Origin of the sequence: Oerskovia sp. Root918, assembly GCF_001428945.1 — a bacterium.
In the GTDB taxonomy this organism is placed as follows: domain Bacteria; phylum Actinomycetota; class Actinomycetes; order Actinomycetales; family Cellulomonadaceae; genus Oerskovia; species Oerskovia enterophila.
In genome coordinates this window covers 228,230-285,900 of the sequence record NZ_LMJG01000011.1, presented here as the reverse complement: position 1 = coordinate 285,900, position 57,671 = coordinate 228,230, and the positions used below count along the sequence as shown (strand labels likewise).

Sequence of the window (57,671 nt, the reverse complement as noted above, 5' to 3'; positions counted from 1 at the left end):
GACCTCTCCGACCTGCGCAGCGCGCCAGGCCCCAGCAGGGCCACCGGGGCCGAGGACCTTGCGCCCCTGCCCGACGGCGAACCCGACCTCTCGGGCCCGGCCACGGCTCGCCCGCCGCGTCCGTCGGTGTGGCCGCACGTCGAGGAGCGCGTCGTGGACCTCGTGGCCGAGCACCGCTCGACGCTCGTCTTCACCAACTCCCGGCGCGGGGCCGAGCGGCTCACGGCCCGCATGAACGAGGTCTGGGCCGAGCGGCAGGGCGAGGACGTGCCGGACGTCGGGACGCTCCAGCCCGCGCAGGTCCTGGCCCAGTCGGGCGCGAGCGCGGGCACCGAGCCCGTGATCGCCCGGGCCCACCACGGCTCCATGAGCCGGGCCGAGCGCACCCGCACCGAGACCGAGCTCAAGGACGGGCGCCTGCCCGCGGTCGTCGCGACGTCCTCGCTCGAGCTGGGCATCGACATGGGCGCGGTGGACCTCGTGGTCCAGGTCGGGGCGCCGCCCTCGGTCGCGAGCGGGCTCCAGCGCATCGGGCGCGCGGGCCACCAGGTGGGTGCGGTGTCCCACGGTGTGGTGTTCCCGACCTTCCGGGGCGACCTGGTGCCCTCGGCGGTGATCGCGGACCGCATGCGCACCGGGCAGATCGAGCACCTGCACGTGCTCTCGAACCCGCTCGACGTCCTCGCGCAGCAGGTCGTGGCCATGGTCGCGCTCGACGACTGGACCGTCGCGGACCTCGCGGCCCTCGTGCGGCGCAGCGCGCCGTACGGCGCCCTGGGCGACGCGACGCTGCACGCCGTGCTGGACATGCTCGCGGGCCGCTACCCCAGCGAGGACTTCGGCGAGCTGCGCGCGCGGATCGTGTGGGACCGGACGTCGGGCCTGCTCAGCGGGCGCCCCGGCGCGCTGCGGCTCGCCGTCACGAGCGGCGGGACCATCCCGGACCGGGGTCTGTACGGCGTGTTCCTCGCGACGGACCCCTCCACGACCGCGGGCCCCGAGGACACCGCCGGGGTGCTCGGCGACGCGCCCGGCGGCGCCGCGACGGGTGCGCGGGCGCGGGGTGGTCGGCGGGTGGGCGAGCTCGACGAGGAGATGGTCTACGAGTCGCGCGTGGGCGACACGTTCACGCTCGGGTCGAGCACGTGGCGCATCGAGGACATCACCCCGGACCGCGTGCTGGTGACTCCCGCGCCGGGCGCGCCCGGGCGCCTGCCGTTCTGGAAGGGCGACTCGCCCGGTCGGCCCGCCGAGCTCGGCCGGGCCGTGGGTTCCTGGGTGCGCGAGCTCGAGTCGCTGGCCGCGACCGGCGGGCCGCTCTCCGAACGCCTGCGCGACGCCGGGCTCGACGCCTGGGCGACCGACAACCTCGTCGCCTACCTCGCGGACCAGCGGGAGGCCACGGGCCGCGTGCCGGACGACCGGACCGTCGTCGTCGAACGCTTCCGCGACGAGCTGGGCGACTGGCGCGTCGTCATCCACTCGCCCTACGGGGCCAAGGTCCACGCGCCGTGGGCGCTCGTCCTGGGCGCTCGGCTGCGCGACCGCTACGGCCTGGACGCCGCGGCCATGCACTCGGACGACGGGATCGTGCTGCGGCTGCCGGACCTGGGCGACGGCGGCTGGGGCGACGAGCCCGGCGGCACGGCCGGACCGGGGGGCGCGGGCTCGCCCGTCGTGACGGCCGAGGACCTGCTCCTCGCCCCCGAGGAGGTCCTCGACGAGGTCCGTGCCGAGCTCGGCGGCTCCATCATGTTCGCCGCGCGATTCCGCGAGGCGGCGGCCCGCGCCCTGCTGCTCCCCCGGCGCCGCCCCGACAAGCGCCAGCCCCTGTGGCAGCAGCGGCAGCGCTCGGCCCAGCTGCTCTCGGTCGCGAGCGAGTACCCCGAGTTCCCGATCGTCCTGGAGGCCGCGCGCGAGTGCCTCCAGGACGACTTCGACGTCGCCGCGCTGACCGAGCTCATGCGGGACCTGGCCGCGGGCAGGGTCCGGCTGGTCGACGTCACGACCCCGACCCCGTCCCCCTTCGCCCAGTCGCTCCTGTTCGGGTACACGGCCCAGTTCCTGTACGACGGCGACGCTCCCCTCGCCGAGCGCCGCGCGGCCGCGCTCTCGCTCGACCCCACGCTCCTGGCCGAGCTGCTCGGCACCGAGGGCGGGGCCTCGCAGCTCGCGGACCTGCTGGACCCTGAGTCGGTCGAGCGGACCGAGGCCGAGCTCGGCGCCCTGGTGCCGAGCCGCCAGGCGCGGCACGCGGAGGACGTGTGGGACCTGCTGCGCAGGCTCGGCCCGCTCCCGGCCGCGGAGGTCGCGCGCCGCACGCGCGAGGAGGTGCGCGAGGAGGTGCCCGCCTGGCTCACGGGCCTCGAAGGGGCGCGCCGGGTGATCCAGGTGCGTCTGGCCGGCGTGCCCGACGCCGTCGCGCAGCAGTGGGCCGTGGTCGAGGATGCCGGGCGGCTGCGGGACGCGCTGGGGGTCGCCCTGCCCACCGGCATCCCCGAGGTCTTCACCGAGCCGGTCCCCGACCCGCTGGGCGACCTCGTGCGGCGCCACGCCCGCACGCACGGACCGTTCGGGGCGCACGAGGTCGCGTCGCGCTTCGGGATCGGCGTCGCGGTCGCCACGGGGGTCCTGCGGCGGCTCGAGGCCGCCCGGGTGCTCGTGTGCGGCCGCCTGCGCCCCGAGTCCCTCGGCGGGACGGGTGAGGAGTGGTGCGACGCCGAGGTCCTGCGCACCCTGCGCCGTCGGTCGCTCGCCGCGCTGCGGGCCGAGGTCGAGCCCGTCGCCCCCGAGGCCCTGGGCGTGTTCCTCCCGCGCTGGCACGGGATCGGCACGCTGCGGGGCACCGACGGGCTGCTGCGGGTCGTCGAGCAGCTCTCGGGGGCTGCGGTCCCCGCCTCGGCGCTCGAGACGCTCGTGCTGCCCGCACGCGTGATCGACTACTCGCCCGCTCTGCTCGACGAGCTGACCACCACGGGCGAGGTCCTGTGGTGCGGGCACTCGTCGCTGCCCGGTGGCAAGGACGGGCTCGTGAGCCTGCACCTCGCCGACGCCGCACCGCTCACCCTTCCCGAGGTGACGCCCCTCGAGGAGGACGGCCCGCTCGACAGCGACCTGCACCGGGCGGTCGTCGACCTGCTCACCGGCTCGGGGGGATTCTTCCTGCCCCGTATCGCCGAGCTCGCGGGCGCGTCCCAGGCGGCGACGCTGGAGGTGCTGTGGGACCTCGTGTGGGCGGGCTGGGTCACCAACGACGGGCTCGGGGCCCTGCGCAGCCGCCTCGGCCCGGGAGGCGGCGCGCACCGCGCACCGCGCGCCCCCGTCCGCGCCCGCCCCCTGTCGCGCGGCCGGTTCGCCTCGCTCGGGGCCGGCTCACCGGGCGCAGCGCGCGGTGAGTCCGACCTGCGCGGTGGCTCGGGCCGGTGGTCGGCGCTCCCCGCGCGCGAGCCCGACCCCACGCGGCGCACGCACGCCCTGACCCGGGTCCTGCTCGACCGTCACGGTGTGCTGACCCGCGGCGCGGCGCCCTCCGAGGGCGTGACGAACTACTTCCGAGGCGTCTACCGCGTCCTGTCGGAGCTCGAGACCACGGGCACCGTCCGGCGCGGCTACTTCGTCGAGCACCTGGGCGGCTCGCAGTTCGCGCTGCCGGGGGCCGTCGACCAGCTCCGCACCGACGCCCAGGACCGCGAGCACGCCGCGGAGTCGGCGGGCCGTCGCGAGCTCTCGGCGCTGCTGCTCGCCGCGACCGACCCGGCCAACCCCTACGGTGCTGCCCTGCCGTGGCCCGAGCCCCGGGTCCCTCACGAGCCGGGGGGTGGGGCGCCCGTCGGCCTCGGGGCGCGGGGCGGGGCCGCGGTAGGCGGCCGGTCGGAGGCGCGCACGTCGGCGACCGCGACCGTGGGGGCCGCGACCGCCCTCGCCGTCGTACCGGGCACCGAGCCCACCCGCGCCGTGGCGCGCGCGACCCACCGGCCGGGACGCAAGGTGGGCTCCGTCGTCGTGCTCGCGGGCGGCGACCTGGTCCTGTACGTCGAGCGCGGCGGTCGCTCCCTGATCTCGTTCGGCGACGACTCCGAGACCTCGGCGCGCCGCCTCGCGCTGGCGTGCGCCGAGCTCGCGCGCGCGTCGCGTGCCGGGCTGCTCGGCAAGATGGTCATCGGACGGATCGACGGGATCGACGCCCTCGCCGGAGCGGGCAGCACGGCGTCGCGCGCGTTCGGTGTGACTGCTGCCCTCATGGAGGCGGGCTTCCGTCCCACCCCGCGGGGCCTGCGCGCATGACCGGCCGAGGGGCTCCTGGTGCCTGAGGGCGACGTCGTCAAGGTCACGGCGCAACGCCTCGACGCGGCGCTGCGCGGACGGGCCGTGGAACGTGCCGAGCTGAGGTGGCCCAGCGCAGCGAGCATCGACCTCACGGGCCGGACCGTCGTCGAGGTCCGGCCGTACGCCAAGCACCTCCTGACCCGGTTCGACGACGGCACGACCCTGCACACGCACCTGCGGATGGAGGGACAGTGGCGCGTCGCCCGCACGGGCACGGTCGGAGCCGGCGCGCGCGGCACCGACGTCCGGGCGGTCCTCGCGAACGAGGTGTGGACCTGCGTCGCTGAACGGCTCGGCATGCTCGACGTGGTCCGCACCCGCGACGAGCACGTCCTGCTCGGGCACCTGGGCCCCGACGTCCTCGCGGACGACTTCCTCAGCTCCCCGGACTCCGGCGTCCTGCTCGCGCTCGCACGCCTGCGCGGCGCGGCAGCAGCAGGCGGCTTCCCGGCGCAGGCGACCGCGGGAGGCCCGACGGGCACCGGGTCCCGAGGGCTTCCCCTGGCCGACGCCCTGCTCGACCAGCGCGGGGTCGCCGGGCTCGGCACCATCTACACGGCCGAGAGCCTGTTCGCCCAGGGCCTGTGGCCGTGGACCCAGGTGTCCGACGTCTCCGACCGCGACCTGGAGGCGCTGCTGCGGACCGCGCGCGGCCAGATGCTCCGCAGCGTCGCGGAGGGGGTGGGCACGGTCCGGCGGCACGTCCACGGCAGAGCACGACGGGCGTGCCACCGATGTGGCACGCCCGTCGCTGTCGCCCGGGCGAACGAAGCGCCGTTCGAGCGACCGATCTTCTACTGTCCGAGCTGTCAGAAGCCCTGAGGCTCCGTCAGCCGACCGGCTGAAGGTCCTCGCGCATGCGCCGCGCGCTCTCTGCAGCCGCTCCCCGACCCATGAGCGTGACGGCGAAGTCTGCGGGGATCGTGTCCGGGATCATCAGACCCTCGGCCACGGCGACCCGGTCGCTGACCTCGCGCAGCACCAGCGACATGGGGATGTCGAGGGCCTCGCAGATGGAGCCCAGGAGCTCGGACGACGCTTCCTTCTGACCGCGCTCGACCTCGCTGAGGTACCCCAGGGAGACGCGTGCGGCCGAGGACACCTCTCGCAGGGTGCGGCCCTGTCGCTGGCGAGCGTCTCGCAGCACGTCCCCGATCTCTCGACGAAGAACAATCATCTGGCGGCCCCCTTCCGTGTCCCGTGCGACCGTCGGAGCCTGCCTGGCTCCGGTGGTGGTTCGCTGACCTGTCGTTCCCCGCGCCCCTCGCGTGGGGATCGTCCTACCGTACCCCGCACCCGGGGCAGTCTCATGTGCTGATCTGTTGAATGGCCTCTTGGCGATCACGTGCTGTTCAACGTCGCTCCCACCCAGGTTGTTCCCGCACCACGCCGAAGTCCACACGGTTGCCTGGTGTTCACGAACTCTCCACGTGTTCGCCCGCGCTCGGCCTTGCTCGTCCCACCGGACGGCAACTTCACCCGGTGATCGTCACCCGTGCCAGGGTGAGGACGTGCCGGCCCGCGGCGTCGCGGACCGTCGCGCGGTCGCCGTCGAGCCGGAGCTCGCGGACCTCGGTGCATTCGGGCGTCGCGACCGCCACGTAGACGAGTCCCGGGGCCTTGCCGTCCTGGGGATCAGGACCGGCCACCCCGGTCGTGGCGAGGCCGACGTCGGCCCCCAGCACCCGGGCGACCCCCTGGGCCATCTGGCGCGCGACGGCGGGGTCCACCGCACCCCGCTCGGCGAGCAGCGCGCCGTCGACCCCCAGCACGCTCTCCTTCAGGTCCGTCGCGTACGCGACGACCCCACCACGCAGCACCGCGGACGCCCCGGGGACGGCGACCAGGCGGGCGCTCACGAGACCGCCCGTCAGCGACTCCGCGACCGCCAGGGTCCAACCCCGTGCCGTCGCGGCCTCGAGCAGGTCCGCAGCCTCGCGGAGGTCGGACTCGCCCGGGGTGCCCACGACGAGCCGTTCAGTCCTGCCCGGACGTGCGGGCCGCGCGCAGCGCGTCCCGGCGCAGGCGCCAGCCCTGGAACGCGTACTCGACACCCGTGACGACCGTGACGACCAGAGCCGCCACCATGGCGATCCAGCCGATCACGGAGATCCACGACGGCAGGTGGTCGAGCGGGAGCAGGAAGATCGAGATCGCCACGGACTGCAGGACCGTCTTGAGCTTGCCGCCGCGCGACGCCGGCATGACGGTGTACTTGAGCACCGCGAACCGCATGAGCGTGATGCCCAGCTCGCGGGCCAGGATGACGATCGTGACCCACCACGGGAGGTCCCCGAGGGCCGACAGCAGGACGAGCGCGGCCCCGATCAGGAGCTTGTCCGCGATGGGGTCGAGCAGCTTGCCGAGATCCGTGACCAGGTTGTACTTCCTGGCCAGGTAGCCGTCCACCCGGTCCGTCGCGGCCGCGAGGACGAACAACCCCGTCGCGACCAGGCGCCAGGTGACCGTGTGCCCGCCGTCGGCGAGCAGAGCCCACGCGAAGAACGGCACCACGGCGATCCGGGCGATAGTGACCGCGTTCGCGGAGTTCCAGGGAGACGGGACGGCTGTGACCACGGGACAAGCCTAGGCGCTCCGGGAGCGGTCGACCGACCACATCCAGAAACCGACCCTTCGGACAAGACCGAACACAACGGGCCGCCAATATCACGCATTCGTCAGATGCGCACGCCGAACGGCTAGGGTCGCAGCGTGACACGCCACGTCCGCGCAGTCCGACGCCGCCGTCGGCTCGGCCAGCTCCTTGCCGCCGGGCTCGTCGCCGGCCTCGTAGCGGCCTCGGGGGCCCTCCTCCTCGACTCCGGTGCGGTGCCCCCGGCCCAGGCGTCGGCGACCCCCGCGCCGGCTCCCGCCGAACCCAGCCCCACGCCCGAGCCGGACACCGTCTTCACGATCGTCGCCGCAGGCGACGTGCTGCCACACCTCCCCGTGCACGCGTCCGCCCGTACGGGGCCCGGCAGGTACGACTTCAGCGCCCTCCTGGCAGGGACCGACGCCTGGGTCTCGGGGGCAGACCTGGCCCTGTGCCACCTCGAGGTGCCGCTCACTGCCCCGGGCCAGCGCCCTGCGGGCTATCCGACGTTCGCCGCGGACTCCCACCTGGCGACCGATCTTCGCGAGCAGGGCTGGGACGGGTGCTCGACCGCGTCGAACCACTCCGTCGACCAGGGGCTGCCCGGGGTCGTCGCCACGCTCGATGCGCTCGACGCCGCAGGCCTGGGGCACGTCGGGACGGCCCGGTCGGCCGCCGAGGCGGTCGGCCCCGCGCTCTACGTCCTCGAGCGTGCAGGACGAGAGATCGTCGTCGCCCACCTGTCCGCGACCTACGGGACCAACGGCATGCCCGTCCCCTCGTCGGCCCCCTGGTCGGTGACGCTGCTCGCCGCCGACGACCTGGTCGCCCGTGCGACGGCTGCTCGGGCGGCGGGCGCGGACCTCGTGGTCGTGAGCATGCACGCAGGCGTCGAGTACGCGACGGCACCGACCACGGAGCAGGTCGAGCTCGCGACGGCCCTCGCTGCGTCGGGTCAGGTCGACCTGGTGCTCGGCCACCACGCCCACGTCCCGCAGCCGGTCGAGCTGCTCCCGGGCGGACCGGGAGGTCAGGGGATGTGGGTCGCGTACGGCCTGGGCAACTACGTGTCCAACCAGGACTCCGCGTGCTGCGCCCCGGGAACCGAGTCGGGGCTCCTGGTCACCGCGACCGTGACCCAGCCTGCTGATGGCGCCGCCCGCGTCACGGGGTTCGAGTGGACCGCGACGACCGTCGACCGGTTGGGCAAGCACGCGGTGCACGTCCTGCCGGAGATCCTCGCCCGGGGCACCGCGACCCTGGCGCCGGGCGAGCTCGGTGCTCGCTACGACCGGGTCAGGGCGGCCGCAGGCGCTGCCGCGGCCGAGCGGCTCACGCCCCCGGTCGCGACGGGAGCGGCCCCGCGCCTGGGAACCGAGGCCCTTGCAGGAGCAACCGCCGAGGCCGTCCCCCCGGACGATCTGCCCACCTACCGAGGCTGACACCAGGGGGCCGCAGGCTCAGCGCTCGCGCCAGTCCGCCTCGTCGCCCGCGTCGTCGTGGTACTCCTGCGCGACGGGCGGCATGTGCCCGTCGGCGCCGTCCGAGTAGTCGCGGCCGTTGCCCGCCGGCGCGCCACCGCCGCCGCCCTGGCCGTCGTAGACCCCCGGGTCCGGCTCGCCGCGCAGCATCGCGAGCGTCGCGGGCAGGTCCTCGGCCGTGAGCATGACCTCGCGCGCCTTGGACCCCTCGGAGGGGCCGACGATCTCTCGCGACTCGAGCAGGTCCATGAGCCGCCCTGCCTTGGCGAACCCGACGCGCAGCTTGCGCTGGAGCATCGACGTCGAGCCGAACTGGGTCGTGATGACGAGCTCGGCGGCCTGCAGGAGCAGGTCGAGGTCGTCGCCGATGTCCTCGTCGACCTGCTTCTTGGTCGCCGCCGCGGCCGCGACGTCGGTGCGGTAGGAGGGCTTGAGCTGCGCCTTGACGTGCTCGACGACCGCGTGGACCTCGCTCTCGCCGACCCACGCGCCCTGGACGCGGATGGGCTTGGCGGCCCCCATGGGCAGGAAGAGCGCGTCGCCCTGCCCGATGAGCTTCTCGGCGCCCGGCTGGTCCAGGACGACGCGGGAGTCCGCGAGCGAGGACGTCGCGAACGCGAGGCGTGAGGGCACGTTGGCCTTGATGAGACCCGTGACGACGTCGACCGACGGGCGCTGCGTCGCCAGGACCAGGTGGATGCCGGCGGCCCGGGCGAGCTGGGTGATGCGCTGGATCGAGGCCTCGACGTCGCGCGGGGCGACCATCATGAGGTCGGCGAGCTCGTCGACGACCACGAGCAGGTACGGGTAGGTCGCGATCTTGCGCTCCGAGCCCGGCAGCGGCTTGACCTTGCCCGCGCGCACCGCGGTGTTGAAGTCGTCGACGTGCTTGTAGCCGAACGTCGCGAGGTCGTCGTACCTGGCGTCCATCTCGCGCACGACCCACTCGAGGGCCTCGGCGGCCTTCTTGGGGCTCGTGATGATGGGCGTGATGAGGTGGGGGATGCCCTCGTAGATCGTGAGCTCGACGCGCTTGGGGTCCACGAGGACCATGCGCACCTCCTCGGGCGTGGCCCGCATGAGGATCGAGACGATCATGGAGTTGATGAAGCTCGACTTGCCCGCGCCCGTGGCGCCCGCGACGAGGATGTGCGGCATCTTCGCGAGGTTCGCGACGACGTAGCCGCCCTCGACGTCCTTGCCGACGCCCATGACCATGGGGTGCTCGGTGCGGCGCGCGACCGAGGAGCGCAGCACGTCACCCAGCACGACCGTCTCGCGGTCCGTGTTGGGGATCTCGATGCCGATCGCGGACTTGCCCGGGATGGGCGAGAGGATGCGGACGTCGGCCGAGGCCACCGCGTAGGCGATGTTCTTGGAGAGGTTCGTGATGCGCTCGACCTTGACCGCAGGCCCGACCTCGACCTCGTACCGGGTCACGGTCGGGCCACGCGTGAACCCGGTGACCTTGGCGTCGATCTCGAACTGGTCGAACACGCGCGTGAGGGACTCGACCACGCGGTCGTTGGCGGCCGAGCGCACCTTGTGGGGCGCGCCCTTGACCAGGTCGTCCTCGGAGGGCAGCACGTAGACCGTGTCGCCGTCGAGCATGGGCTGGACCCCGCGCGGGACCGGGTTGTTGGGAGGAGGCGGTGGCGGGGCGGTGGGCGACGCGGCGGTCCGCCCGACGGCGGGGATCACCTGGGTGGGCAGGTCGCCGAAGTCCTCGTGAGCGTCGGGGGGCGCGGCGGCCGCGGCCGCGGCCCGGCGGGAGCGGGCCGTCTTGCGCGCGGCCTCCTCCTCGGCCTCGAGCATCGCCGCACGCTCGAACGCCTCGTCGCCGACGTAGCCGCCGTCGAGCCGCTCGCGCTCGGCGGTGTCCGCGTCCCGCTCGGCCTTGGTCTTGCGGGTGCGCCCGGTGCGCTTCTTGCGCGGCGCGGTCTCGTCGGTCCCGTCGTGGCGCGAGACGCCGTCGGCCAGCTGGAGGCCGTCCGGGTCGGTGCCGTCCTCGCCCTCGTGGTGGTTGCCCGTCAGGCGGTCGTAGATGCCGCGCAGGCGGCTGGGGATCGCGTGCACCGGGGTCGCGGTGACCACGAGGATCCCGAAGAACCCGAAGAGCAGGAAGAGCGGCACCGCGAACCAGTGCGTGAGCCCGGTCTGCACCGGCGTCGCGAAGAGGTAGCCGATCACGCCGCCCGCGTCCTGGACGGCCGCGAAGCCGTCACGGGGGGCGGGCAGGTCCTCGGCGATGTGCACGAGCGAGCAGACCGAGACCACGATGAAGGTCAGGCCGATCGCGACGCGCGAGTTCGCCTGGGAGCGCTCGGGATGACGCATGATCCGGACCGCGAGCCACACGAGGAGGACCGGCAGGGCGACTGCGGCCACGCCGAAGACTCCTGCGGCGACCGCATGCACCGCGGTGCCGAACGCGCCGGAGATCCCCCACCACTCACGGGCCGCGACGATCACGGCGAGCGCCAGGAGGAGGAACGCGACGCCGTCGCGCCGATGTGAGGGGTCCAGCTCTCTTGCTCCCTTACCGATACTGCGTGCGACCGCGCCGACCGCGTGCGCACATCCCAGCCACAGCCCGCGCACCGCGCGGACCGGCCAGGGGGCGGGTCGACGACCCGCCTGCGAACCCGTCGGAGCGCGTGACGCGCTCGTAGGGCCCCCCGATCTCCTGGCCGTCGAACCACGTGCCGTGGTCTTCTTGCGGGAGGTCGCGGGCCGTTTCGCCGAGGTGGACGTCCGGGTCGCCATAGTAGGCACCACGGTACCTGCGCACGGGTGTTCGAGCGCGCACCTGGGGCGTGCGTGTCATGTGACGTGCACGTTCCCTGGCAGGCTCACCCGCCCCGCGCTCGCCGTCCGTCGCGCACCGGGGGCAGGATCGGAGCATGACCTCCACTCCCCTGGCCCCCCGCGAGCTGCACGAGATCGCCGACGGCGTCCACGTCGCGACCGCCGAGATCTGGACGAGCATCACGACGGTCGTCGTGTCCCAGGACGGGCGCGCCCTCGTCGTGGACCCGGGCATCACGGTCGAGGAGGTCGAGTCGCTCGCGACCGCGCTCTCGCGCCGGGGCTGGCGGGTCACCGCAGGCTTCTCGACGCACCCGCACTGGGACCACGTGCTGTGGTCCCGCTCGCTGGGCGACGTCCCGCGGTGGGCCTGCCCGACGGCGGTCCGCGCCCAGGAGCGCAGCCTCGCCGAGGACCTGACGAAGGTCGAGCGGGATGCGCCCGGGCACGACCTCGCGCTGTTCGGCCGGCTCACGCCCCTCCCCTCGACCGCAGCGGACTCCTCGACCGTGGGCGCCTCGTCCGGCACGGTCCGCCTGCCGTGGCCCGCCGCGCCACGGGGCGTGACGGCGTCGGGCGCGACGACGACTGCCCACGGCGGTCCGGGGGCGGGCGAGCCGGACGTGCTCGTGGTCGAGCACCAGGCGCACGCACCCGGACACGGCGCCCTGGTCCTGCCGGGAGCGGGCGTGATCGTCGTGGGTGACATGCTCTCGGACCTCGAGGTCCCGCTCCTGGACCTCGAGTCGCCCGACCCCGTGGGCGACTACCGCGCGGGCCTCGATGCGCTCGAGCACGCGATCTCCGAGCACGGCGTGCACACCCTCGTCCCGGGTCACGGGCACGTGTGCACGGGCAGCGACGCGATCTGGGAGCGGTTCGGGGCGGACCGGGCCTACCTCGACGACCTGGAGGTGGCCGCCGGCGACCACACGGACGACACCGGCGCCTCGGACGACCTCCGCGTCACCGGCGACCCCCGCGTCACGGGCGAGTGGGTCGTGGGCGAGCACCGCAGGCAGCTCGCCCACCTGCGCCGGGCGCGGTCGGCGTAGAGCACCCAGGACCCACCCGAGCACGGCCGGGCACCACGCGTGCGACTCCCGCGACGCCCGGTCAGCCGTCCGTCCGCGCGGGGGTCAGGCACTCGAGGTCGGCCGGCGCCCGCTCGGCGAACGGCCCGCTGAGCTCCCTCACCCGTGGCAGCGCGTCGGTCAGCGAGGGCCCCAGGAGGGTGAGCGCGTCGAGACCAGTGCTGCACCAGACCGCGAGCTCGCCGTCCGTCCGCGTCGACGGGTCCCAGAGCAGCGCGTCGCCGTTCTCGCTGAACGCGAAGACGACGAGCCGCCGGGCGACCGGCCAGTCCCCGTCGGGCTCGACCATCCAGTCGAACCCCTCGGCCTGACCGTCCTGGTAGGTCGCACGGAAGCGGTCGGTGAGGTGCGCGGCGCGGTGCTGCCACCCGTCGGCGTACCCGTCGCGCGCCGGCGGGTACACGAGCCAGAGGCCGAACAGGCGGCAGAACCCGGCACGGCTCACGAGCCGACGGTAGGAGGGCGGGAACCCCTCGCCGTCCTCGAAGCGGTGCGCGTCGAGCAGGTCGACCGACACCGCGCCGAGGGCCGGCACCCCGGTCAGGGAGAGCTGGTCGGCCACGACGACGGCCCGTCAGTCGTCGAGGCCGAGCTCGACCGACCGGGTGAGGGCCGCATCCAGCGCCGCGTCGTCGGCGACGATCCGCGACAGGTGCCGGGCCGCGACCAGCAGCGCGTCCAGGTCGGTGCCGTAGACGCTCACCATGCCGCCCTCCGGGTCGAACCCGACCGCCTCGAGGGTCTCGGGCGACTCGTCCGTGAGCACGGCCTGGAGCGCCCCCGAGAAGTCGTACCCCGACCCCTCGACGCCGTGCCGCTCGAGTGCCTCCTTGTGCTGGAGGTACTCGGGACCGCCGGGCGAGTAGATGATGCTCGAGCTCGAGTCGTGGGTCACCAGGAGGACGGGAGCGAGGCCGGAGAAGTCTGCTGAGGTTGCCATGGCCGCGATGCTAGCGACCCGCACCCACACGAGCACGGACCCGAGGACCTACGCGACCAGCAGGCCCACCCCGAGCGTCACGACCCCTGCGGCAACGGCGATCGCCCCGGCAGGCAGCAGCACGACCCACCGGTTGGGCGCCCCACGCCCCGCACCGGTCGCGGACAGGAAGAACCCGCCGGGCAGGAGGATCGCCCCGACGAGGACGCCCACCCCCGCGACCCAGTTCCAGAAACCAGTGAGCGCGGTCGCCTGGCTCAGCACGAGGCACAGCAGGCCCAGGATCACGAGCACCCCCGCGTGCGCGTGCCCCGCCCGGAAGAACGAGGTCTGGAAGGGCGTGGCCGGAACCTTGCCCGTGACGACCTTGACGAGGAAGTACCCGCCGGACTCGATCCCGACGATCGTCAGGAGCACGATCCCGGCAGTGATACGGACGGCGTCGGTGAGCTCGAGCACGAGGGCCTCCCCTGGTCGGCCGAGCGGGCTCGGCGGAATTTACGAACACTGTTATAGAACACCGTTCGCAAACCCACGTCAAGAGATCTAGACTCCTGTCCGTGGCCAGACCCCGACTTCACGACGACTCCCTGCGCGCGTCCCTGCTCGACGTCGCCTCGCAGCAGATCTCCGAGCACGGCGAGTCGGCGGTCACGGTCCGTGGGGTCGCACAGGCCGCGGGGACCAGCGCGTCCGCGGTCTACGCCCTCTTCGGCAGCCGCGAGGAGCTGGTCGCCGCGGTGAGCGTCGAGGGCTTCCGGCGCTTCGCGGTGCACCTGGGTTCCGCACCGACGACCGGCTCGCCGACCGACGACCTCCTGACCCTGGGCCTCGCCTACCGGACCAGCGCACTGGCCGACCCCCACTTCTACCGCGTGATGTTCGAGGGCCCCGCAACCGCCGGAGGCGCGATCCCGGCCGTCGCCGAGCCGACGTTCGACGTCCTGCGGCAGGCGGTGGCGCGGGTGCTCGAGGCCGCCTCACGAGAGGGCAGCAGTACCCCACCACCCCGGCAGGCCCTGCAGGCTGCCGTCGAGGAGGCCTCGTTGGTCCTGTGGGGCCTCGTCCACGGACTCGTGAGCCTCGAGCTCGGTGGTCTGCTGCCCGGGGGTCCCGAGACGTCGGCGAGGCGCTACGAGCAGGCGATCCTCGCCGTCGGGCCACCGCTGCTGCGGGCCGCTCCCTCCCTCTCTGCCCCCTGACGACGAGGGGCCCGCCCTCCCGCAGAGCGGGAGGACGGGCCCCTCGGACGATCAGGCGACTACGCCTCGACGACGACCGGGACGATCATCGGACGGCGACGCAGGCGGTTGGAGACCCAGCGCCCGACCACACGGCGCATGACCTGCTGGAGCTGGTGCACGTCCGTGGCACCTCCCGCGATCGAGTCCTCGAGGGCCTGCACGACCTGGGGACGGACGTCCTCGAACACCGCGTCGTCCTCGGCGAAGCCGCGCGCCAGGATGTGCGGGCCCGCGATGACCTTGCCCGTCGCGGAGTCGACCACGGCGAACAAGGAGATGAAGCCCTCCTCGCCGAGGATCTGACGGTCCTTGAGCTCGGCGTCCGTGAGCTCCCCGACGCTCGACCCGTCGACGTACACGTAGCCGCACGGGACGGCGCCCACGACCGAGGCCTTGCCGTCGACGAGGTCGACGACCACGCCGTCCTCCGCGAGGATCACGCGGTCGGCGGGCACGCCCGTCTTGACCGCAAGCGCACCGTTGGCCACGAGGTGACGGACCTCGCCGTGCACCGGCATGACGTTCTTGGGCCGCAGGATGTTGTAGCAGTAGATGAGCTCGCCCGCGCTCGCGTGGCCCGAGACGTGCACCTTGGCGTTGCCGCCGTGCACGACGCGCGCGCCGAGGCGCGTCAGGCCGTTGATGATGCGGAAGACAGCGTTCTCATTGCCCGGGATGAGTGACGAGGCGAGGATCACGGTGTCGCCGTGGCCGACCGAGACCTTGTGGTCGCCGTTCGCCATGCGCGACAGCGCGGCCATGGGCTCGCCCTGCGAGCCGGTGCACATGAGCACGACCTCGTCGTCCCGCAGCGAGTCGACCTTCTTGAGGTCGATCAGGACGCCGTCCGGCACCTTGAGGTAGCCGAGCTCGGCCGCGATGCCCATGTTGCGGACCATCGAGCGTCCGACGAGCGCGACGCGGCGACCGTGGTTGTGCGCGGCGTTGAGGACCTGCTGGACGCGGTGCACGTGCGAGGAGAACGACGCGACGATGATCCGCTTGTCGGACGCACCGAACACACCGTCCAGGACGGGGCCGATCTCGACCTCGGGGGTCACGAAGCCCGGGACCTCGGCGTTGGTCGAGTCGACCATGAACAGGTCGACTCCCTTCTCGCCCAGGCGCGCGAACGCGCGCAGGTCCGTGACGCGGCCGTCGAGCGGGAGCTGGTCCATCTTGAAGTCACCCGTGTGCAGGACCGTGCCCGCGCCCGTGGTGACCGCGACCGCGAGCGCGTCCGGGATCGAGTGGTTGACCGCGACGAACTCGCAGCTGAACGGACCGAACGCGACCGTCTCGTCCTCCTTGACCACGCGGGTCACGGGGGCGATGCGGTGCTCCTTGAGCTTGGCCGAGATGAACGCGAGCGTGAGCTGCGAACCCACCAGGGGGATGTCGCGGCGCAGGCGCAGCAGGTAGGGCACGGCACCGATGTGGTCCTCGTGCCCATGGGTCAGGATGATCGCCTCGATGTCGTCGAGGCGGTCCTTGATGTAGTCGAAGTCCGGCAGGATGAGGTCCACGCCGGGCTGGTTGTCCTCAGGGAAGAGGACGCCGCAGTCGATGACGAGCAGACGTCCGTCGTACTCGAGGACGGCCATGTTGCGCCCGATCTCGCCCAGTCCGCCGAGGGCGACGATGCGCAGAGCGCCGGTCTGCAGAGCGGGGGGTAGGGACAGTTCGGGGTGAGGGTGGCTCACGGGGCCTCCTGGCTTGTTGTTCAGCTTGTTCAGCGTGGCCGCGGGGTCACCGGGTCCAGCAGGCCGGAGGCCTCCAGACCGGCGCGGACGACGGCGACCTCGTCGTCCGTGGCTGCGACGTACGGCAGCCTGAGGTATCGGTTCTCGGTGACTCCGAGGAGCTGGAGCGCAGCCTTGGCCATGACGGCCTGGAAGCCCGCTCCGTTGATGGCGTCGATCGTGGGGGTGACGGAACGGAAGGCCGCGAGGGCCGCCGCGTTGTCACCGGCGTCGAACGCCGCGACGACCTGGGCGAAGCGCGAGCCGACCACGTGCGCCGCCACGGAGACGATGCCGGACGCGCCGTGCGCGAGGAACGGCAGCAGCATGGCGTCGTCCCCGCAGTACCAGGCGAGGCCGGTCGACTCGATGAGCTTGGCCGCGGTGTAGACGTCGCCCGTCGCGTCCTTGTTCGCGACGATGCGCTCGTGCGCCGCGAGGCGCTCGATCGTGGCCGGGGCGATGCGGACGCCCGAGCGACCCGGGACGTCGTAGACCATGACGGGCAGCGGCGTCGCGTCGGCGACGGCCGTGATGTGGCGGTACAGCCCTTCCTGGGAGGGGCGGGAGTAGTAGGGGCTCACGACGAGGAGCCCGTGCGCACCGGCCTCCGCGGCCTGCTCGGCCATGCGGACGGCGTGCTGGGTGTCGTTCGAGCCGGCCCCGGCCACGACGTGCGCGCGGTCCCCGACCGCGTCGACGACCGCGCGGATGAGCTCGGCCTTCTCCGGTGCGTGCGTCGTGGGAGACTCCCCCGTGGTCCCGCTCAGGACCAGACCGTCGTTCCCGTTGTCCACGAGGTGCTTGGCGACCTTGACCGCTGCGTCGAGGTCGATCTCTCCGGCGAGGGTCATCGGGGTGACCATCGCGGTCAGGACGGAGCCGAACGGTCGCGCCTGCGTGGGGGGAAGTGCCATGTGCACAAACTACCGCGCGCGAGGCCGAAACGGCGTGTCGGTCCACGCGTGCGGACTCGGTGCGCCGCGTCGCCGAGCGTCGGTCGCCTCGACGTTGCACGGCCCGGCCGACCGACCGAGCGGGGGTGCCCGACCGCGCGGTCGTGAGGAGTCGATGCGAACCCGCGCCGGTCGCGTGATACTCGAAGCATGTCGCCCGCCACGAACGCCCTGTCCCCCGCCCTGGTCTCGCACCTGCCGACCGGGCTGCTGATCGGTGGCCAGTGGGGGCCGGCCGAGGCCGGACGGACGTTCGAGGTCGCGGACCCGGCGACCGAGGAGGTCCTGTTCGACGTCTCGGACGCGAGCCCCGCCGACGGCCTGCGCGCACTGGAGGCCGCGCACGCCGCAGCCCCCGCCTGGCGCGCCGTGGCGCCGCGCGAGCGCTCCGAGCTGCTCCGGGCCGTCTTCGCGACGCTCACGGCTCGCGCCGACGACATCGCGGCGCTCATCACGGCCGAGTGCGGCAAGCCGCTCGCCGAGGCCCGCGCCGAGGTCGTGTACGGGGCCGAGTTCCTGCGGTGGTACGCCGAGCAGGCCGTGCGCACCGACGGCCTGGTCCGCACGGCCCCGAGCGGGGCCAACCGGCAGCTCGTCTCGCGGCGCCCGGTGGGCCCCGCGCTGCTCATCACGCCGTGGAACTTCCCCATCGCCATGGCCACGCGCAAGATCGGCCCGGCGCTCGCCGCGGGCTGCACGGTCGTGATCAAGCCCGCGCACCTGACCCCGCTCACGACCTCGCTGGTCGCCGAGATCATCCGCGGGCACCTCGAGGACCGCGGCCTGCCGACGGGCGTGGTCAACGTCGTGCCGACGTCGTCAGCCGCCGAGGTGACCACCCCCCTGCTCGCGGACCCCCGCCTGCGCAAGCTCTCCTTCACGGGGTCCACGGGCGTCGGCCGCACCCTCCTGAAGGGCGCCGCCGACCAGGTCCTGCGGACCTCGATGGAGCTCGGCGGCAACGCGCCGTTCCTCGTCTTCGCGGACGCGGACCTCGACGCCGCGGTCGAGGGCGCCCTGGTCGCCAAGCTCCGCAACACGGGCCAGAGCTGCGTGGCGGCCAACCGCTTCCTCGTGCACGACGCCGTCGCGCGCGACTTCGGCCAGCGCCTCGCCCGGGCCTTCGGCGAGCTGCGCGTCGGACCGGGCAGCGCGGAGGGCGTCCAGGTCGGGCCGCTCATCGAGGAGAAGGCCGTCGAGCACGTGGACGAGTTGGTGGCGGTCGCGTCCGACGAGGGCGCCCAGGTGCTCACGGGCGGGGACCGGCCCCGCTCGCCCGGCCACTTCTACTCCCCCACGGTCCTCACCGGGGTCGACGCGGGCTCGCGCGTGGTCACCGAGGAGATCTTCGGTCCGGTCGCCCCGATCGTCGCGTTCGCCGACGACGACGAGGGCATCGCGCTGGCCAACGACACCGAGTACGGCCTCGCGGCCTACGCCTACACCCGCGACCTGGCGCGCGCGATGCGGGTCGGCGAGGAGGTCGAGGCCGGGATGATCGGGATCAACAGGGGGCTCGTGTCCGACGCGAGCGCGCCGTTCGGCGGCATGAAGCAGTCCGGTCTGGGCCGCGAGGGCGGCGAGGCGGGCCTCGAGGAGTACCTCGAGACCGTGTACGTCGCGCTGTGACCCCTGAGGACCGCCTCGAAGTTCGCGCCGCCGTCCGGCAGGCCGTGTCCGTCTCGATCGCCACCGGGCTCTACGGCGTCTCGTTCGGGGCGCTCGCGGTCGTCGCGGGGCTGAACCTCGCGCAGACCATGGTGCTCAGCCTGCTCCTGTTCTCGGGCGGCTCGCAGTTCGCGCTCATCGGCGTCGTCGCCTCGGGCGGCACGTCCGCAGCGGCGATCACGACGGCCGGGCTGCTCGGCCTGCGCAACACCCTCTACGGCGCCCAGCTCTCGCCGCTGCTCGCGCTGCACGGCTGGCGACGGGTGCTCGCGGCCCATCTCACGATCGACGAGTCGACCGCGGTGGCCACGGCCCAGAAGAGCCGCGCCGCGTTGCGCGCGGGGTTCTGGTGGACCGGGATCGGCATCTTCGTCGTCTGGAACCTGCTCACGCTGATCGGGGCACTCGCGGGCGACGCCATGGGCGACCCCAAGGCCTGGGGGCTCGACGCCGCGGCCGGGGCGGCCTTCCTCGCGCTCCTGTGGCCCCGCCTCGCGAGCCGCGTCATGCAGCTCACCGCGGCACTGGCCGTGGTCGTCGCGGTCGCGTTGCTCCCGTTCGTCCCGCCGGGCATCCCCGTCCTGGCCGCGGGGGCCGTGGCGATCGTGATCGGCCAGGTCGCGCGCCAGCCCCGCCAGCCCGTCACCGTCAAGGAGTACGTGCCCGACGGCGCAGCGAACGCCCCGCTGGACGGCGTCGGCGAGGCGACGCCCGGCTCGTCCGACCCCGGTGATCCGGATGAGCCGGGCGGCCCAGGTGACCTGCCCGCAGCGACCGACCGTCCCGAGGAGCCCTGATGTCCGACGCCGCCCTGTGGGCCACCGTGGTCGCTGCGTCCCTCGTGTGCCTGGGCCTCAAACTCGCCGGGCACCTCATCCCCGAGCACTGGCTCGCGTCAGACCGCGTCTCTCGCACCGCGGCCCTGGTCACGGCGTCCCTGCTCGCGGCGCTCGTCGCGGTCCAGACCGTCGGGGACGGGCAGGGCATCGCGATCGACGCCCGGCTGCCGGCGCTCGGCGTCGCGGCCGTCGCGCTCGCCCTGCGGGCCCCGTTCCTGCTCGTCGTGGTGCTCGCGGCCGCGACCGCCGCTGGGCTGCGGGCGCTCGGGTTCCCCTGACGGCGAGGCGCGTCGACGAGCCCGCCGGGCCGCTCGCCACGGCCGGGCGCCCCGCTCCGGTAGGGTCTGGCGAATGGCTCTCTTCAGCGAGGCGGCAGACGTCTCGGTCCGTCCGGCGGTCCCCGGTGACGAGGTCGCGGTCACCGCGATCCAGATCGAGTCCTGGCGGTCCGCGCACGGTGACGTGCTGGGCGCGGCGGTGATCGACGCGCTCGACGTCCCCCGGATGCAGGAGCAGTGGGCAGGGGCGGTCTCGTCCCCGCCCGGTCCGGGCTTCGCGGTGCTCGTCGCCCTCGCCGCGGACCGGATCGTCGGCTTCGCGGCCGTCTCCCCCGGCCAGCTCGTCGCGCTCGAGGTACAGCCGTCCCACCAGCGGTCCGGGCACGGGTCGCGGCTCCTGTCCGCAGCCGTCGACCGGTTGCGTCAGGACGGTTCGGAAGAGGTCGTGGCGTGGATCCTCGACGGCGACTCCGCGCGCGAGCAGTTCCTCGGAGGAGCGGGCCTGGGACCCGACCACCGCACCCGCACGCTGGCCACGGGCCTGCGCGACGTCGTCGAGCACCGGTGGAGCGCCTCGATCTGAGGAGCGCCTCGTGCTAGGGCGTGCCTCTCAGGTCAGGTGACCGCGCATCCATGGTCTCTCGGTGGGGCAGACTCTCGGCTGTGATCACGGTGAGCTCTACGCGCAGCATCGAGGACAACTACGAGGCGATCGTGCTGCTGGACGTCGAGTCGGGAGACACGATCGAGTTTCAACGCTCGTTGGCCCACAACCCGCAGGACGTGGCCCTCGGCCAGGACACCTACGCCATCGTGCGTGGTGGCGCCGCCGTGCACTATGGCGGCCTCGTTCGGTTCACCATGCAGGGCGACGTCCTCGCGCTCGAGTTGACACCTGACGCAGCAGCGGTGCTCGAACTGCCCAGACTGGTCGAGCTCGCCGTGGACGATGCAGCCAGCATCATCGAGCAGCACCTGCCCCGGATCGTGGCGCCGACCGCATGATCGCTCAGCGGCTCAGCGGCTAGAGAAACGCCTAGACGTAGCTCTGGATCTCGTCTCTCCGCGCTCGTGCCTCTCGGTGGCGTTGACGGCGCCGGAACTGCGCTCTGAATCGCAGTTGAGCGGTTTCGATGCGGTCTGCCGACGGATCTGCCGCCCGCTCGTAGTACTCGTTCTCTGCGTCGTCGCGCCCGCCGTCCGCTTGGACCAGGCGACCCAAGGAGACCTTGCTGGGTTCGCCTTTCGGGAGCGCCGCAACCCACGGCCCCTTGGCTGAATCGCTACCCACGTGTCCAGGGTGGGGCAGACTCCCAGCGCCTCTGCTGGGCGCTCGCCACTTGGGAGACACGCGCTAGCGAGACGCCTTGCGCTCGGCGCGGTACATACCCGCGGCCTTGCGCAGCATGGCGCGGGCCCGCTTGCGGTCCCCCGACGCGTCGTACGCGAAGGCCACGTGGTACCAGGAGCGCCAGTCGTCGGGGTGCTCCTCGGCGCGGGCGCGGTGCTCCTCGAACGCGGCGTCCGCCGCGGCACGGTCGATGCGGCCGCCCGGCGAACGCGGCAGGTCGTCGACGGGCAGCTCGTCCGCGGCCGCCAGCTCGTCGGCCATCTTCTGGACCGTGACGGCGAGCCAGAACTCCCACGCGATGAGGCCGATCACGAGCAGCGGGATGAGCAGGACGCCGATCCCGATCGCGATCCCCACCGGCTCGCCCGTGCTCACGAGCCCACGGGCACGGCCCAGGATCGCCCACACGTAGATCGCGAGCAGGGCCGTGACGACCACGGCCCCGATCAGGCCCTTGCGGTTCCTCACGAGAGGTCCATGACGTTCTCGAGCCCGACGGTCAGGCCCGGGCGCGAGACGACCTCGCGGATGCCAAGCAGGACGCCCGGCATGAACGACACCCGGTCGAACGAGTCCTGGCGGATGATCAGCTGCTCGCCCTCGTTGCCGAAGAGGATCTCCTCGTGCGCGACCAGCCCACGCAGGCGCACCGCGTGGACCCGGACCCCGTCGACGTCGGCGCCGCGCGCCTCCCAGCCCGACTCGGTCGCGTCGGGGCTCGCCCCCAGGCCCGCCGCCGCGCGCGAGCGGGCGATCGCGTGGGCCGTGTGCGTGGCAGTGCCGCTGGGCGCGTCGACCTTGTTCGGGTGGTGCAGCTCGATGACCTCGGCCGACTCGAAGTAGCGCGCGGCCTTGGCCGCGAACGTCATGGCCAGGACCGCGGACAGGCCGAAGTTCGGGGCGATGAGCACGCCCACGCTCGTGCCCTCGGCGGCCCGGCGTCCCAGGTGCGCGATGAGCCGACCCCGGCTCTCGTCGGTCCAGCCCGTGGTGCCCACGACCGCGTGGACCCCGAGGTCGATCAGCGCGTGCACGTTGTCCTCGGTGACCGAGGGGACCGTGAAGTCGACCGCGACCTGGGCCCCGGCCGCCGCGACCTGCGCCAGGTCGTCCCCGGCGTCGATGCGCGCGACCAGCTCCATGTCCGGTGCAGCCTCGACCGCCGCGCACACCGTGGCCCCCATACGCCCGGCCGCGCCCAGGACGGCGACCTTGAGGGGCGTCGAGCCTGCGGGCTGCGGGGTGGACTGGGGAGCGCTCTGGCCTGGGGTCACGTCGTTCGAAGTCACCCGACAACCCTAGCCGCAACGCGAGGAGGGCCGGTGCGCATGATGCACACCGGCCCTCCTGACGTCACCTGTCGAGACTCAGTCTCCGAAGGGACCCACGCGCACGGTCGAGCGCGGGCGGGAGGCGAGCTCCTCCGCGAGCTTGCGCACGTCGTCGGACGTCACGGAACGGATCCGTTCGAGCGACTCGGCCACGCTCAGCAGCTCGCCGAACACGAGCTCCGACTTGCCCAGGCGGCTCATGCGCGAGCCCGAGTCCTCGAGCCCCAGCACCAGTCCGCCCGAGAGCTGACCGATGCTCCGGTCGAGCTCGGCCGCCGTGATGCCCGACTCGGCGAGCTTCTCGAGCTCGCTCGTCATGAGCTCGGTGACCTGGTCGACCTTGGAGGGCGCGCAGCCTGCGTACAGGCCGAACGTCCCGATCCCGCCGTGACCCGACGCGAACGAGTACGTCGAGTACGCGAGCCCACGCTTCTCGCGGATCTCCTGGAAGAGCCGCGAGCTCATGCCGCCACCGAGCACGGCGCTGAGCACCGAGAGCGTGAAGCGGCGGTCGTCGGTCGCGGACAGGCCCGTGCCACCGATGATGACGTTGGCCTGCTCGACGGTCCGGCGGATCGTGAGCTCGACGGCCTCCGTCCCCACGCCCTGCACGTCCGCGTTGTCGCGGCGCGCACGCGGGGTGCCGGCAGGGTCGAGGTCCCAGCCACCGGTCGTGAGCGCGGTCGCGACCTGCTCGCACAGCGTGTCGTGGTCGACGCCACCGGCCGCGGCGACGACGAGCGTCTCCGGGCGGTAGTGCCACTGGTAGTGCTCCCAGACGGCGCTGCGCGGCACGGCGTTGATGGTGTCCGGCGTGCCGCCGATCGGGCGCCCCAGGGGGTGCCCGGCCAGGACGGCCTGCGCGAACTCCTCGTGCACGACGTCCGAGGGGTCGTCGTCGTTCATCGCGAGCTCTTCGAGGATCACGCCTCGCTCGGTCTCGAGCTCGTCCTCGTCGAGGCGTGCGGAGGTCACCATGTCGGTGATGACGTCCACGGCCATCGGCAGGTCGGAGTCGAGCACGCGAGCGTAGTAGCAGGTGTGCTCCTTGCCCGTCGCGGCGTTGGCCTCACCGCCGACGGCGTCGAACGCCTCGGCGATGTCCATCGCGGACCGGCGTGCAGTTCCCTTGAAGAGCAGGTGCTCGAGGAAGTGCGTGGAGCCGAAGTGACCGTCGGTCTCGTCGCGCGAGCCGACGCCGACCCATGCTCCGACGGTCGCCGAGCGCAGGCCCGGCATCGACTCGGTGAGGACCCGAACCCCGCCGGGCAGGACGGAGCGACGGATGGTCGCCCCGTCCTGCCCGGCGGTCAGCTCACCCTCGGGCGAGCCCGAGGGGACGAGCGGAAGGTTCCAGGGCACGTCAGGCGTCGTCCCCGGCAGGTGCCTCGGCGTCGGCGGGCGCGTCGGTCTCCTCGACGACCGCGTGCAGCGACAGCTTGCCGCGCGGGTCGATCTCGCCGATCTCGACCTGGACCTTCTGGCCGATGGACAGCACGTCCTCGACGTTCTCCACGCGCTTGCCACCGACGAGCTTGCGGATCTGGCTGATGTGCAGCAGACCGTCCTTGCCCGGGGACAGCGAGATGAAGGCGCCGAACGACGTGGTCTTGACGACCGTGCCGACGAAGCGCTCGCCGATCTCGGGGACGTGCGGGTTGGCGATCGCGTTGATCGCCGCGCGGGCGGCCTCTGCAGAGGGGCCGTCGGTGGCACCGATGTACACGGTGCCGTCGTCCTCGATGGAGATGTCCGCGCCCGTCTCCTCCTGGATCTGGTTGATCATCTTGCCCTTGGGGCCGATGACCTCGCCGATCTTGTCCACGGGGACCTTGACCGCGATGACGCGAGGAGCGTTGGGGCTCATCTCGTCGGGCACGTCGATGGCCTCGTTGAGGACCTCGAGGATGGTCAGGCGCGCGTCGCGGGCCTGGGTCAGCGCGCCGGCCAGGACCGAGGCGGGGATGCCGTCGAGCTTGGTGTCGAGCTGGATGGCCGTGATGAACTCACGCGTACCGGCGACCTTGAAGTCCATGTCGCCGAACGCGTCCTCGGCGCCGAGGATGTCGGTGAGCGCCGCGTAGCGGGTCTCACCGTCGACGGTGTCGGAGACGAGGCCCATCGCGATGCCCGCGACCGCTGCGCGCAGCGGCACACCGGCGTTGAGGAGCGAGAGGGTCGAGGCGCACACGGAGCCCATCGAGGTCGAGCCGTTGGACCCGAGGGCCTCGGAGACCTGACGGATCGCGTAGGGGAACTCCTCGCGGCTCGGGAGCACCGGGACGATCGCGCGCTCGGCGAGTGCGCCGTGCCCGATCTCGCGACGCTTCGGGCTGCCCACGCGGCCGGTCTCGCCGGTCGAGTAGGGCGGGAAGTTGTAGTTGTGCATGTAGCGCTTGCGCGTCTCCGGGGAGAGCGTGTCGAGCTGCTGCTCCATGCGGAGCATGTTCAGCGTGGTGACACCCAGGATCTGGGTCTCGCCGCGCTCGAAGATCGCCGAGCCGTGGACGCGGGGCAGGACCTCGACCTCGGCGGACAGGGTGCGGATGTCCGCGAGCCCACGACCGTCGATGCGGAAGCCGTCCGTGAGGATGCGCGCGCGGATGAGCTTCTTCTGCACCGAGCGGTACGCGGCGGAGATCTCCTTCTCGCGGCCCGCGAAGTCACCGGCGAGCTCGGCCTGGACCTCGGCCTTGATCTCGTCGAGACGGTTCTCGCGGTCCTGCTTGTCGGCGATGCTCAGGGCCTCGCCCAGGCGGGCCGACGCGGCAGCCTCGACCGCGGCGTAGGTGTCGTCCTGGTAGTCCGGGAACGTCGGGAAGTCCTGCACGGGCTTGGCGGCCTTGGCCGCGAGCTCCTGCTGCGCCTCGACGAGAACGCGGATGAAGGGCTTGGCGGCCTCGAGGCCCTCGGAGACGACCTCTTCGGTCGGGGCGCCGACGCCCTCGTTCTTGATGAGGTTCCAGGAACCCTCGGTGGCCTCGGCCTCGACCATGGTGATCGCGACGTCGTCACCCACGACACGGCCGGCGACGACCATGTCGAAGACGGCGCGCTCCTTGTCGGAGTACTTGGGGAACGCGACCCACTGGCCGTCGATCAGGGCGACGCGGACGGCGCCGATGGGGCCGGAGAACGGCAGGCCGGACAGCTGCGTCGAGATCGACGCGGCGTTGATGGCCAGGGTGTCGTACGCGTCGTCCGGGTGGATCGCGAGCACGGTGATGACGACCTGGACCTCGTTGCGCAGGCCCTTGACGAACAGGGGGCGCAGCGGGCGGTCGATCAGGCGGCAGGCCAGGATCGCCTCGGTCGAGGGGCGACCCTCACGACGGAAGAACGAACCGGGGATCTTGCCGGCGGCGTACTGCCGCTCCTCGACGTCCACCGTCAGGGGGAAGAAGTCGAACTGTTCCTTGGGGTGCTTGCCGGCCGTCGTGGTCGACAGCAGCATGGTCTCGCCGTCCAGGTAGGCGGCTGCGGAGCCACCGGCCTGACGCGCGAGGCGTCCGGTCTCGAACCGGACGGTACGGGTTCCGAAGCGACCGTTGTCGATCGTTGCTTCGGTGAATTCGATCTCGGGACCCTCCACGGGTGCCCTCCTCACTCTCGAAGTGCCGCCTTCGGTGCCTGTCGAGGGTGCATCCACTCGACGCTCGGCGGTCTTCGATCGAGGCTCACGGTCTTCCCGCTCGAGGCGGGTTCCGGGGGCCACTACCGAGGACCGAACGAAAGGCTGGCGGCGTGGGTTTCTTACGGGTACATCACACCGGACCAGCCCGGTCCCTGGTGGGACCGGGCTGCGTCAGGGAGTGTCAGCGACGCAGACCGAGGCGCTCGATGAGGCTGCGGTAGCGGTTGATGTCGACCTTCTGCAGGTAGCCGAGGAGACGGCGACGCTGGCCGACGAGGAGAAGCAGGCCACGACGGCTGTGGTGGTCGTGCTTGTGCTCCTTGAGGTGCTCGGTGAGGTCCTTGATGCGCTGCGTCAGCATCGCGACCTGGACCTCGGGCGAACCGGTGTCGCCCTCGCTCGTGGCGAACTCGGTCATGATGCGCTGCTTGGTGGCAGTGTCGAGGGGCACGGCTCTCCTTGTAGTGTTCGTTGCGCGGCGCCTCAGGGCTAGATCCCTGGGCTCTTCGGCAGGCTGACCAGCCTCCGCGGCCGTTCTGACGGCGCCCATAGTCTAGCAGGGTTGGCTCGGGGACGGTCCCGGCCTCAGTCGCGCAGCAGCCCTTGCCGCCGCGCCTCGGCCACGGCAGCCGTGCGCGAGTCGACGCCCAGCTTCTCGTACACGTGCACCAGGTGCGACTTGACGGTCGCCCTCGACAGGAACAGCTCACGCGCCACCTCGTCGTTGGACAGGCCCTGGGACACGAGCCCGAGCACCTCGAGCTCGCGCAGCGAGAGCGAGACGCCGGGAGCGCGCATGCGCCCGAGCAGGCGCCGCTGCACGCTGGGCCCGAGCGCGACCTGCCCGGCCGCGGCCGCGCGGATCGCGGCGGTCAGCTCGTCGGTCGGGGCGTCCTTGAGCAGGTAGCCCGTGGCGCCGGCCTCGATCGCGGCGAGGATCTCCTGGTCGGAGTCGTAGGTCGTGAGGATCAGCACGGGCGGACCGCCCAGGCGGACGACCTCGCGCGCGGCCTGCGCGCCGCCCATGCGCCCGTCGCCGAACCGCAGGTCGAGCAGCACGACGTCGGCCTCGAGCCCCGCCCCCACGCGGCGCACGAGCTCCTCGGCCGTGGCCAGCTCGTCGACGACCTCCATGTCGCCCTCGGCGTCGACGACGGCCCGCAGGCCCGCCCGGACCACGGGGTGGTCGTCGGTCAGCACGACGCGGATGGTCGCCGATCCTTCTGGTCCGGTCGTCACCGAGGCTCCTAGGGGTCGAGCGGGAGGTGGACCGCGAGCGCGGTCCCCTCGCCGGGGGCGGTCTCGAGCGAGAAGGTCCCGCCGAGCTCGGCGACGCGCGAACGCATCGCCGTCAGGCCGAAGCCCGAGCGGGGCGCGCGGCTATCACCGGCGCCCGCACCGGGCTCGCCGTCCCCCTGCCCGACGGCGGAACGCGCGTCCCGGGTCGGGTCCGGCACGGCGGCGGCCCGTCGGGCGGCCGCGACCCGGCGCGGGTCGAACCCGTGACCGTCGTCGACCACGTCGAGCGCCACTGCGTCGCCGAGGAAGCTCAGCGTGACCGCGGCTCGCGAGGCCCCCGCGTGCTGGACGACGTTCGCGAGCGCGGACTGCGCGATGCGCAGCAGCGCGGTCTCGACCGGCACGGGCAGCGGGCGGGCCTGCCCCGAGGCCTCGACCGTGACGGTCAGCCCTCCCCCGGCTGCGAGCGCCGTGCGGTCGGCAACCCGTTCGAGCGCACCCACGAGCGTCGCGGACTCGAGGTCGGCGGGCGCCAGGTCACGCACGAAGCGTCTCGCCTCGGCCAGGTTCTGCTGCGCGGCGAGCCGGGACTGGGTGACGTAGCCGCGCGCGGCGCGGGCCGCCGTCGGGCCGGGGGCTCCTGGGGCGAACGCCCCCGGCGCCACGACCTCCTCGAGCGAGGCGTCCGCGGCGCGCAGCAGCAGCTCGATCGACGAGAAGCCCTGCGCGAGCGTGTCGTGGATCTCGCGCGCGAGGCGTTCGCGCTCGGTCGCGACCGCGGCCTCGCGCTCGGACGCCGCGAGGTCCGCGCGCGTGCGGACCAGGTCGTCGATGAGCTCCTGGCGTCCCTGCGACTCGCGCACGATCGTCTCGAAGCCGAGCACGACGGCGATCGCGACGAGCCCGCCGAACGTCGGGCCCAGGATCGAGCCCACGAGCTGCTGCCCGCCCAGGATCGCGCCGCCGATCGCGCACGCCGTCGTCGCGGCCACGGCCACGATCCCGCGACGCGGACCGAGCACGTGCATCTCGAGGAACATGAGGGGGAACGCGATCCACAGCGCGACCGGGGTCAGGAGCAGCAGGAGGGCCCACCCCACGATCAGGGCCGCGACCCACGCTCCCGTCGGCCACCAGGCGCCGCGCGGTGCGTCGACCGCGGTGTCGCGCACGTTGATCCGCGAGCGCCCGACGCCGTACACAGCCAGGAGCGCCAGGCCGCACGCGAGCGCGCACCACGCCCCGGCGTCCAGTCCCCCGGTGCTCAGGGCCTCGGCCCAGCGGGACCCGACCGCGAGCCCCACGAGGGCCACGAGGAGCACGTCGAGCGCGATCTGGAGCCCGAGGGCTGCGGAGATCACGGCGCGAGGCTTCACATCGCCACCCTAGCGACGTGGCGGGTGCGACGTGCCGCGGGCGATCCATCGAAAGGTTGATCCTCGGACCCACCCTGCGGCCACCGGAGACCCTCCACGGGCCCGATCCGCGCGGGGCCCGACGGCGGGAGGCTGGACGCAGATCGAATCCACGCCGACCACCGGAGGCTCTTGATGTTCGTCGCGCTGCGCGACCTGCGCTTCGCCCGGGGACGCTTCGTCCTCATGTCCACCGTCATCGTCCTCATCACGTTCCTCGTGGGCTTCCTGGCCTCGCTGACCGCGGGCCTGGCCCGCGCGAGCACGTCGGGCATCACCGACCTCCCGGTCGACCAGCTCGCGTTCACCGTGACCGACGGTGCTGACCCCAGCTTCACCGAGTCCCAGGTCGACGCCACGCAGTGGGACGCCTGGGCCGCGGTCGACGGCGTCGACTCGGCCGAGCCCCTGGGCATCGCCACGACGCGCGCGTCGGTCACCGCGGGCGCGGACGGCGAGACCGGCACCACCGCGGCCGTCACCGCGTTCGGCTCGCGCTCGGGCTCGGGCCTCGTGCCCGACGGCGTCGAGGCCGCCCCCGGCACCGTGCTGCTGTCGAGCGGCGCAGCCGATGACCTGGGGGCCCAGGAGGGCGACCAGCTCGCCCTCGGGTCGCTGACCCTGACCGTCGCGGGCGTGCTCGACACCCAGGCCGACTTCTCGCACACTCCCGTCGTCTGGATGGACCTGACCGACTGGCAGACCGTCGGCGCGCGCGGCGGCGGAGCGTCCGGTGACGAGGTCGCGACGGTCGTCGCGATCACCGGGGACCCGAGCGGCTCCGCGCTCGCCGCGGCAGAGACCGAGACCGGCACCGCGGCCCTCACGCCCATGGGCGCACGCGCCGCGGTCAGCTCGTTCTCGGCCGAGAACATGTCGCTCACCATGATGCAGGGCTTCCTGCTCGCGATCTCGGCCCTCGTCGTGGGCGCGTTCTTCACGGTCTGGACCATCAACCGGGCCGGCGACGTCGCGGTGCTCAAGGCGCTCGGAGCCTCGACCTCCTACCTGCTGCGCGACGCGATCGGCCAGGCGCTCGTCCTGCTCGTGCTCGGCGTCGGCGTCGGGACCGCGCTCGCGGCCGGGGCCGGGGCGCTCGCCGCCCAGGTCATGCCCGTCGTCGTCTCCCCTGCCACGACGCTCCTGCCCGCGCTCATCCTCGTGGTCCTCGGGACGGTCGGTGCCGTCGCGGCGATCATCCGGATCACGCGCATCGACCCGCACGCGGCTCTCGCGGCCCGCTGAGGCGCCTGCCCGCCGGCCGCTCCTGCGGCGCTCGCGACGGCTCCCCCGCGTCTCGTTCCTGAAAGCTCGCTCCTGAAAGGCACACCATGGACCTCACCCTCGACCACGTCACGCTCGTCTACCCCGACGGCGAGTCGACCGTCACCGCAGTCGACGATGTCTCCCTGACCGTCCACGCCGGGACCACGACCGCGGTGCTCGGCCCGTCGGGCTCGGGCAAGTCGAGCCTGCTCGCCGTGGCCGCGACGCTCACGACCCCGACCGCGGGCCAGGTGCGCATCGGCGACGACGTCGTCAACGCTCCTGCCGGCGGGGCCGCGGCCGGTTCGGCCGTGTCCTCGGACGCGGCGCGGCTGCGGCGCGACCGGATCGGGATCGTGTTCCAGCAGCCGCAGCTCATCGCCTCGCTCACGGCGCTCGAGAACCTCGAGCTCATGAGCCACCTGCGCGGCGAGCGGCCCTCGACGCACCGCGACCGGGCGCTCGAGCTGCTCGACGCCGTCGGGCTCCGCGACGTGGCCGCCAAGCGGCCCGGCCAGCTCTCGGGTGGTCAGCGTCAGCGCGTCGCGATCGCCCGCGCCCTCATGAACCACCCCGAGGTCCTGCTGGTCGACGAGCCCACGTCGGCGCTCGACCACGCGCGCGGCGTCCAGATCATCGAGCTCGTCACCCGGCTGACCCGCGAGACCGGCGCCGCGACCATCGTCGTGACCCACGACGAGGCGACGCTCGACACGGTCGACGCACGGGTGCACCTGGCGGACGGGCGGCTCGTGGGGGCGGGCGAGGTCGCCTCGTTGGGCGCCTGACCCGAGGACGAGGGCCCTACGACCACACGGCCACAGGACCCTCGTCCCAGATGAGCCCTCCTACTTCAGGATCCGCCGCGAGTGCTCCTCGTCCAGCGCAGACACCACGTCGCGCGCCACTCGCCAGGCATTGAAGGAATCCCGCTCGACCGCCACCCGCAGCAGGGACCAGTAGCCCTTCATGGCCTCGGCGTGGCACTGCTCACGAAGATCACCGTTGCCCGCCGCGACCTCGTCCCGATCAGGGTAGCCAGCGACGACCCGACCGAGGACGTCCAACACGGACGCCAGGTTCGCCGCCGGAATCGACCCCTCAGCGACAGCCGCAACGATCACCGAGACGACCGCCGGGGCACACTGAAACAGGTCACCCTGCGACTCGACCTCGTTGTCCAACCGTTCGTAGGCACCGTCGTCCGCATCTCCCTCGGCAAACAGGAGCATACGAAGATCTTCCCCCGCACCGCTGGCGTTTCCCCCGCCAGCGCGGAGCCTGTCCCACGGAACGAGGCACAACTGTTTCTCTGCGAGCACTGAACTCGTCTCCCCGCGCTCACCAATCCGGCCGGGGGTTCCTTGGAGAAGGTTGGCACCGAGAACCACCATCGCCGCCCCGTCAAGAACGAACATCACGCACGTGCCACTAGATAGTGTGACACGTGACCGCTAACTGCCGTCCCTCAGGCGCCGAGATCGCTCGAGACGCTCCGTGACTGAGACTTGATGAGGGGGCCTGAAGATGAATTTGTTCTTCTGCTCGTCGAAACAGTCCAGGTAACCGCGGACACGATCACCCACCTGATAGTGATCTCCGTCATCAATATATAGGGCGTCGGTGAGTCCAACGCGCGAAAGTCCGAGGTTCAGGATGATCCCCCAACGGAACACCGCAATGACCTCCCCTTCCATCAGCGAGCCGATCAGTCGCTGCTCATCCGCACTCAACTGCTCACTCATCATCCTCCGATCAAGCTGCCATGCCACCCCTTCTCGGAGAATCAACCTGCCCGCATCTCTCCAATGAGCCGCGCAGCGTCGGGGGCAGCATTTCGGCCTTCCGTGACGCGGTGGGGGTTTACATGAGCGTAGGTGCCATGCGTGACGATCAGGACGCCGAGACCGAAGGTGTGCGCGCAACTGACGCTGAAGATCTCGTCCCCGCCCGACCGTCCATCCCACGACGGATCCTGCTCAAACCTCTGCGACGCATCCCCCGAATCGGCAGGCCCCCTCGCCCCGGCGAGTCGAAGAGCTTCTCCACGGGGGTGCCTCATGCTGTGGTCGGAGCGACTCTATCGCCCGACACGCCCGACTCGGAGCGTCGTCTGAAGCACCGGACGCGCGTCTACCGCGTCCCCAGCGCCGTCCGGCCGAGCTCACGCCCCCACTCGCGCGCCCGCTCGACCTCGCCCGGGCACAGCGGCCCCTCCATGCCCTCGACGTAGAAGGAGTGCGGCGAGCCGGCGGGCGAGAGCCCGCTGCGGCGGACCACCCGGTCGGCCGCCCGCGCGGCGCTGCCCGGGAGGTGCTTGACGGTCTTCACCCGGGTGTCGAACGTCGCCCCGAACCGCCCCGAGGCGCCGTCGGCGAGCGCGTCGAGCCACTCGCGGATGCCTCGTTCGACGACCGGGCTGCCCGGCCGTCGCCCGGCAGCCTCCTCGCGGGAGCCCGGGCGAGACATGCCGAACGCGTGCGTGGGGCCACCGATGACGATCAGGTCGGCCCCGAGGACGTCGTCTCCCGGCGCCGCCGTCGAGATCTCGACCGTCCGCACGTCCACCTGCTCGGACAGCCCCTCGGCCACCGCCCGCGCGATCTCGGCGGTGTTCCCGAACATCGACTCGTAGATCACGACTGCTTCCATGGCTCCGACTCCTGTCGTCAGTTCCAGGCTGCCTGCGGAGCACCACCGCCGCCAGGACCTTTGGTCCGGACGGCGGGAGTCCTTGGACCCGGTCCGACGCGGTCAGCCGAGCAGCGGCTTGGCCCCCGTGGCCCGCACGTGCGATGCCACGGCGAGCGCGATCCAGACCGTGATCCCCTGGAACACGATGAGCGCCGGCGTGGGCGCGCCCACGAGGAGGCAGATGCCGAGCGGGATCGCGCCGAGGACGGCCGCGTCGGGTCCTTGGGCGAACATCGAGGCCGCCCCCGTCGGGAGCGCTCCGGCAGGGGTCGCCATGAGCGGGCCGGACCAGTTGGGCGGCTTGCGGTAGGCGCTGCGGATCGCGGCTGCGCCCATGCCGACCGCGACCACGGCCACGAGCGCGAACCAGAGCGGTTCACGCGTGGTCAGCACGAGCGGTACGGTCCCGACCACGAGGGCCACGAGCGCCGTGAGGGAGGGCGCGACGGTCCGTGCCAGCCGGGCGTCGCGCGCGGACAACGGGATCATCGCGTCGAGCACGGGCACCATCTCCGCGGTGCGCGCGCCCTCCGCGCCGAGCTGCGCGGCGCGGAAGCCCGCGACGACCAGCAGCACGAACAGCCCGAACCCGCCCGTGAACGCGGGCACCTGCTGGGCGACGATCACCAGGGCCGTGAGGCCGACGAGCTGAGCGAGGGCCGACGGGCTGCGGCGCAGGAGCGTGAGGTCGGCCGCGACGAGCGCCGAGACCGGCCCCCTGACGAGCGCGAAGCGCGAGGGCCTGCGGACCCTGCCGCCGCGCGTCGACCCGGCCCGGCTCAGGGCGCGCCCCAGCTCGCGGGTGTCGAGCGAGAGGATCGCGCCGCCCGCCTGGTCGGCCACCGCGCTCTGCGCACGCAGCACCTGGGCGCCGAGCACCTCGAGCCGGCGCCACCACACGACCACGAGGGCGAGCGCGCCCAGCCCGAGCGCACCGATCACCCAGGCGGGGATCGTGAGCTCGCGCAGGTCGGACCAGCCGGCCGCGACGAGCACGACGCCCGCGACAGGGACAGCCGCGAGCACCACGTCGCTCACGCGAGCGACCCTCGCCGCGACGGGTGTCCGGGGCTGGATCAGCCCCGCGAGCCCCACGAGCAGCAGCCCCGCCGCTGCACCCAGGGCCGCGCTGCGCCCTGCCACGGCCGGGTCCGCGCCCGAGGCCAGCGCCACGACCGCGAACCCGCCAGCTCCCGCGACGAGCGCCACCGCGACGCCGCGCCAGTACGACGGGGTGAGCAGGCCACGCCGGTCGACGGGCATCGGCACCCACCACCGCACGCCTGCGCTGCCCGTGCCCAGCGGCCCGAGCCGCACGGCCATGCCCGTCATGAGCGCCAGGAGTGCGACCGAGCCGAGAGCCTGGATCGTGGCGGCCGTCAGGACCGCGTCCCGGCCGCCCGCGGGCTCGACGAAGATCGTCTCGCGGAGCACGTTCGCCGCGCCGATCACGAAGCCGATCGAGATGGCGATCGACACCACGACGTAGGCGATGTTCCCCAGCAGCTCACCGGGACCTGCGTCGGCCCGCGAGGCCGTGACGCGTGCGGTCAGGCGCCGGATCTCCCGCCCCGAGAACTCCTCGCCCGGGTCCGCGACGAGCAGCGGCAACGGAGCGCGCTCGACCTCAGGTTCAGGCGTCACGGGCTCGGGCGCCGCTGGGCCAACCGGAGCGGCGGCCGCGGCCGCCACGGCCGCCGCATCATCGGAGCCCTTTCTCGGGCCGTGCGGGCGCTTCTTGCCCCGGCCCTGGGCCGCGTTCATCGCCCGCTCCTCAACGGACCCGGGCGAGCGCGTCGAGCGCGGCCTGGTGCCCCAGGCGCAGGCACTCGTCGTCGCCGACCAGGAGTCCGCGCGCACCGGTCCGTTCGACCAGCTCGGGGTCGTGCGTCGCGAACACGACGGCGGCCCCGCGCCCGGCCTCCTCGACCAGGATCCGGGCCAGGTCGGCGCGCATGCCCGGGTCGAGCCGCTGCTCGGGCTCGTCGAGCACGAGGACCTCGCGGGGCCGGGCGAACCCGGCCGCGAGCAGGAGGCGCCGCCGCTGACCCGAGGAGAGCTCGGTCGGCATGGCCCCGGACTGCGCCGCGAGGCCGAACCGGTCGAGGAGCTGGTCCACGACCTCCCCCGCACCCGCCACGCCGTGACCGCGCGCGGTCAGCACCAGGTGCTCGCGCGCCGTGAGCCCCGGGAAGTAGGCGTCGTCGTCGAGGATCCCGACGACCTTGGCGCGGAAGTCGCGCTCGCGCTCGTCGACGTCCCGCCCGAACGCCAGCACCTTGCCGGACAGGGGTGCGAGCACCCCCAGGAGCGCACGCAAGAGCGTCGACTTGCCGCTGCCGTTGGGCCCGATGATCGCCCACAGCTCGCCCGGCCGGACGGCCAGGTCGACGGGCGCGCACACGGGCGCCTCGGTGTAACCGACGCGCAAGGCCCGGGTCTCGAGCACGGGTTGCTTGTTGACCGACACGGCTACTCCCCCGACCCGGTCGCGGACGCTTCGGGCCTGCTGGGCCCAACGGACGTACCCGCAGGCGTCCCCGCGCCCGAGGCGAGGATCACGCGGGCTCGCGCGACGTCGTCGTGCATGGTCTCCACGAGCGCGTCGATCCCGTCGAAGCGCAGCGTGGGGCGCAGGTGCTCGACGAACTCCAGGACGACCTCCTCGTCGTACAGGTCGAGGTCGGTGCGGTCCAGGACGTAGGCCTCGACGCGGCGCTCGACGCCGTCGAACGTGGGGTTGGTGCCGATCGAGATGGCCGCGGGCAGCACGCCGTCGCCGTTCCCCGGGTCCGCCGCGAGGAGCTGGGGACGACGCAGCCAGCCCGCGTACACGCCGTCGGCCGGGACCATGCCGCTGATCGCACCGAGGTTGGCCGTGGGGAACCCGAGCTCGCGCCCGCGCGCGTCGCCGTGGATCACCACGCCGCGCAGGCGGTGGTGACGCCCGAGCAGCGCCGCGGCCTCGCGGACCTTGCCGTCCGTGAGCAGGCCGCGGATCTCGGTCGAGGACCAGCGCCCGCTGGGCACCGCGCCCCCGCCCGTCGAGGCGGCGTCGTCGGAGGCGCTCGCGCGCCCCGCGTCGCCCCCGACGGTCCCGACGTCGTCGATCGCCCGGACCTCGAAGCCGTGCGTCCGGCCGAGCTCGATCATGGTCGCGAGGTTCCCCGCGTTGTCGCGCCCGAACCGCACGTCGTGACCCACGACGACCGTCCGCGCCCCCAGCCCGTCGACCAGGTAGGTCCGCACGAACTCCTCGGGGCTCTGGCGCGCGAAGTCGAGCGTGTACTCGACGAGCAGCACGGCGTCGAGGCCCGTGGCCTCGAGGAGCTCCATGCGGTCGGCGATCCCGGTCAGGAGCTCGGGCGCCTGCTCGGGCCGGTGGACCGTCGCGGGGTGCGGGTGGAACGTCACGGCCACGGCCTGGGAGCCCGACTCCCGGGCGAGGGACACGATCCGGCCGAGCACCTCGGCATGGCCGCGGTGGACGCCGTCGAAGTTGCCGATCGTCACGACCGACGGTCCGAATCCCGGCGGAACCTGGTCCAGGTCCGTCCACAGGTGCACGCGTACTCCTCGAGATGTGTGTGAGGCGGGCTCGCTCAGGAGGCCCGACGACGGCGCGCACCCACGGCGCGCCTGGTCAAGATTGCCACGTCTCGCCCGGGTGTTCCCCATCGAAACGGTGGACGGTCACCCCTCGGACCTGCCCGGGCTCACGCCGGGGCGAACACGATCACGGGCTTGGCCTTGTGCTTGCCCTCGCGCACCACGTTCTCGAGCAGCGCGACGAGCGACCCGTCGTCGCCGATCGCGGCCGTCGTGGTGTCCTGGGGCGACGGGTCGACCCACTTGCCGTAGGACAGCGCGTCGCGCTCCTCGGGCGTCAGGTCGCGCACCGGGAACGTGGCACGAGCGGCGTCCGCGAGCGGGAGCGTCACGAGCACGCCGTCGCGCTCGACCTGCGCCTCGAGCTCGGAGAGCGTCGAGGCCCCGTCGATCGCGTAGCCGCCCACGCGCGTGCGGCGCAGGGCCGTGAGGTGTCCCCCGACGCCCAGGTCCGCGCCCAGGTCGCGGGCGAGGGCACGGATGTACGTTCCCGACGAGCACACGACCGTGACGTCCACGTCGAGCGCGGGAAGGTCGCCCGGCTCCGCGGCCGCGACCGGCCGAACCTCGTGGACGTCGAAGCGCGAGATCGTCACGGGGCGCGCCGTGAGCTCGACCTGCTCGCCCGAGCGCACGAGCGCGTACGCGCGCTGACCGTCGACCTTGATCGCGGACACCGAGCTCGGCACCTGCTCGATGGGACCGGACAGGAGCGCGACTCCCGCGTCGATCGCCTCGCGCGTCACGGCCGAGGCGTCAGCGCGCGAGGTGACCTCGCCCTCGGCGTCGTCGGTCGTCGTCGCCGCGCCCAGGCGGATGGTCGCGGTGTACTCCTTGTCCGCGCCCACGACGTACGTCAGCAGCTTGGTCGCGCGCCCGATCCCCAGGACCAGGACCCCCGTGGCCATGGGGTCGAGCGTGCCCGCGTGCCCCACCTTGCGGGTCCCCGCGAGACGGCGCAGGCGGGCCACCACGTCGTGGCTCGTGAGCCCCTGGGGCTTGTCGACGATCACGAGGCCGTCGGGGGCGGTGGGTCGGCGCTCGCGCACCGGCTTCGGGTCGTGCGTCATCGGGAGGGGTCCTCGGTGCTCGGGAACGGGAGGGTGTGGAGGCGGGGGGCTCAGCGCCCGGAGGCGGGGCGGGGCTCGACGGGGCCGGGCTCGTCAGGCCCCTGCTCCCCGGCCCGCTGGGCGGCCGGGTCGACCGCGGGCAGCGCGTCGCCGAACGCGCACCGCACGAGCTCGCCCAGGCGCGGGTCCGTGCCGAAGTGCTCGGGGGCGCCGATCGCGAGCAGCGTGTTGAGCAGCATGCCCTGGGCGAGGAAGTCTCGCGCCTGGTCGAGCGTGCCTCCCGTGCGGTCGACGTAGACCTCGAAGACCTCGACGAAGAACTCGCGCGACCTGGCCCCGAAGTCTGGGTCTGCCCCCGCGAGAAAGCCGTGCATCATGACGAGCAGGAGGTTGCGGTCCGCGAGCAGCCGGACGTAGGTCGCGGCGAGCTCGTCGCCCGCTGCGGGCCCGGCGGGCACCGCGGAGAACGCGGCCACGATGCGGCGGCCGATCCGGTCGAAGACCTCGGCGAACAGCTCGTGCTTGGTGCCGAACATCCGCACGACGTAGGGCTGGGACACCCCTGCAGCGCGGGCCACCTGGTCCACGCTGGTACCGGCGTAGCCCCCGGCGGCGAAGACCGCGGTCGCGGCGTCGATCATCTGCTCGCGTCGCTCGTCGCGCGACATGCGCCGCGCCGACGGCTCGGGCTCGGCGACCTGGGCCCGTGCGGAACTCGGTGCGCTCTCCATGTTGACAAGGTTATCAGTTGATTACTAGCGTCGGAATCCTAGTAATCATCCGATGCTTACCTCTTTGAGGAGTCCTCATGTCCACGACCGCCGTCCCCGACCGCCCGCCCACCCTCGTCAGCGACGCGCCCCTCCCCGCGGGCCTCACCACCGCGATCGACGACGCACGCTCCCCCGGCGCGCGCCGCCGTCGGCCTCTCGCGCTGGTCCTGGTCGCAGCCTCGCTGCCCATGTTCATGGCCACGCTCGACAACCTCGTGGTCACCGGCGCCCTGCCGGTGATCTCCCAGGCGCTGCGGCCGAGCGTCGAGCAGCTCCAGTGGTTCGTCAACGCCTACACGCTCGCGTTCGCGACCCTCATGCTCGTGGCCGCCTCGCTCGGCGACCGGTTCGGACGCCGCCGGGTGTTCGTCGTCGGGATCGCCGTCTTCACGCTCGCGTCGGTCGCGTGCGCGCTCGCCGACACCCCGTCCGCGCTCATCGCGGCCCGCGCCGTGCAGGGTGCGGGCGCTGCCGCGATCATGCCGCTGTCCCTCGCGCTCATCGCCGACGCCGTCCCCCGTGCCCGCCGCGCGCTCGCGATCGGGATCTGGGGCGGCGTCTCGGGTCTCGGCGTCGCGCTCGGGCCGCTCGTCGGCGGCGCGGTCGTCGAGGGCATGAGCTGGGAGGCGATCTTCTGGATCAACGTGCCCGTCGCGCTCGTCGCCGTCCCGCTCGTGCTCGTCGTGCTGCGCGAGTCGTTCGGCCGCCGCGGGCCGATCGACCTCGTGGGCCTCGCGCTCGCCGGGACCGGGGTCTTCGCGGGCGTCTGGGGCATCGTCCGCGGCAACGAGGACGGGTGGACGTCCGCGGTCGTCCTCTCGCTGCTCGCCGGGTCGATCCTGCTGCTCGTGGCGTTCGTCGCGTGGGAGCAGCACCTCGCCCGCCGGGGCGGCTCGCCCCTCGTCCCGATGCGCCTGTTCCGCTCGCGCAGCTTCGCCATCGCGAACGTGTCCGGCTTCGCGTTCTCGCTCGGCATGTTCGGCGCCGTGTTCCTGCTGATCCAGTACTTCCAGATCGCCGAGGGCCTCTCACCGCTCGAGGCAGGGGTCCGCACGCTCCCGTGGACCGCGGCCCCCATGCTCGTCGCACCCGTCGCCGGCATGCTCGCGCCGCGCCTCGGCATCCGGACGCTCCTCGTGACCGGGTTGACCCTCCAGACGCTCGCGCTCGCCTGGCTCGCCGTCGTCTCGTCCGGCGCGACGTACGCGCAGCTCGTCCCCGCCTTCGTGCTCGCGGGGATCGGCATGGGACTGACGTTCGCGCCGAGCGCGACGGCCGTCCTGGTCGACATGGACGAGTCCGACAACGCGACCGCGAGCTCGACCAACTCCACGCTCCGGGAGGTCGGGGTGGCGCTGGGGGTCGCGGTCCTCGTCGCGGTCTTCCAGGCCGCGGGCGGAGCGCTGACACCGGAGCTCTTCACGGAAGGCCTGCCGGCCGCGCTGTGGGTCGGCGCCGCGAGCGTTGGGGTGGGGGCGGTCGCCGCGACGTTCCTGCCGCGTCGCTCCGCCCGCCCGACGGCGTAGCGCACCCGCTGGGACGGGTCCGGTGGGGTGCGGGGCAGGTGGCCCAGGACAGCGGAACGGCCGGTCCCCAGCAGGGACCGGCCGTTCCGTGTGCTCGTGCTGCCGCACCCGCCCGATGGCTCGGTGGGGTGCGCGGGCGCGCCGTCAGGCGGGCGCGACCTCGTCGGAGTCCGCAGACCCGTCGGCCTCGACCTCGTCGTCAGCGGCAGGCTTCTTGTACGGGTCGGCGTCGCCGGCGTACGTGGCCTTCTCGCGCAGCGCGGCCAGCTCGGCATCGCGACGTGCAGCCTCGTGGAGGGCGACGTCGAGGTGCGCGGCGGTGTCCGGCACGGAGTCGAGGTGGAAGTCCAGGGAGGGCGTGAGCCGGATCCCCGTCTGCTTGCCGACCTCGGAGCGGATGATCCCCTTGGCGCTCTCGAGCGCCGCGGCGGTCCCTGCCCGCTCCTCGTCGTTGCCGTAGACCGTGTAGAACACCGAGGCGTTCTGCAGGTCACCGGTCACACGCACGTCGGTGATGGTCACGAACCCGAGACGCGGGTCCTTGATCCGGGTGTCGAGCATCTGCGCCACGATGACCTTGATCCGGTCAGCGAGCTTGCGAGCCCTGGGCTTGTCGACCATGGTTCAGTCCTTTCATCAGAGGGCCCCGCAGGAAGTCAGCTCCTGGTGGGCCCTTCGGGCCACGTCCTGAACGAACAGCTCCGCCGACGCCGGGCCGTGAGGTGTGGCGGGTCGTGGTGGGTCTGGCACGGGCCGCCAGGCCCGCGGTAGACCCGCCACACCTCACGGGTAGGCGTCAGCGGAGAGGTACGTCAGCTACGCGGCTTCTCCCGCATCTCGAACGTCGCGATCGTGTCGCCGACCTGCAGGTCGTTGAACGAACCGAGACCGATACCACACTCGAAGCCCTCGCGGACCTCGGTGGCGTCGTCCTTGAACCGCTTGAGCGACTCGACCGTGAGGTTGTCGCCGATGACGGCTCCCCCACGCAGGACGCGTGCCTTGGTGTTGCGTCGGATCTCGCCCGAGCGGACGATCGAACCGGCGATGTTCCCGAACTTGGAGGAACGGAAGACCTCGCGGATCTCGGCGGTGCCGAGCTGCACCTCTTCGTACTCGGGCTTGAGCATGCCCTTGAGTGCAGCCTCGACGTCGTCGATCGCCTGGTAGATGATCGAGTAGAAGCGGACGTCGACGCCCTCGCGCTCGGCCAGTGCCTCGACACGCTCGCCGTACTTGACGTTGAACCCGATGATGATCGCGTTGTCCACGGTCGCCAGGTTGACGTCGTTCTGGGTGATCGCACCGACGCCGCGGTGGATGATCCGCAGCTGGACCTCGTCGCCGACGTTGATCTGCAGCAGCGCGTCCTCGAGTGCCTCGACGGCACCGGAGACGTCGCCCTTGAGGACCAGGTTGAGGGTCTCGACCTTGCCCTGCTCGAGCGCCTGGGCGAAGTCCTCGAGGCTGACGCGCTTGCGACGCTTGGCCAGGAGGGCTGCGCGCTCAGCCGCCTCGCGCTTCTCGGCGATCTGACGGGCCGTGCGCTCGTCCGGAGCCACGAGGAACGTGTCACCGGCGCTGGGCACGGACGCGAGCCCGAGCACCATCACGGGGCGGGCGGGGCCTGCCTCGGTGACGTTGTTGCCGTGCTCGTCGAACATCGCACGGACGCGTCCGTGAGCGGTGCCCGCGACGATCGCGTCCCCGACGTGGAGCGTGCCGGACTGGACAAGGACGGTCGCGACGGCGCCGCGGCCCTTGTCGAGGTTCGCCTCGATGGCGACGCCTCGTGCGTCCTTGTCCGGGTTGGCGCGCAGGTCCAGCGAGGCGTCCGCCGTGAGAAGGACGGCCTCGAGGAGCGCGTCGATGCCCTGGTTCTGCTTGGCGGACACGTCGACGAACATGGTGTCGCCGCCGTACTCCTCGGCCACCAGGTTGTACTCGGTGAGCTGCTGGCGGATCTTGGCGGGGTTGGCCCCCTCCTTGTCCACCTTGTTGACCGCGACGACGATCGGCACGCCGGCCGACTGCGCGTGGTTGAGCGCCTCGACCGTCTGCGGCATGACGCCGTCGTCGGCTGCGACCACGAGGATCGCGATGTCGGTCACCTGGGCACCACGAGCACGCATGGCGGTGAACGCCTCGTGACCCGGGGTGTCGATGAACGTGATGGGACGGTCGACGCCCTCGTGCTCGTGACGGACCTGGTAGGCACCGATGTGCTGCGTGATGCCGCCGGCCTCGCCGGAGATGACGTCGGTCTGGCGGATCGCGTCGAGCAGTCGGGTCTTACCGTGGTCGACGTGACCCATGACCGTGACGACGGGCGGACGGGCCTGGAGCTCGTCGTCGCCCTCGCCCTCGAGCTCGGCGTCCAGGTCGATGTCGAAGGCACCGAGGAGCTCGCGGTCCTCCTCCTCCGCGGAGACCATCTCGATGACGTACCCGAGCTCCGCGGCGAGCGAGCCGAACGTGTCCTCGTCGAGGGACTGCGTGGCGGTCGCCATCTCACCGAGGTGGAAGAGCACCGTCACGAGGCTCGCGGGGTTCGCGTCGATCTTGTCCGCGAAGTCGTTGAGCGAGGAACCGTGACGCAGGCGCACGACGGTCGAGCCGTTCCCACGGGGAACCTGCACGCCACCCAGCGAGGGGGCCTGCATCTGCTCGAACTCCTGGCGCTTCGCCCGCTTCGACTTGCGCCCACGGACGGGGCGCCCTCCTGCACGACCGAAAGCACCCTGGGTGCTGCCACGACCTGCGCCACCGCGGCCACCGCCACCGGGGCGACCGGCGAAACCGCCGCCACCACCAGGAGCGCCGCCGGGGCCTCCGCCTGCGCCACCGGGACGACCGGCGAAGCCGCCACGACCGCCACCGGCACCGCCGGCGCCGCCACCCGGACGACCGCCGGGAGCGGGACGGTCACCGGGGCGACCGATCGAGGTACGACCGGGCATCATGCCCGGGTTGGGACGGGGACCACCCGGACGCGGTGCAGGACGGGGACCACCGGGACGGGGTCCGCCGGTGCGCTCGGCGCTGCCTGCTGCTGCGGGGTTGGCGTTCGCTGCCGGGTCGGCGGCGCGCTCGGGGCGTGCACCCGGACGAGGCATGCCCTGGCTCGAGGCGAACGGGTTGTTGCCCGGGCGCGGGGAGCCGGCGCGCGGCATGCCCTGGCTCGAGGCGAACGGGTTGTTGCCGGGACGCGGGGAGCCGGGACGGCCGCCCCCACCGGTTCCGCCGGAGCCGCCGGGGCGGGCTGCTGCGGGACGCGGGCCGGGCGCGGGGGCGTTGCCGCCACCTGCCGGCTTGGGCGATGCCGACGGCTTGCGCGCGGCAGCGGGAGCCGGCGTGGCGGCGGGCTTGGCCGCAGCGGGGGCTGCGGGCGTGGGCTCGACGAACGCGGGGCTCGCTGCTTCCTTCTGGGGTGCCGGTGCCTTGGGCGCGGCGGGTGCCGGCGCGGGGGCAGCGGGAGCCGGTGCTGCAGGCGCAGCCTCGGCGGCCGGCACGGGCTTGGGCGCGGCCGGACGTGCCGGCGCGGGCTTCGCGGCGGCGGGCTTGGCGGGAGCGCTTGCGCTCTCCGTGCCACCGGCCGGGAAGGTGTCGCGCAGCTTGCGGACGACCGGCGGTTCGATGGTCGAGGATGCCGAGCGGACGAACTCACCGAGTTCCGTCAGCTTGGTCATGATGGTCTTGCTCTCCACCCCGAGCTCCTTTGCGAGCTCGTAGACGCGGACCTTTGCCACAACTCTCCTGTCTCGGCCCACCCGAAACAGGGAGGACCGTCTTTAGTGCTGGGTGCTCATCGCTGGGTACTCATCGGGTGCCCATCGGCTTCTAACCCGCTTCCTTGTCGACGATTCGTGCGGTGTTCGTGCGGTACTGGCGCGGCTCGGCTCGGGCGGCGCTGGTGCGCCGCCGACCGGGACCGCCGACTTGACGATGACTGGCGATGACTGACGACGGGTCAGTCTTCCCTGTCGAGATGGGCGTGAGCTCCGGCGAGGTCCACGGGTCCTGCGAGACGCAGCGCCCGGGGAAAGGCTCGTCGACGCTCGGCCAGCTCGAGGCAACGCCGAGCATCGTGGAGCCAGGCGCCGCGCCCCGGGAGCGACCTGCCGACATCGACGACGAGCCGAGGCTCTGGAGTGTCAGGCTGGTCCACCACGAGGCGGAGAAGAACAGACCGTAGGTCACGCTCCCGGCAGCCGACGCACGTCCGAACGGGCGCGTGAGCGCCTGAAGGGTCGTGCGACGGATTCCGGACCCGTGGCCCAGTCAGGGACAGTCTAGCGCGCCCGCTCACCGAGTGTTACCCGTTTCCGTCGCCGGAGCCCGGTCCGTCGACCTCGTCGAGGCCTCCACGGGCCCGGTCGTCGCCCGCACCGGGGTGCGCGCCCTCGTCCGAGCGGATGTCGATGCGCCACCCCGTGAGCTTCGCGGCAAGCCGGGCATTCTGCCCTTCCTTGCCGATCGCGAGGGACAGCTGGAAGTCGGGGACGACCACGCGTGCGGCGCGAGCCTCGGCGTCGACCACGGTGACAGACGTCACACGGGCCGGCGACAACGCGCTCGCCACGAACTCCGCCGGGTCGTCGCTGAAGTCGACGATGTCGATCTTCTCGCCGTGCAGCTCGGCCATGACCGCGCGCACGCGCCCACCCATGGGGCCGATGCAGGCGCCCTTGGCGTTGAGGCCCGCGACGCGCGAACGGACCGCGACCTTGGAGCGGTGACCGGCCTCGCGGGCGATCGCCATGATCTCGACCGAGCCGTCGGCGACCTCAGGGACCTCGAGCTCGAAGAGCTTGCGGACGAGGTTCGGGTGCGTGCGGCTCAGCGTGATCTGCGGGCCCTTCATGCCGCGTGCGACGTCCAGGACGTACGCGCGCAGCCGCTCGCCGTGGACGTAGTCCTCGGTCGGGACCTGCTCGTGCGGCGGGAGGACAGCCTCGGTGCCGCCCACGTCCACGAGGACCATGCGCGGGTCGTTGGCCTGCTGGATGATGCCCGCGAGGACCTCACCCTCCTTGCCGCGGAAGTTGCCCAGGATCTGGTCGTCCTCGGCGTCCCGCAGCCGCTGCACGATGACCTGGCGTGCCGTCGCGGTCGCGATGCGCCCGAAGTCCTTGGGCGTGTCGTCGAACTCGGGGCCCAGCACGGGCGCCCGGTAGCGCCGGACGGGCTCGCCGTCCTCGTCCACCTCGTCAGCGGCGTCGTCGGCGTCCTCCTCGGCCGGGATCTCCTCGCGCGCCCAGACCGTCACGTGGCCGGTACGGCGCTCGAGCTCGACCCGCGCGCGGGCGTGCGCGTCAGGGGTCCGGTGGTAGGCGGAGAGCAGCGCCTGCTCGATCGCTGCCACCAGGATGTCGAGGCTGATGTCCTTCTCGCGCTCCAGCAGGCGCAGCGCGCTCATGTCGATGTCCATCGATCAGACCTCCTCGTCGTTCGGGGCGATCGCCCCGGGGTTCTCGTCAACAGCCATCTCCGGGCCGAGGTCTGCCTCGAGCGCACGCTTGAGCTCGACCTGGATGGCGCCGCGCGTCACGTCGTCGAGCGCCACCGAGTCCACGGGAGCCCCGGTGAGCAGCAGGCGGCCGTCCTCGACCTCGCGCAGGCGCCCTTCGACGCTTGCGCCGTCCGTGAGCGTGAGCCTGACGATGCGGCCGCGGGCGCGCTTGAAGTGGCGCAGCTCGGTCAGGGGGCGCGAGGTGCCGGGCGTCGAGATCTCGAGCGTGTACGCACCGGGGAACGCGTCGGAGGCGTCGAGCGCGTTGTTGATCTCGCGCGAGACCTCTGCGACGGCGTCGAGGTCCAGGTTGCCCACCGCGTCCTCGGGCAGGTCCACCGTGATGCGGACGACCGAGCGGCTGCCTGCCAGGGAGACGGTCACGTCCTCCAGGTACAGGCCCGCTGCCTGCACCGCAGGTTCCACGACCTGACGGACCCTGTCCGCACCGGCCTGCTTCGCCTTGTTCATGTCTCGGTCTCCCGTCGGCTTCCAGAGCCCACCGGGCTGAAGGAATCGACCGGTGTGCTGTTGTACGGGATCAGCCTAACGACTCACCCGCCAGGAACGTGACATCATCACCCTCGATGACTGCCGAACCGACTCCGCGCCTCCACCCGTCGAGCCCCTCGGGCGACGCCCCGCCGTCCGCTTCGCCCGGATATTCACGGGTCCGGGCTCGGTGGCGTCGTCCGGCCGGTCGCGCGGTGGTGTCGATCGTCACGTCGCTCACGCTGCTCACCGTGGCCGGCTGCGGGCTGCGCCTGGAGACCCCGCCCCCGACCGAGCCCGTGCCCGACGCCCAGGAGACGCTGCGGCGCGACGCGGTCGACGGGGCGCTCCTCGTGGGCGAGCTCGCCGTCGCGGCGGGCGCGACGTCGTCGGGCCTGGACGCGACCTCGCTCGCGTCGCTCGCCGAGACGGGCACCTTCGCCGACCTCCACGTGACGCAGCTCGGCGGCGTCTACGACTCGGGCCTCCCCGAGCCCGACGGCGACACCGACGAGCCCACGTCCGGCGCGACCGACCAGCCGACGACTCCTACGACCGCGACGGCCGCCGAGGTCCTCGACGCGCTGGCCGCCTCGAGCGCGAGCATGCGCGAGGGGATCGACCAGACCGACGACGGCCCGTTCGCCCGGCTGCTGACGTCGATCGTGTCCTCGCAGGACGCCTCTGCGCGTCAGCTCGCGGCCTCGACGGGCACCCCCCTGCCCGAGTCCCTCGCGCTCCCGACCGGTCTCCTCGTGCCCGAGACCACGCCGTCGGGGCTGACCGCGACGGACCTGTCGACCATCATCGAGGCCGAGGACGCCGCGGGGTACGCGTTCGAGGTCCGCGCGGCCCTCGCGGACGGCGACGGGCGCGCCGCAGCCCTCGACCGCGCGGTGCTGCACCGCGCCCGGGCAGAGGCCTGGGCCCAGGCGGCGGGCACCGCGGGAGGGGCGCAGGACCCGCGCCGGGTCGCCTACTCGGTCCCGGCCGACGTCCCGACGGCGGAGCTCGCCGTCCAGCTCGAGTCCTCGCTCGCTGAGTCGTACGCCGCGCTCACGGCCGAGGCCGGCACGGGGACCCGCCTGCCGCTCGCCGACCTGTCGACCGAGGCGAGCCTCGCGGCCGTCGCGTGGGGTGCTCCCCTCGCAGCGTTCCCGGGTCTGCCCGAGCAGTCGACCACTCCCCCGGCGGCCGGCTGAGGACGCTCCTCCACGACGGCGGACGGGCCGGGTCCAGGAGCATCGCTCCCGGACCCGGCCCGTCCGTCGTCGGCCCCCGCCGCCGGGGCGGCTGGGGAGAGATCAGGCCAGCAGCTCGGCGACCTTCTCGGTCACGAGGTCGGCGACGCCTGCGACCGGCACCTGCACGGGCTCGCCGCCCTGGCGCGGGCGCACCTCGACGACGCCGTCCGCGAGCCCGCGGCCCACGACCACGACGAGCGGGGCGCCCAGGAGCTCGGCGTCCTTGAACTTCACGCCGGGCGAGACCTTGGGCCGGTCGTCGTACAGGACCTCGACGCCGCGCGCCGAGAGCTCGGCCGTGAGCGACGCGGCGGCCTCGAAGACCGCCTGGTCCTTGCCCGTGGCGACCACCTGGACGTGCATGGGGGCCACGTGCGCGGGCCAGGCGAGGCCGGCCTCGTCGTGGTTGGCCTCGGCCAGCGCGGCGAGCGCGCGCGTCACGCCGATCCCGTACGAGCCCATGGTCACGACGACCTGCTTGCCGTTCTCGTCGAGGACCGTCAGGCCCAGGGCCTGCGCGTACTTGCGCCCCAGCGCGAAGATGTGGCCGATCTCGATGCCGCGCGCGAGCTCGAGCGGACCCGAGCCGTCGGGCGCGAGGTCGCCCGCACGGACCTCGGCGGCCTCGATCGTGCCGTCGGCCGTGAAGTCGCGACCGGCGACCAGGTCGAACACGTGCCTGCCGTGCTGGTTCGCGCCCGTGATCCAGCGGGTGCCCTCGACGACGCGCGGGTCCAGGAGGTAGCGCACGGCCGAGTGCGACGACGCGGGGGTCTTGCCCTCGGCCGGCACGGTCACCTGGAGGCCCTGCGGGCCGAGCACCTCGGGGCCGATGTAGCCCTTGACGAGCTCGGGGTGCGCGGCGAAGTCGGCCTCGCCCGCGGGCTCGACCTCGGCGGGCTCGACCGACGCCTCGAGGCGCTTGAGGTCCACCTCGCGGTCGCCGGGCAGGCCCACGACGAGCACCTCGCGGCGGCCGTCGGGGTGCGTGAGCGCGAGCACGACGTTCTTGAGCGTGTCGGCCGCGGTCCACTCGCGGTCGGTGCGCGGGAAACGCGCGTTGGCGAGCGCGACGAGCGAGTCGATCGTCGGGGTGTCGGGGGTGTCCTCGACGTGCGCCGCGGGCGCGTCGTCGTAGGGCAGGGCCTCGGGCACGGGCGTGACCACGGCCTCGACGTTGGCCGCGTAGCCGCCGGGCGAGCGGACGAACGTGTCCTCGCCGATCGCGGTCGGGTTGAGGAACTCCTCGCTGCGCGAGCCGCCCATGGCCCCGGACGTCGCGGCCACGATCACGTACTCGAGACCCAGGCGCGTGAAGATCCGCTGGTAGGCGGCGCGCTGGTTCTGGTACGAGGCCTCGAGCCCCTCCTCGGTCACGTCGAACGAGTACGCGTCCTTCATGATGAACTCGCGGCCACGGATGAGGCCCGCGCGCGGACGTGCCTCGTCGCGGTACTTCGTCTGGATCTGGAACAGCGTGAGCGGCAGCTCCTTGTAGGACGAGTACATGTCCTTGACGAGGAGCGTGAACATCTCCTCGTGCGTGGGGGCCAGCAGGTAGTCGCCGTCCTTGCGGTCCGTGAGGCGGAAAAGGTTCGCGCCGTACTCGTCCCACCGGCCCGTGGCCTCGTAGGGCTCGCGCGGCAGCAGCGCCGGGAAGTGGACCTCCTGGCCGCCCGCGTCCTCCATCTCCTCACGGACGATCGCCTCGACCTTGGCGAGCACGCGCAGGCCCAGCGGGAGCCAGGTGTAGATGCCGGGGGCGGCACGACGGATGTAGCCGGCGCGCACGAGGAGCTTGTGGCTCGCGACCTCGGCGTCGACCGGGTCCTCGCGCAGCGTCCGCAGGAACAGGGAGGTCATCTTGAGGGGCTTGACGGGGGGACCGACCACCCGGCTGGAGGCTGAAGACATGGGCCCGATCCTACCGTCGCGCGATACGGCATCCCGCAGAGGTGCCGCGACCGCCCCCGGTCGGTCCCCGAGGCGGTCAGCCGTCCGTGACCCGCCGGCGGTGCGCGTCCGCGCGGGAGCGGGCACCATGGAAGCGTGCCCGAGCTGCCCGAGGTCGAGGCGCTCGTCCGGTTCCTCGACGAGCGCGCGACCGGTCACGTCGTCGTCGCGGCCGACCTCGCCTCGATCGTGGCCCTCAAGACGTTCTCCCCTCCCCTGTCGGCCCTGGTGGGCGGAACAGTCACGGGTGCGTCGCGGCACGGCAAGTGGCTCGACCTGGCGGTGCGTCCCGAGGCAGGCACCGGAGCCGCTGGAGCCACGAGCTCGGGCGGGGCCAAGGCCGTCGACGCGGCCGGTGGCGCGGGTCCGGCGGGGACCGGCGGCGCAGTGCCCGACGACGAGCTCCACCTGGTCTTCCACCTCGCCCGGGCGGGCTGGTTGCGCTGGTCGGAGGACGCGCCGACCACGCCGGTGCGCCCCACCTCGAGCAGGGGCGGCGTGCGGGCGGTCCTCGCGCTGCGGATCCGGTTCGACGACGGCTCGGGGTTCGACCTGACCGAGGCGGGCACGCGCAAGCGGCTCGCGCTCCACGTGGTCCGCGATCCCACCGAGGTCCCCGCGATCGCGACCCTGGGCGTCGAGCCCCTCGGCCCCGACTTCACGATCGCCGAGCTCTCACGCCTGCTCGCGGCACGCAACCAGCAGCTCAAGGGGTTGCTCCGCGACCAGCGGCTCGTCGCCGGGATCGGCAACGCGTACTCCGACGAGATCCTGCACGCCGCCAGGACGAGCCCGTTCCGCCTGACCCGCAGCCTCGAGGCCGACGACGTGGCCCACCTGCACGCCGCGATCCGCGACGTGCTCTCCGAGGCCGTCGCGACGTCGTCGGGCCGGCCGGCCGCCGAGCTCAAGGACGCCAAACGACGCGGGATGCGCGTCCACGGGCGCACGGGCGAGGCATGCCCGGTGTGCGGGGACGTCGTCCGCGAGGTCTCGTTCGCGGACCGCAGCCTGCAGTACTGCGCGACGTGCCAGACCGGCGGGCAGGTGCTCGCCGACCGGCGCATGTCCAAGCTCCTGCGCTAGCGGCCGGCGGCCGCCCTCAGAAGAGGACGGTCGCGAACGTCCCGACCTGCTCGAACCCCACTCGGCGGTACGTCGCGAGCGCGCGCTCGTTGTACGCGTTGACGTAGAGCGAGACGATCGGTGCGATCTCGCGTCGCGTGATCTCCACGACGGCGGCCATGCCCGACTCCGACAGGCGACGCCCGCGGAGCTGAGGATCGACCCACACGCCCTGGACCTGCGCGACCGCGGACGTGACCGCACCGAGCTCGGCCTTGAAGGCCACGGTGCGCTCGGGCAGCGCGACCGCGGCGAGCGGGTCCCTGTCCCCGTTCGGCAGCGACGGAGCGGGCACGCCTCCCGCGAGCCGCACGAACGAGCGCCCCGACGTGATGAGCCCGCGCACGCGCTCGGCGTACGCGTTGCCGCCCGCCGCGACCGGCGAGTACCCGACCTCCTCGACGAACATGCGCACGCACGCGGGCAGCACGAGCGGGAGCTCGGCGGGCACCGACCGCCGGACCATCGGGTCCGGCTCGACCTCGGGCGCACGGTCGATCATGAGCGAGGGCTGGTCGTCGCGCACGTCGCGGGCTGCGGGCCAGTGCTGGGCCAGGCGGTCCCACAGCCCCAGCGCAGCCGCGCGCTCGCCCACGATCGACGACGCCCGGCGACCGAACCGGCGCGCCAGGGCCGCGAACGCGTCGAGCGCCTGCGCGTGCTCGGCACCGGCCAGGGGGACGACCGGCACCAGGTTCGCCCCTGCCCAGCAGATCGCGAGCAGCGGACCCTGCGCGGGGAAGCCCCACACCTGTCCGCCGCTCAGCGACAGTCGTGTCGCCTCGACGATCCGTGAGGCGGCCAGGACCGAGCCGACCGGGTCCAGGGCGCACACCGCGAGCGCGGCCGGGACGTCCGCGTCCGTCAGGACACGGGCGGCCTCCGGCCGGGACCACGGCCCCGGGGGGTGCCAGCGCGCCATCGCCGCAGGCTCAGCCGACGGTGACGACCGGCGGGCCGGCCTGTGCGTCGTTCTCCGGCGTCATGGTCTCGGCGATGCGCATCGCTTCCTCGATGAGCGTCTCGACGATCATGGACTCCGGCACGGTCTTGACGACCTCGCCCTTGACGAAGATCTGGCCCTTGCCGTTGCCCGACGCGACGCCGAGGTCTGCCTCGCGCGCCTCGCCCGGGCCGTTCACGACGCAGCCCATGACCGCGACGCGCAGCGGGACCTCCATGCCCTCGAGACCCGCGGTGACCTTCTCGGCGAGCGTGTAGACGTCCACCTGGGCGCGACCGCACGACGGGCACGAGACGATCTCCAGCTTGCGCGGGCGCAGGTTGAGCGACTGCAGGATCTGGATGCCGACCTTGACCTCCTCGACCGGCGGGGCCGAGAGCGAGACACGGATCGTGTCACCGATGCCCTTGCTCAGCAGCGCACCGAAGGCCGTGGCCGACTTGATGGTGCCCTGGAACGCCGGGCCCGCCTCGGTCACACCGAGGTGCAGGGGCCAGTCACCGCGCTCGGAGAGCAGCTCGTAGGCCCGCACCATGACGACCGGGTCGTTGTGCTTGACCGAGATCTTGAAGTCGTGGAAGCCATGCTCCTCGAAGAGCGACGCCTCCCAGACGGCCGACTCGACGAGCGCCTCCGGGGTGGCCTTGCCGTACTTGGCGAGCAGACGCGGGTCGAGCGACCCGGCGTTGACGCCGATGCGGATCGAGGTGCCCGCGTCGGAGGCCGCGCGAGCGATCTCCTTGACCTGGTCGTCGAACTTGCGGATGTTGCCCGGGTTCACGCGCACCGCGGCACAACCCGCGTCGATCGCCGCGAACACGTACTTGGGCTGGAAGTGGATGTCCGCGATCACGGGGATCTGGGACTTCTTCGCGATCGCCGGCAGCGCGAGCGCGTCGTCCTGGCTGGGCACCGCGACACGCACGATGTCGCAGCCGGACGCGGTCAGCTCGGCGATCTGCTGGAGGGTCGCGTTGATGTCCGTCGTCGGCGTCGTGGTCATCGACTGGACGCTCACGGGGGCGTCGCCGCCGACGTCGACCTTGCCGACCTTGATCTTGCGCGTCTTGCGGCGCGGCGCGAGGACCGGCGGGGGTGCTGCTGGCATGCCAAGGCTGATGGGTACGCTCACGGACCTAGTATCCCCCGCCCAGCACCCGGGCCGCGCCCACGGACCCACCCCGCCCCGCTCCGCACACGACTCTTCGCGAGATCTTCACCGTGCGGCCGGTCAGGTGAGCCGGACCGGGTTGACGATGTCCGCGTAGATCAGCAGCAGCCCCATGCCGAGCAGGACGACCCACATGGCCAGCCCCAGCGGCACGAGCCGTGCCACGTCGGCGTGCGCCGGGCGCGGCAGCCCACGGACCTTGGCGACCTGGCGCTTGGCGCCCTCGTACAGCGCACCCGCGATGTGACCGCCGTCGAGCGGCGGCAGCGGGATGAGGTTGAACGCGAAGAGCGCGATGTTGAGCGAGGCCAGCAGGCTCAGCATGGTCGCGACCTGCCCCACGAGGTCGCCCTCGCCCGCGTCCAGGAGGTCGGCCGCCACGATCGTGACCCCGACGGGACCGACGGGCGAGCTGGGGTCGCGCGCCTCGTCGCCGAACGCGGCCTGGCCGATGTCGACGAGCCGCGCGGGCAGCGAGACGATGATCGCGGCCGTGCCGCTCACCTGCTGCCAGATGGCCTCCGGCACCGCCGACAGCGGCTCGGAGACACGCTCCTGGGTCGGAGCGACACCGACGTACCCCGTGGGCCGGAGAACCAGCTCTCCCGCGTCGTCGCGCACGTACTGGCCGTCGTCGCCCACGACCGGTCGCTCGACCTCGGCCGGGGTGATCTCGAGTGTCGTGCGCTCGCCGTCGCGCTCGACCACGACGGGCACGGTCTCCCCCGCCGCCCCCGTGATCTTGCCGACGAGCGAGTCCCACGACGTGACGGGCTCGCCGTCGAACGAGACGATCGTGTCGCCGGGCTCCAGCCCGGCCTCGGCCGCCGGGGTGAGCGGGTCGTCGGCCGTGCACTCGTAGTCGGCCGGAGCCGAGGCGGGCGTGACGCACTGCGGGACGAGCCCGACCGTCGTGGTCGCCTGCGGCAGACCGATGCCCACCAGCACGATCGTCATGAGCACGAACGCGATCACGAGGTTCATGAACGGTCCACCGAACATCACGATGACCTTCTTGGGCACCGAGAGGTTGTAGAACGCGCGCGGCTCCTGCCCGGGGAGGATCTCCTCGGCGCTCATCTCGCGAGCGTCCTGGACCATGCGCCCGAAGAACCCGTCCGACTGCTTCTTGCCCGCCGGTGCCGGCGGGTACATCCCCACGAGCCGCACGTAGCCGCCCAGCGGGATCGCCTTGACCCCGTACTCGGTCTCGCCCTTGGTGCGCGACCACAGCGTGGGGCCGAACCCCACGAAGTAGTGGCTCACGCGCACGCCGAACTTCTTGGCCGGGACCATGTGCCCGACCTCGTGCAGCGCGATCGACACCAGGATGCCGACCAGCACGACGAGGATCGCGATCACCGCGGTCATGAGAGCTCCGTTCGGGGAGGTTGTGGGGTCCGGGACGACCCCAGGACGGGTGCGAGACGGTCGGAGGGTCGTGGCAGACCGCCCCGGACCGGACGGGGCGAACCTACCGCCGATCGCTGGACGATGCCTGAGACCGCCCGCGCCCCGTGAGGCGCCCGCCGCGTGCCCACCTCAGCGCTGCGCCAGGATCTCGTGGGCCCGCGCACGGGCCCACGTCTCCGCTGCCGTCACGTCGTCCAACGTGACCGCCGCCCGCGAGGTTCCCCGGTGCTCTCCGAGGACACGCTCGACCGTCGCGACGATGTCCAGGAACCCGATGCGGCCCTCCAGGAACGCCGCGACGCACTCCTCGTTGGCCGCGTTGTACACCGCAGGGTGCGTCGCGGAGGCCGACGCCGCCTCGCGCGCGAGACCCACCGCGGGGAAGAGCGCCTCGTCGAGCGGCTCGAACGTCCAGGCCGTCGCCGCCGTCCAGTCGCACCCGGCGGCCACCTCGCCCAGGCGGTCCGGCCAGCTCAGGCCGAGCGCGATGGGCAGCCGCATGTCCGGGGGCGAGGCCTGCGCGATCGTCGAACCGTCCACGAACTCGACCATCGAGTGCACGACCGACTGCGGGTGCACCACGACCGCGATCTCCTCGGTCGGCACGTCGAACAGCAGGTGCGCCTCGATGAGCTCGAGGCCCTTGTTCATGAGCGTCGCGGAGTTGATCGTCACGACCGGGCCCATGGCCCAGGTCGGGTGCGCGAGCGCCTGCTGCGGGGAGACGGCCTTGACGTCGTCCCGCGCCCAGCCGCGGAACGGCCCGCCCGACGCCGTCAGCACGAGCCGACGGACCTCCTCGCGCCGACCCGAGCGCAGCGCCTGCGCGATCGCCGAGTGCTCCGAGTCGACGGGGACGATCTGGTCCGGACGCTGCCTCGCGTCCTGGACCAGCACGCCGCCCACGACGAGCGACTCCTTGTTGGCCAGCGCGAGCGTCGAGCCCGCGCCGAGCGCGGCGAGCGTGGGACCGAGGCCCACCGACCCCGTGATGCCGTTGAGCACGACGTCAGATCCCGCCCCCGCGAGCTCGGTCGCGGCGTCCGGACCGACCAGCACCTCGACCGGCCGAGCCCCCGCGCGGGGAGCCCGGGCCGCCAGGGCGGCCTCGACCTCGACGGCCCGTGCAGGGTCCGCCACACCCACGCGCTGCACGCCGAGCGCGACAGCCTGGTGCGCGAGCAGCTCGGCGTTCGCGCCGCCGGCCGAGATCGCGTCCACACGGAAGCGGTCGGGGTGGCGGGAGATCACGTCGATCGCCTGGGTGCCGATGGATCCGGTCGACCCGAGGAGGGTCACGCTGCGCAGACTCATGGGGACATCCTCCCAGGTGCGAGGACCGCCCGAGGCGCGCTGCGGCGTCGGGCAGGCCTCACGCACGACGTCACTCGACGCCGAGCAGCACCTCGATGGCCCGGGCGAAGAACGCGTCCACGGGCCCCTCGGCGTAGCCGTCCTTGCCGCGGCGACGCGCGAACGTCGCGCTGCGGATCTCGGCGGCCGTGATGGGCTCCTGGCGGTCGAAGTACGCCACCAGGCGGTCGCACAGGTCGTCGACGTCGTCCATGTCGTAGCCCGACTCGCCGCGGCCTGCCGGTGCGAAGCGCTCGCCGTCCGGACGACCCAGCCGGCCGTACAGGCTGCGCGCCCGCTCGGCCAGGGCGTTCATCCAGGCCTGCTGCCCGTTGACCGCGACGTACTCGGCGCGCTGGCGGGCGATGAACGCGCCCTCCAGGCGGTCGAGGGCCGCGTCGACCTCGTGGGTGTCGTACCCGCCACGGACCAGGTCGAACATCGAGACCTGGATGTCCGTGCTCGTCAGGCGCTCAGGCTTCTTGCCCTCGTAGACCTGACGGGCGTGGTCGAAGAACTCGTCCACCTCTTCGGGGTCGTACCCGTTGCGCACCTTCGAGACGGTGCTGAACAACGCACTCACTCTTCCTCCTCGGCTGCCAGCTGTCCGCACGCACCATCGATGTCGCTGCCACGTGTGTCACGAATAGTGGTCGGAATCCCGTGCCCGCGCAAGCGTGCGACGAACTCGTCCTCCACGTCGCGCTCGCTGGCCGTCCAGATCGAGCCCGGCGTCGGGTTGAGCGGGATGGGGTTGACGTGCACCCAGCCCGAACCGCGCGCCGTGAGCTTCTCGCCCAGCAGGTCCGCCCGCCAGGCGTGGTCGTTCATGTCCTTGATGAGCGCGTACTCGATGCTGACGCGTCGACCCGTGACCTCGAAGTAGTTGCGTGCCGCGTCGAGCGTCTCGTCGACCGACCACCGGGTGTTGATCGGGACGAGCTCGCTGCGCAGGTCGTCGTCCGGCGCGTGGAGCGAGAGCGCGAGCGTGACCGGGATGCCCTCGGCCGACAGCTTGTTCATCGCCGGGACCAGACCCACGGTCGAGACGGTGATGTTGCGCGCCGACATGCCCAGGCCCTCGGGGGCCGGGGCGATGAGCTGGCGGATGGTGCCCATGACGGCCTTGTAGTTGGCCATCGGCTCGCCCATGCCCATGAAGACCAGGTTGTTGAGCCGGGCCGGGCCGCCGGGGATGTCGCCGTCGGCGAGCGACTTCGCGGCCGAGCGCACCTGCTCGACGATCTCCGCGGTCGACAGGTTGCGGGTCAGACCGAGCTGGCCCGTCGCGCAGAACGGGCACGCCATGCCGCAGCCGGCCTGGCTCGAGACGCACAGCGTCGACCGGTTCGGGTACCGCATGAGGACCGACTCGACCTTGGCCGCGTCGAAGAGCTTCCAGAGCGTCTTGACGGTCGTGCCGCCGTCCGCCTGCATCACACGCGCGGGCGTGAGCAGCTGCGGGAACAGGTTCTCGACCAGCAGGTCGCGCGAGGCCTTGGGCAGGTCCGTCATGTCCTCCGCGGCACTCGTGTAGTGCGCGTAGTAGTGCGTCGCGAGCTGCTTGGCACGGAAGGGCTTCTCCCCCAGCTCCACGACGGCCGCCGTCCGTTCCTCGGCAGAGAGGTCGGCGAAGTGACGCGGGGGCTTCCCGCGGCGGGGTGCCGACATGACGAGCGGCAGCGGCTTCGATTCGACGGACGGGCGAACAGACATGGTGGATCCAGAGGTTGGAACGGGTGGAACAGGTCAGAGCAGGCACGCACCGAGGCGGTCCGGAGCGAGCGTGCGAGCGTGCCGGTGCGTTCTCACGCAGGCCGGCACGCACGCGGACGGACGAGCCCTGCCGCCCCTCACGGGGACCGCCTCAGAGCGAGACGGACAGCAGCAGGAACACGAACGGGGCAGTCAGGAGCATGGAGTCCAGGCGGTCGAGGACACCTCCGTGCCCCGGCAGGAGGGACCCCATGTCCTTCAATTCTAGGTCGCGCTTGATCATCGACTCGGCCAGGTCCCCCACGGTCGCCGTGAGCGGCACCATGACGCCCAGCGCGACGCCGATCACGGGGCTCGCACCCAGACCGTAGACGGCCCCCACGACGCCGACCGCGGTCGCGAGCACGAACGAGCCCGCCAGACCCTCCCAGCTCTTCTTGGGGCTGATCGAGCGGGCCAGCGGGTGGCGCCCGAACAGCACACCGGCCACGTATCCGCCGACGTCGTTCGCGACCGCCAGCAGGATGAACAGCAGGACCTGGATCCGTCCGTTCTCCGGGTTCGCCAGCATCATCATGACGAAGCCCGCCATGAACGGCAGGTACGCGGTCGCGAACGTGCCGGCCGCGGCGTCCCGCACGGCAGCGGTGCCCGAGCCGTCGATCACCCGCCAGACCACGACGCCCGCCACCGTCAGCACGAACGAGACCATGAGGGCCTCGGGCCCGGCGTAGTACGACGAGATCATGATCCCCGCCGCACCCACCAGGAGAGGCAGGAGCGGCAGGTGGATGTCGCGGCGCAGGAAGGCCTGCTTCAGCTCCCAGAGCGCCGCCCCCACCGCGGCGATC

At 72.7% G+C, this 57,671-nt stretch carries 52 protein-coding genes (2 of these 52 running past the window's edge); 15 read left to right on the top strand and 37 right to left on the bottom strand.

Annotated elements, in window-relative coordinates:
- Positions 1-4,284, top strand: the 3' portion of a protein-coding gene (locus tag ASE27_RS08905) for a DEAD/DEAH box helicase (protein WP_056648776.1). The gene continues 786 nt to the left of window position 1, outside the view; 4,284 of the gene's 5,070 nt are visible here — the last part of the coding sequence; the start codon falls outside the window, past its left edge; the stop codon is at positions 4,282-4,284.
- An 18-nt stretch (positions 4,285-4,302) separates the two neighbouring features.
- Positions 4,303-5,148 carry a DNA-formamidopyrimidine glycosylase family protein gene (locus ASE27_RS08900; protein WP_056648774.1) on the top strand — a complete coding sequence of 282 codons (846 nt, stop codon included), beginning with the start codon at positions 4,303-4,305 and terminating at the stop codon, positions 5,146-5,148.
- 7 nt (positions 5,149-5,155) lie between these two features.
- Here the strand turns inward: ASE27_RS08900 and ASE27_RS08895 are convergent, their stop codons facing one another.
- The 3 genes from ASE27_RS08895 to pgsA all read right to left on the bottom strand — a co-directional run bounded on the left by ASE27_RS08895 (position 5,156) and on the right by pgsA (position 6,903).
- A complete protein-coding gene (locus ASE27_RS08895; protein WP_056648772.1) occupies positions 5,156-5,503 on the bottom strand; it encodes a helix-turn-helix domain-containing protein in 348 nt (115 codons plus the stop codon).
- Positions 5,504-5,801: 298 nt separating this feature from the next.
- Positions 5,802-6,293, bottom strand: coding sequence for a CinA family protein (locus ASE27_RS08890; protein WP_056648769.1), 492 nt, complete (start codon positions 6,291-6,293; stop codon positions 5,802-5,804).
- 10 nt (positions 6,294-6,303) lie between these two features.
- Complete coding sequence (gene pgsA / locus ASE27_RS08885) at positions 6,304-6,903, bottom strand: CDP-diacylglycerol--glycerol-3-phosphate 3-phosphatidyltransferase (RefSeq protein WP_056648766.1); 600 nt, start codon at positions 6,901-6,903, stop codon at positions 6,304-6,306.
- A 135-nt stretch (positions 6,904-7,038) separates the two neighbouring features.
- Here pgsA and ASE27_RS08880 point away from each other — a divergent pair, with 135 nt between their 5' ends.
- Complete coding sequence (locus tag ASE27_RS08880) at positions 7,039-8,361, top strand: CapA family protein (protein WP_056648764.1); 1,323 nt, start codon at positions 7,039-7,041, stop codon at positions 8,359-8,361.
- An 18-nt stretch (positions 8,362-8,379) separates the two neighbouring features.
- Here the strand turns inward: ASE27_RS08880 and ASE27_RS08875 are convergent, their stop codons facing one another.
- The gene (locus tag ASE27_RS08875) at positions 8,380-11,166 is read right to left on the bottom strand and encodes a DNA translocase FtsK (protein ID WP_082608718.1); all 2,787 of its coding nucleotides are present in this window, start codon (positions 11,164-11,166) and stop codon (positions 8,380-8,382) included.
- A 137-nt stretch (positions 11,167-11,303) separates the two neighbouring features.
- Between ASE27_RS08875 and ASE27_RS08870 the strand changes: the two genes are divergently transcribed.
- On the top strand, positions 11,304-12,263 hold the full coding sequence (locus ASE27_RS08870; protein ID WP_056648760.1) for an MBL fold metallo-hydrolase: 960 nt from the start codon (positions 11,304-11,306) through the stop codon (positions 12,261-12,263).
- A 61-nt stretch (positions 12,264-12,324) separates the two neighbouring features.
- On the opposite strand, the gene ASE27_RS08865 is transcribed toward ASE27_RS08870, so the two are convergent.
- From ASE27_RS08865 to ASE27_RS08855, 3 genes are read right to left on the bottom strand one after another with little or no spacing between them, the layout of a single operon-like run.
- Positions 12,325-12,864 carry a hypothetical protein gene (locus ASE27_RS08865; protein WP_157257476.1) on the bottom strand — a complete coding sequence of 180 codons (540 nt, stop codon included), beginning with the start codon at positions 12,862-12,864 and terminating at the stop codon, positions 12,325-12,327.
- Positions 12,865-12,876: 12 nt separating this feature from the next.
- Positions 12,877-13,242, bottom strand: coding sequence for an Imm51 family immunity protein (locus ASE27_RS08860; RefSeq protein ID WP_056648757.1), 366 nt, complete (start codon positions 13,240-13,242; stop codon positions 12,877-12,879).
- Positions 13,243-13,290: 48 nt separating this feature from the next.
- Positions 13,291-13,701 (bottom strand): hypothetical protein, encoded by a 411-nt coding sequence (locus ASE27_RS08855; RefSeq protein ID WP_056648756.1) that lies wholly within the window; start codon positions 13,699-13,701, stop codon positions 13,291-13,293.
- 101 nt (positions 13,702-13,802) lie between these two features.
- Here ASE27_RS08855 and ASE27_RS08850 point away from each other — a divergent pair, with 101 nt between their 5' ends.
- The gene (locus tag ASE27_RS08850; RefSeq protein ID WP_056648754.1) at positions 13,803-14,444 is read left to right on the top strand and encodes a TetR/AcrR family transcriptional regulator; all 642 of its coding nucleotides are present in this window, start codon (positions 13,803-13,805) and stop codon (positions 14,442-14,444) included.
- Positions 14,445-14,503: 59 nt separating this feature from the next.
- On the opposite strand, the gene ASE27_RS08845 is transcribed toward ASE27_RS08850, so the two are convergent.
- Together ASE27_RS08845 and dapA are read right to left on the bottom strand one after the other, a co-directional pair.
- A complete protein-coding gene (locus ASE27_RS08845) occupies positions 14,504-16,189 on the bottom strand; it encodes a ribonuclease J (protein ID WP_056648752.1) in 1,686 nt (561 codons plus the stop codon).
- Between the two features lie 29 nt (positions 16,190-16,218).
- Positions 16,219-17,145 carry a 4-hydroxy-tetrahydrodipicolinate synthase gene (dapA, locus tag ASE27_RS08840; RefSeq protein ID WP_056649028.1) on the bottom strand — a complete coding sequence of 309 codons (927 nt, stop codon included), beginning with the start codon at positions 17,143-17,145 and terminating at the stop codon, positions 16,219-16,221.
- Between the two features lie 189 nt (positions 17,146-17,334).
- Between dapA and ASE27_RS08835 the strand changes: the two genes are divergently transcribed.
- The 5 genes from ASE27_RS08835 (at position 17,335) to ASE27_RS08815 (ending at position 20,974) form a co-directional block, all read left to right on the top strand.
- Positions 17,335-18,813 carry an NAD-dependent succinate-semialdehyde dehydrogenase gene (locus ASE27_RS08835; RefSeq protein ID WP_056648750.1) on the top strand — a complete coding sequence of 493 codons (1,479 nt, stop codon included), beginning with the start codon at positions 17,335-17,337 and terminating at the stop codon, positions 18,811-18,813.
- Positions 18,810-19,649 (top strand): AzlC family ABC transporter permease, encoded by an 840-nt coding sequence (locus tag ASE27_RS08830; protein ID WP_082608717.1) that lies wholly within the window; start codon positions 18,810-18,812, stop codon positions 19,647-19,649. The genes ASE27_RS08835 and ASE27_RS08830 overlap by 4 nt, the downstream gene beginning before the upstream one ends.
- Positions 19,649-19,969, top strand: coding sequence for an AzlD domain-containing protein (locus ASE27_RS08825; RefSeq protein WP_056648748.1), 321 nt, complete (start codon positions 19,649-19,651; stop codon positions 19,967-19,969). The genes ASE27_RS08830 and ASE27_RS08825 overlap by 1 nt, the downstream gene beginning before the upstream one ends.
- A 73-nt stretch (positions 19,970-20,042) precedes the next feature.
- Positions 20,043-20,552 carry a GNAT family N-acetyltransferase gene (locus ASE27_RS08820; protein ID WP_056648746.1) on the top strand — a complete coding sequence of 170 codons (510 nt, stop codon included), beginning with the start codon at positions 20,043-20,045 and terminating at the stop codon, positions 20,550-20,552.
- A gap of 80 nt (positions 20,553-20,632) precedes the next feature.
- Positions 20,633-20,974 (top strand): Imm10 family immunity protein, encoded by a 342-nt coding sequence (locus ASE27_RS08815; protein ID WP_056648744.1) that lies wholly within the window; start codon positions 20,633-20,635, stop codon positions 20,972-20,974.
- A gap of 349 nt (positions 20,975-21,323) precedes the next feature.
- Here the strand turns inward: ASE27_RS08815 and ASE27_RS08810 are convergent, their stop codons facing one another.
- From ASE27_RS08810 to ASE27_RS08780, 7 genes are all read right to left on the bottom strand, one after another.
- The gene (locus ASE27_RS08810; RefSeq protein ID WP_056648742.1) at positions 21,324-21,788 is read right to left on the bottom strand and encodes a hypothetical protein; all 465 of its coding nucleotides are present in this window, start codon (positions 21,786-21,788) and stop codon (positions 21,324-21,326) included.
- The gene (dapB, locus tag ASE27_RS08805; protein WP_082608715.1) at positions 21,785-22,594 is read right to left on the bottom strand and encodes a 4-hydroxy-tetrahydrodipicolinate reductase; all 810 of its coding nucleotides are present in this window, start codon (positions 22,592-22,594) and stop codon (positions 21,785-21,787) included. Before dapB ends, ASE27_RS08810 begins: the two co-directional genes overlap by 4 nt.
- A 93-nt stretch (positions 22,595-22,687) precedes the next feature.
- Complete coding sequence (locus tag ASE27_RS08800; RefSeq protein WP_056648740.1) at positions 22,688-24,013, bottom strand: pitrilysin family protein; 1,326 nt, start codon at positions 24,011-24,013, stop codon at positions 22,688-22,690.
- A 1-nt stretch (position 24,014) separates the two neighbouring features.
- On the bottom strand, positions 24,015-26,243 hold the full coding sequence (locus ASE27_RS08795; protein ID WP_056648738.1) for a polyribonucleotide nucleotidyltransferase: 2,229 nt from the start codon (positions 26,241-26,243) through the stop codon (positions 24,015-24,017).
- A 223-nt stretch (positions 26,244-26,466) separates the two neighbouring features.
- The gene (rpsO, locus tag ASE27_RS08790; RefSeq protein ID WP_056648736.1) at positions 26,467-26,736 is read right to left on the bottom strand and encodes a 30S ribosomal protein S15; all 270 of its coding nucleotides are present in this window, start codon (positions 26,734-26,736) and stop codon (positions 26,467-26,469) included.
- A 134-nt stretch (positions 26,737-26,870) separates the two neighbouring features.
- Positions 26,871-27,524, bottom strand: a complete 654-nt coding sequence (locus ASE27_RS08785; protein WP_056648734.1) for a response regulator transcription factor — start codon at positions 27,522-27,524, stop codon at positions 26,871-26,873.
- Between the two features lie 8 nt (positions 27,525-27,532).
- A complete protein-coding gene (locus tag ASE27_RS08780) occupies positions 27,533-28,885 on the bottom strand; it encodes a sensor histidine kinase (RefSeq protein WP_056649024.1) in 1,353 nt (450 codons plus the stop codon).
- A 189-nt stretch (positions 28,886-29,074) separates the two neighbouring features.
- On the opposite strand from ASE27_RS08780, the gene ASE27_RS08775 reads away from it, so the two are divergent.
- The gene (locus ASE27_RS08775) at positions 29,075-30,184 is read left to right on the top strand and encodes an ABC transporter permease (RefSeq protein WP_056648733.1); all 1,110 of its coding nucleotides are present in this window, start codon (positions 29,075-29,077) and stop codon (positions 30,182-30,184) included.
- 86 nt (positions 30,185-30,270) lie between these two features.
- Positions 30,271-30,993 carry an ABC transporter ATP-binding protein gene (locus tag ASE27_RS08770; protein ID WP_056648731.1) on the top strand — a complete coding sequence of 241 codons (723 nt, stop codon included), beginning with the start codon at positions 30,271-30,273 and terminating at the stop codon, positions 30,991-30,993.
- A 60-nt stretch (positions 30,994-31,053) separates the two neighbouring features.
- Here the strand turns inward: ASE27_RS08770 and ASE27_RS08765 are convergent, their stop codons facing one another.
- From ASE27_RS08765 to ASE27_RS08730, 8 genes are all read right to left on the bottom strand, one after another.
- Positions 31,054-31,626: a hypothetical protein gene (locus ASE27_RS08765; protein WP_157257474.1), complete on the bottom strand. Its 573-nt coding sequence runs from the start codon at positions 31,624-31,626 to the stop codon at positions 31,054-31,056.
- Positions 31,627-31,659: 33 nt separating this feature from the next.
- A complete protein-coding gene (locus ASE27_RS08760) occupies positions 31,660-31,977 on the bottom strand; it encodes a hypothetical protein (protein WP_157257472.1) in 318 nt (105 codons plus the stop codon).
- A gap of 361 nt (positions 31,978-32,338) precedes the next feature.
- Positions 32,339-32,857 carry a flavodoxin domain-containing protein gene (locus ASE27_RS08755; protein WP_056648725.1) on the bottom strand — a complete coding sequence of 173 codons (519 nt, stop codon included), beginning with the start codon at positions 32,855-32,857 and terminating at the stop codon, positions 32,339-32,341.
- A gap of 102 nt (positions 32,858-32,959) precedes the next feature.
- A complete protein-coding gene (locus ASE27_RS08750; RefSeq protein ID WP_157257470.1) occupies positions 32,960-34,663 on the bottom strand; it encodes a DUF6297 family protein in 1,704 nt (567 codons plus the stop codon).
- Positions 34,664-34,673: 10 nt separating this feature from the next.
- Positions 34,674-35,369, bottom strand: coding sequence for an ABC transporter ATP-binding protein (locus tag ASE27_RS08745; protein ID WP_056648721.1), 696 nt, complete (start codon positions 35,367-35,369; stop codon positions 34,674-34,676).
- Positions 35,370-35,371: 2 nt separating this feature from the next.
- Positions 35,372-36,466 (bottom strand): bifunctional riboflavin kinase/FAD synthetase, encoded by a 1,095-nt coding sequence (locus ASE27_RS08740; protein ID WP_056648719.1) that lies wholly within the window; start codon positions 36,464-36,466, stop codon positions 35,372-35,374.
- Positions 36,467-36,615: 149 nt separating this feature from the next.
- Positions 36,616-37,578 (bottom strand): tRNA pseudouridine(55) synthase TruB, encoded by a 963-nt coding sequence (gene truB, locus ASE27_RS08735; protein WP_056648717.1) that lies wholly within the window; start codon positions 37,576-37,578, stop codon positions 36,616-36,618.
- 50 nt (positions 37,579-37,628) lie between these two features.
- The gene (locus ASE27_RS08730) at positions 37,629-38,309 is read right to left on the bottom strand and encodes a TetR/AcrR family transcriptional regulator (protein ID WP_200955923.1); all 681 of its coding nucleotides are present in this window, start codon (positions 38,307-38,309) and stop codon (positions 37,629-37,631) included.
- Positions 38,310-38,386: 77 nt separating this feature from the next.
- On the opposite strand from ASE27_RS08730, the gene ASE27_RS08725 reads away from it, so the two are divergent.
- Positions 38,387-39,877, top strand: a complete 1,491-nt coding sequence (locus ASE27_RS08725; RefSeq protein WP_082608711.1) for an MFS transporter — start codon at positions 38,387-38,389, stop codon at positions 39,875-39,877.
- Positions 39,878-40,021: 144 nt separating this feature from the next.
- Here the strand turns inward: ASE27_RS08725 and rbfA are convergent, their stop codons facing one another.
- The 5 genes from rbfA to rimP form a co-directional block, all read right to left on the bottom strand.
- The gene (gene rbfA, locus ASE27_RS08720) at positions 40,022-40,498 is read right to left on the bottom strand and encodes a 30S ribosome-binding factor RbfA (protein ID WP_056648715.1); all 477 of its coding nucleotides are present in this window, start codon (positions 40,496-40,498) and stop codon (positions 40,022-40,024) included.
- Between the two features lie 191 nt (positions 40,499-40,689).
- Complete coding sequence (infB, locus tag ASE27_RS08715; RefSeq protein WP_056648713.1) at positions 40,690-43,626, bottom strand: translation initiation factor IF-2; 2,937 nt, start codon at positions 43,624-43,626, stop codon at positions 40,690-40,692.
- 221 nt (positions 43,627-43,847) lie between these two features.
- Entirely contained in the window at positions 43,848-44,045 is a 198-nt protein-coding gene (locus tag ASE27_RS21165) for a YlxR family protein (protein WP_369819006.1), read from the bottom strand.
- 147 nt (positions 44,046-44,192) lie between these two features.
- Positions 44,193-45,308 carry a transcription termination factor NusA gene (gene nusA / locus ASE27_RS08705; protein ID WP_056648709.1) on the bottom strand — a complete coding sequence of 372 codons (1,116 nt, stop codon included), beginning with the start codon at positions 45,306-45,308 and terminating at the stop codon, positions 44,193-44,195.
- Between the two features lie 3 nt (positions 45,309-45,311).
- Complete coding sequence (gene rimP / locus ASE27_RS08700; protein WP_056648707.1) at positions 45,312-45,860, bottom strand: ribosome maturation factor RimP; 549 nt, start codon at positions 45,858-45,860, stop codon at positions 45,312-45,314.
- Between the two features lie 116 nt (positions 45,861-45,976).
- Between rimP and ASE27_RS08695 the strand changes: the two genes are divergently transcribed.
- The gene (locus ASE27_RS08695) at positions 45,977-47,083 is read left to right on the top strand and encodes a DUF4439 domain-containing protein (protein ID WP_082608709.1); all 1,107 of its coding nucleotides are present in this window, start codon (positions 45,977-45,979) and stop codon (positions 47,081-47,083) included.
- A 102-nt stretch (positions 47,084-47,185) separates the two neighbouring features.
- Here ASE27_RS08695 and ASE27_RS08690 read toward each other — a convergent pair whose 3' ends face one another.
- Complete coding sequence (locus ASE27_RS08690; RefSeq protein ID WP_056649020.1) at positions 47,186-49,039, bottom strand: proline--tRNA ligase; 1,854 nt, start codon at positions 49,037-49,039, stop codon at positions 47,186-47,188.
- A 135-nt stretch (positions 49,040-49,174) separates the two neighbouring features.
- On the opposite strand from ASE27_RS08690, the gene ASE27_RS08685 reads away from it, so the two are divergent.
- Entirely contained in the window at positions 49,175-50,164 is a 990-nt protein-coding gene (locus ASE27_RS08685) for an Fpg/Nei family DNA glycosylase (protein WP_056648703.1), read from the top strand.
- A 16-nt stretch (positions 50,165-50,180) separates the two neighbouring features.
- On the opposite strand, the gene ASE27_RS08680 is transcribed toward ASE27_RS08685, so the two are convergent.
- The 7 genes from ASE27_RS08680 to ASE27_RS08650 form a co-directional block, all read right to left on the bottom strand.
- On the bottom strand, positions 50,181-51,125 hold the full coding sequence (locus tag ASE27_RS08680; protein ID WP_056648702.1) for a DUF4081 domain-containing GNAT family N-acetyltransferase: 945 nt from the start codon (positions 51,123-51,125) through the stop codon (positions 50,181-50,183).
- Between the two features lie 10 nt (positions 51,126-51,135).
- A complete protein-coding gene (gene ispG / locus ASE27_RS08675) occupies positions 51,136-52,275 on the bottom strand; it encodes a flavodoxin-dependent (E)-4-hydroxy-3-methylbut-2-enyl-diphosphate synthase (RefSeq protein WP_191805698.1) in 1,140 nt (379 codons plus the stop codon).
- A gap of 123 nt (positions 52,276-52,398) precedes the next feature.
- On the bottom strand, positions 52,399-53,709 hold the full coding sequence (locus ASE27_RS08670; protein ID WP_056648697.1) for an RIP metalloprotease: 1,311 nt from the start codon (positions 53,707-53,709) through the stop codon (positions 52,399-52,401).
- Between the two features lie 171 nt (positions 53,710-53,880).
- Entirely contained in the window at positions 53,881-55,065 is a 1,185-nt protein-coding gene (gene dxr, locus ASE27_RS08665; protein ID WP_056648694.1) for a 1-deoxy-D-xylulose-5-phosphate reductoisomerase, read from the bottom strand.
- A gap of 70 nt (positions 55,066-55,135) precedes the next feature.
- The gene (locus tag ASE27_RS08660) at positions 55,136-55,687 is read right to left on the bottom strand and encodes a DivIVA domain-containing protein (RefSeq protein ID WP_056648692.1); all 552 of its coding nucleotides are present in this window, start codon (positions 55,685-55,687) and stop codon (positions 55,136-55,138) included.
- Entirely contained in the window at positions 55,684-56,820 is a 1,137-nt protein-coding gene (gene rlmN / locus ASE27_RS08655; RefSeq protein ID WP_056648690.1) for a 23S rRNA (adenine(2503)-C(2))-methyltransferase RlmN, read from the bottom strand. The genes ASE27_RS08660 and rlmN overlap by 4 nt, the downstream gene beginning before the upstream one ends.
- Before the next feature lie 151 nt (positions 56,821-56,971).
- Positions 56,972-57,671 carry the 3' portion of a phosphatidate cytidylyltransferase gene (locus ASE27_RS08650; RefSeq protein ID WP_056648689.1) on the bottom strand. 146 nt of this gene lie beyond the right edge of the window, so the window shows 700 of its 846 coding nt (coding positions 147-846); the start codon falls outside the window, past its right edge; the stop codon is at positions 56,972-56,974.

Bases quoted from the DNA above. Each gene is read 5' to 3' on its own strand.
- ASE27_RS08895 (WP_056648772.1), bottom strand. From the start codon at position 5,503: ATGATTGTTCTTCGTCGAGAGATCGGGGACGTGCTGCGAGACGCTCGC.
- ASE27_RS08875 (WP_082608718.1), bottom strand. From the start codon at position 11,166: ATGGCGACCCGGACGTCCACCTCGGCGAAACGGCCCGCGACCTCCCGC.
- ASE27_RS08870 (WP_056648760.1), top strand. From the start codon at position 11,304: ATGACCTCCACTCCCCTGGCCCCCCGCGAGCTGCACGAGATCGCCGAC.
- ASE27_RS08860 (WP_056648757.1), bottom strand. From the start codon at position 13,242: ATGGCAACCTCAGCAGACTTCTCCGGCCTCGCTCCCGTCCTCCTGGTG.
- dapA (WP_056649028.1), bottom strand. From the start codon at position 17,145: ATGGCACTTCCCCCCACGCAGGCGCGACCGTTCGGCTCCGTCCTGACC.
- ASE27_RS08835 (WP_056648750.1), top strand. From the start codon at position 17,335: ATGTCGCCCGCCACGAACGCCCTGTCCCCCGCCCTGGTCTCGCACCTG.
- ASE27_RS08825 (WP_056648748.1), top strand. From the start codon at position 19,649: ATGTCCGACGCCGCCCTGTGGGCCACCGTGGTCGCTGCGTCCCTCGTG.
- ASE27_RS08820 (WP_056648746.1), top strand. From the start codon at position 20,043: ATGGCTCTCTTCAGCGAGGCGGCAGACGTCTCGGTCCGTCCGGCGGTC.
- ASE27_RS08775 (WP_056648733.1), top strand. From the start codon at position 29,075: ATGTTCGTCGCGCTGCGCGACCTGCGCTTCGCCCGGGGACGCTTCGTC.
- ASE27_RS08770 (WP_056648731.1), top strand. From the start codon at position 30,271: ATGGACCTCACCCTCGACCACGTCACGCTCGTCTACCCCGACGGCGAG.
- ASE27_RS08755 (WP_056648725.1), bottom strand. From the start codon at position 32,857: ATGGAAGCAGTCGTGATCTACGAGTCGATGTTCGGGAACACCGCCGAG.
- ASE27_RS08750 (WP_157257470.1), bottom strand. From the start codon at position 34,663: ATGAACGCGGCCCAGGGCCGGGGCAAGAAGCGCCCGCACGGCCCGAGA.
- truB (WP_056648717.1), bottom strand. From the start codon at position 37,578: ATGACGCACGACCCGAAGCCGGTGCGCGAGCGCCGACCCACCGCCCCC.
- ASE27_RS08730 (WP_200955923.1), bottom strand. From the start codon at position 38,309: ATGGAGAGCGCACCGAGTTCCGCACGGGCCCAGGTCGCCGAGCCCGAG.
- ASE27_RS08725 (WP_082608711.1), top strand. From the start codon at position 38,387: ATGTCCACGACCGCCGTCCCCGACCGCCCGCCCACCCTCGTCAGCGAC.
- rbfA (WP_056648715.1), bottom strand. From the start codon at position 40,498: ATGGTCGACAAGCCCAGGGCTCGCAAGCTCGCTGACCGGATCAAGGTC.
- nusA (WP_056648709.1), bottom strand. From the start codon at position 45,308: ATGGACATCGACATGAGCGCGCTGCGCCTGCTGGAGCGCGAGAAGGAC.
- rimP (WP_056648707.1), bottom strand. From the start codon at position 45,860: ATGAACAAGGCGAAGCAGGCCGGTGCGGACAGGGTCCGTCAGGTCGTG.
- ASE27_RS08695 (WP_082608709.1), top strand. From the start codon at position 45,977: ATGACTGCCGAACCGACTCCGCGCCTCCACCCGTCGAGCCCCTCGGGC.
- ASE27_RS08690 (WP_056649020.1), bottom strand. From the start codon at position 49,039: ATGTCTTCAGCCTCCAGCCGGGTGGTCGGTCCCCCCGTCAAGCCCCTC.
- ASE27_RS08680 (WP_056648702.1), bottom strand. From the start codon at position 51,125: ATGGCGCGCTGGCACCCCCCGGGGCCGTGGTCCCGGCCGGAGGCCGCC.
- ispG (WP_191805698.1), bottom strand. From the start codon at position 52,275: ATGCCAGCAGCACCCCCGCCGGTCCTCGCGCCGCGCCGCAAGACGCGC.
- ASE27_RS08670 (WP_056648697.1), bottom strand. From the start codon at position 53,709: ATGACCGCGGTGATCGCGATCCTCGTCGTGCTGGTCGGCATCCTGGTG.
- dxr (WP_056648694.1), bottom strand. From the start codon at position 55,065: ATGAGTCTGCGCAGCGTGACCCTCCTCGGGTCGACCGGATCCATCGGC.
- rlmN (WP_056648690.1), bottom strand. From the start codon at position 56,820: ATGTCTGTTCGCCCGTCCGTCGAATCGAAGCCGCTGCCGCTCGTCATG.